Origin of the sequence: Pseudomonas moorei (assembly GCF_008801475.1) — a bacterium.
GTDB classification, from domain to species: Bacteria; Pseudomonadota; Gammaproteobacteria; order Pseudomonadales; family Pseudomonadaceae; genus Aquipseudomonas; species Aquipseudomonas moorei.
Genome location: NZ_VZPP01000022.1, coordinates 1 through 57671, shown reverse-complemented (window position 1 = coordinate 57671; position 57671 = coordinate 1). Strand labels below are relative to the sequence as shown.

At 56.1% G+C, this 57671-nt stretch carries 47 protein-coding genes and 4 pseudogenes (1 of these 51 running past the window's edge); 31 read left to right on the top strand and 20 right to left on the bottom strand.

The features are described from left to right. Both F7R06_RS28815 and F7R06_RS28810 read left to right on the top strand, forming a co-directional pair. Positions 1–622 carry the 3' portion of a type I secretion system permease/ATPase gene (locus F7R06_RS28815; RefSeq protein WP_090324395.1) on the top strand. 1538 nt of this gene lie to the left of the window's left edge, so 622 of the gene's 2160 nt are visible here — the last part of the coding sequence; the start codon falls outside the window, past its left edge; its stop codon occupies positions 620–622. A gap of 9 nt (positions 623–631) precedes the next feature. Then, the gene (locus tag F7R06_RS28810; RefSeq protein WP_090324396.1) at positions 632–2011 is read left to right on the top strand and encodes an HlyD family type I secretion periplasmic adaptor subunit; all 1380 of its coding nucleotides are present in this window, start codon (positions 632–634) and stop codon (positions 2009–2011) included. A 51-nt stretch (positions 2012–2062) separates the two neighbouring features. Here F7R06_RS28810 and F7R06_RS28805 read toward each other — a convergent pair whose 3' ends face one another. Together F7R06_RS28805 and F7R06_RS28800 are read right to left on the bottom strand one after the other, a co-directional pair. Further along, positions 2063–2656 carry a tRNA-uridine aminocarboxypropyltransferase gene (locus F7R06_RS28805; RefSeq protein ID WP_090324398.1) on the bottom strand — a complete coding sequence of 198 codons (594 nt, stop codon included), beginning with the start codon at positions 2654–2656 and terminating at the stop codon, positions 2063–2065. 12 nt (positions 2657–2668) lie between these two features. Continuing rightward, complete coding sequence (locus tag F7R06_RS28800; RefSeq protein ID WP_090324399.1) at positions 2669–3565, bottom strand: LysR family transcriptional regulator; 897 nt, start codon at positions 3563–3565, stop codon at positions 2669–2671. 370 nt (positions 3566–3935) lie between these two features. Here F7R06_RS28800 and speB point away from each other — a divergent pair, with 370 nt between their 5' ends. The 6 genes from speB (at position 3936) to F7R06_RS28770 (ending at position 9589) form a co-directional block, all read left to right on the top strand. Beyond that, positions 3936–4886 (top strand): agmatinase, encoded by a 951-nt coding sequence (speB, locus tag F7R06_RS28795; RefSeq protein ID WP_090324401.1) that lies wholly within the window; start codon positions 3936–3938, stop codon positions 4884–4886. A gap of 9 nt (positions 4887–4895) precedes the next feature. After that, complete coding sequence (locus F7R06_RS28790; RefSeq protein WP_090324403.1) at positions 4896–5318, top strand: YybH family protein; 423 nt, start codon at positions 4896–4898, stop codon at positions 5316–5318. A gap of 55 nt (positions 5319–5373) precedes the next feature. Then, positions 5374–6885 (top strand): purine-cytosine permease family protein, encoded by a 1512-nt coding sequence (locus F7R06_RS28785; RefSeq protein ID WP_090324404.1) that lies wholly within the window; start codon positions 5374–5376, stop codon positions 6883–6885. 192 nt (positions 6886–7077) lie between these two features. Further along, complete coding sequence (locus F7R06_RS28780) at positions 7078–8457, top strand: sodium:solute symporter family protein (protein WP_090324406.1); 1380 nt, start codon at positions 7078–7080, stop codon at positions 8455–8457. Between the two features lie 85 nt (positions 8458–8542). Further along, a complete protein-coding gene (locus F7R06_RS28775; RefSeq protein WP_090324408.1) occupies positions 8543–9268 on the top strand; it encodes an MBL fold metallo-hydrolase in 726 nt (241 codons plus the stop codon). Positions 9269–9337: 69 nt separating this feature from the next. Then, a complete protein-coding gene (locus F7R06_RS28770; protein WP_090324410.1) occupies positions 9338–9589 on the top strand; it encodes a phosphopantetheine-binding protein in 252 nt (83 codons plus the stop codon). Positions 9590–9731: 142 nt separating this feature from the next. Here the strand turns inward: F7R06_RS28770 and F7R06_RS31275 are convergent, their stop codons facing one another. Beyond that, positions 9732–9860 carry a PA1414 family protein gene (locus tag F7R06_RS31275; RefSeq protein ID WP_003184145.1) on the bottom strand — a complete coding sequence of 43 codons (129 nt, stop codon included), beginning with the start codon at positions 9858–9860 and terminating at the stop codon, positions 9732–9734. Between the two features lie 139 nt (positions 9861–9999). Beyond that, positions 10000–10893, bottom strand: a complete 894-nt coding sequence (gene ptrR, locus F7R06_RS28765; protein WP_090324411.1) for a putrescine utilization regulator PtrR — start codon at positions 10891–10893, stop codon at positions 10000–10002. Positions 10894–10996: 103 nt separating this feature from the next. Here ptrR and F7R06_RS28760 point away from each other — a divergent pair, with 103 nt between their 5' ends. Then, positions 10997–12178: an MFS transporter gene (locus F7R06_RS28760; protein WP_090324413.1), complete on the top strand. Its 1182-nt coding sequence runs from the start codon at positions 10997–10999 to the stop codon at positions 12176–12178. On the opposite strand, the gene F7R06_RS28755 is transcribed toward F7R06_RS28760, so the two are convergent. From F7R06_RS28755 to F7R06_RS28745, 3 genes are all read right to left on the bottom strand, one after another. Continuing rightward, positions 12123–13055: a DMT family transporter gene (locus F7R06_RS28755; RefSeq protein ID WP_090324414.1), complete on the bottom strand. Its 933-nt coding sequence runs from the start codon at positions 13053–13055 to the stop codon at positions 12123–12125. The genes F7R06_RS28760 and F7R06_RS28755 overlap by 56 nt on opposite strands. A gap of 177 nt (positions 13056–13232) precedes the next feature. After that, positions 13233–13649 (bottom strand): DUF2177 family protein, encoded by a 417-nt coding sequence (locus F7R06_RS28750; RefSeq protein WP_090324416.1) that lies wholly within the window; start codon positions 13647–13649, stop codon positions 13233–13235. Between the two features lie 62 nt (positions 13650–13711). Further along, a complete protein-coding gene (locus F7R06_RS28745) occupies positions 13712–14548 on the bottom strand; it encodes a CvfB family protein (protein WP_090324417.1) in 837 nt (278 codons plus the stop codon). Positions 14549–14898: 350 nt separating this feature from the next. Between F7R06_RS28745 and F7R06_RS28740 the strand changes: the two genes are divergently transcribed. The 3 genes from F7R06_RS28740 to F7R06_RS28730 all read left to right on the top strand — a co-directional run bounded on the left by F7R06_RS28740 (position 14899) and on the right by F7R06_RS28730 (position 16963). Continuing rightward, positions 14899–15087 (top strand): hypothetical protein, encoded by a 189-nt coding sequence (locus F7R06_RS28740; protein WP_017337097.1) that lies wholly within the window; start codon positions 14899–14901, stop codon positions 15085–15087. 206 nt (positions 15088–15293) lie between these two features. Continuing rightward, a complete protein-coding gene (locus tag F7R06_RS28735) occupies positions 15294–16016 on the top strand; it encodes a TorF family putative porin (protein WP_090324419.1) in 723 nt (240 codons plus the stop codon). A 77-nt stretch (positions 16017–16093) separates the two neighbouring features. Next, positions 16094–16963: a DUF6279 family lipoprotein gene (locus F7R06_RS28730; RefSeq protein ID WP_090324420.1), complete on the top strand. Its 870-nt coding sequence runs from the start codon at positions 16094–16096 to the stop codon at positions 16961–16963. 58 nt (positions 16964–17021) lie between these two features. On the opposite strand, the gene F7R06_RS28725 is transcribed toward F7R06_RS28730, so the two are convergent. Continuing rightward, positions 17022–17411 (bottom strand): transcriptional regulator, encoded by a 390-nt coding sequence (locus F7R06_RS28725; protein ID WP_090324422.1) that lies wholly within the window; start codon positions 17409–17411, stop codon positions 17022–17024. Between the two features lie 178 nt (positions 17412–17589). On the opposite strand from F7R06_RS28725, the gene F7R06_RS28720 reads away from it, so the two are divergent. Both F7R06_RS28720 and F7R06_RS28715 read left to right on the top strand, forming a co-directional pair. Next, entirely contained in the window at positions 17590–18324 is a 735-nt protein-coding gene (locus tag F7R06_RS28720; RefSeq protein WP_090324423.1) for a DUF899 domain-containing protein, read from the top strand. Between the two features lie 102 nt (positions 18325–18426). Further along, positions 18427–18702 (top strand): hypothetical protein, encoded by a 276-nt coding sequence (locus tag F7R06_RS28715; RefSeq protein WP_090324425.1) that lies wholly within the window; start codon positions 18427–18429, stop codon positions 18700–18702. 159 nt (positions 18703–18861) lie between these two features. On the opposite strand, the gene F7R06_RS28710 is transcribed toward F7R06_RS28715, so the two are convergent. After that, a complete protein-coding gene (locus tag F7R06_RS28710) occupies positions 18862–20202 on the bottom strand; it encodes a DEAD/DEAH box helicase (protein ID WP_090324426.1) in 1341 nt (446 codons plus the stop codon). A gap of 192 nt (positions 20203–20394) precedes the next feature. Here F7R06_RS28710 and F7R06_RS28705 point away from each other — a divergent pair. Continuing rightward, a pseudogene (locus tag F7R06_RS28705) lies at positions 20395–21156 on the top strand (mechanosensitive ion channel family protein); the annotation flags it as partial. Positions 21157–21790: 634 nt separating this feature from the next. Then, positions 21791–22003, top strand: a complete 213-nt coding sequence (locus F7R06_RS28700; RefSeq protein WP_020795174.1) for a DUF1059 domain-containing protein — start codon at positions 21791–21793, stop codon at positions 22001–22003. Between the two features lie 578 nt (positions 22004–22581). Here the strand turns inward: F7R06_RS28700 and F7R06_RS28690 are convergent. Beyond that, positions 22582–23052: a hypothetical protein gene (locus tag F7R06_RS28690; RefSeq protein ID WP_090324428.1), complete on the bottom strand. Its 471-nt coding sequence runs from the start codon at positions 23050–23052 to the stop codon at positions 22582–22584. Positions 23053–23619: 567 nt separating this feature from the next. On the opposite strand from F7R06_RS28690, the gene F7R06_RS28685 reads away from it, so the two are divergent. The 4 genes from F7R06_RS28685 to F7R06_RS30920 all read left to right on the top strand — a co-directional run bounded on the left by F7R06_RS28685 (position 23620) and on the right by F7R06_RS30920 (position 32594). Further along, positions 23620–25146, top strand: a complete 1527-nt coding sequence (locus tag F7R06_RS28685) for a hypothetical protein (RefSeq protein WP_139204811.1) — start codon at positions 23620–23622, stop codon at positions 25144–25146. After that, the gene (locus F7R06_RS28680) at positions 25143–26816 is read left to right on the top strand and encodes a patatin-like phospholipase family protein (protein ID WP_090324432.1); all 1674 of its coding nucleotides are present in this window, start codon (positions 25143–25145) and stop codon (positions 26814–26816) included. Before F7R06_RS28685 ends, F7R06_RS28680 begins: the two co-directional genes overlap by 4 nt. A 2-nt stretch (positions 26817–26818) precedes the next feature. After that, positions 26819–29503, top strand: a complete 2685-nt coding sequence (locus F7R06_RS28675) for a DUF2235 domain-containing protein (protein ID WP_159437818.1) — start codon at positions 26819–26821, stop codon at positions 29501–29503. A 295-nt stretch (positions 29504–29798) separates the two neighbouring features. Next, a complete protein-coding gene (locus F7R06_RS30920) occupies positions 29799–32594 on the top strand; it encodes a patatin-like phospholipase domain-containing protein (protein WP_090324435.1) in 2796 nt (931 codons plus the stop codon). Between the two features lie 1225 nt (positions 32595–33819). Here the strand turns inward: F7R06_RS30920 and F7R06_RS28660 are convergent. The 3 genes and pseudogenes from F7R06_RS28660 to F7R06_RS28650 all read right to left on the bottom strand — a co-directional run. Then, positions 33820–33987 (bottom strand): annotated as a pseudogene (locus tag F7R06_RS28660) (histidine ABC transporter permease); the annotation flags it as partial. Between the two features lie 85 nt (positions 33988–34072). Continuing rightward, positions 34073–34852 (bottom strand): ABC transporter substrate-binding protein, encoded by a 780-nt coding sequence (locus F7R06_RS28655; protein ID WP_425415228.1) that lies wholly within the window; start codon positions 34850–34852, stop codon positions 34073–34075. A 68-nt stretch (positions 34853–34920) separates the two neighbouring features. Continuing rightward, positions 34921–36090 (bottom strand): M20 aminoacylase family protein, encoded by a 1170-nt coding sequence (locus F7R06_RS28650; RefSeq protein ID WP_090324438.1) that lies wholly within the window; start codon positions 36088–36090, stop codon positions 34921–34923. Positions 36091–36222: 132 nt separating this feature from the next. Here F7R06_RS28650 and F7R06_RS28645 point away from each other — a divergent pair, with 132 nt between their 5' ends. Further along, positions 36223–37176, top strand: a complete 954-nt coding sequence (locus F7R06_RS28645; protein ID WP_090324440.1) for a LysR substrate-binding domain-containing protein — start codon at positions 36223–36225, stop codon at positions 37174–37176. 29 nt (positions 37177–37205) lie between these two features. Here the strand turns inward: F7R06_RS28645 and F7R06_RS28640 are convergent, their stop codons facing one another. Beyond that, positions 37206–37700 (bottom strand): hypothetical protein, encoded by a 495-nt coding sequence (locus tag F7R06_RS28640; protein WP_162493931.1) that lies wholly within the window; start codon positions 37698–37700, stop codon positions 37206–37208. A 182-nt stretch (positions 37701–37882) separates the two neighbouring features. Here F7R06_RS28640 and pdxR point away from each other — a divergent pair, with 182 nt between their 5' ends. The 5 genes from pdxR (at position 37883) to F7R06_RS28615 (ending at position 43933) form a co-directional block, all read left to right on the top strand. Then, the gene (gene pdxR, locus F7R06_RS28635; protein WP_090324443.1) at positions 37883–39388 is read left to right on the top strand and encodes a MocR-like pyridoxine biosynthesis transcription factor PdxR; all 1506 of its coding nucleotides are present in this window, start codon (positions 37883–37885) and stop codon (positions 39386–39388) included. Between the two features lie 112 nt (positions 39389–39500). After that, a complete protein-coding gene (locus F7R06_RS28630; protein WP_090324444.1) occupies positions 39501–40577 on the top strand; it encodes a sugar phosphate isomerase/epimerase family protein in 1077 nt (358 codons plus the stop codon). A 27-nt stretch (positions 40578–40604) separates the two neighbouring features. Next, on the top strand, positions 40605–41870 hold the full coding sequence (locus F7R06_RS28625) for an MFS transporter (RefSeq protein WP_090324446.1): 1266 nt from the start codon (positions 40605–40607) through the stop codon (positions 41868–41870). A gap of 362 nt (positions 41871–42232) precedes the next feature. After that, a complete protein-coding gene (locus tag F7R06_RS28620; protein WP_090324447.1) occupies positions 42233–43675 on the top strand; it encodes an RES family NAD+ phosphorylase in 1443 nt (480 codons plus the stop codon). A 90-nt stretch (positions 43676–43765) separates the two neighbouring features. Next, a complete protein-coding gene (locus tag F7R06_RS28615; protein WP_139204813.1) occupies positions 43766–43933 on the top strand; it encodes an aldehyde dehydrogenase family protein in 168 nt (55 codons plus the stop codon). Positions 43934–44029: 96 nt separating this feature from the next. Here the strand turns inward: F7R06_RS28615 and F7R06_RS28610 are convergent, their stop codons facing one another. The 4 genes and pseudogenes from F7R06_RS28610 to F7R06_RS28595 all read right to left on the bottom strand — a co-directional run bounded on the left by F7R06_RS28610 (position 44030) and on the right by F7R06_RS28595 (position 49200). Beyond that, complete coding sequence (locus F7R06_RS28610) at positions 44030–44698, bottom strand: NYN domain-containing protein (RefSeq protein WP_139204814.1); 669 nt, start codon at positions 44696–44698, stop codon at positions 44030–44032. Positions 44699–44751: 53 nt separating this feature from the next. Then, on the bottom strand, positions 44752–47028 hold the full coding sequence (gene iteS, locus F7R06_RS28605) for a S8 family anti-phage peptidase IteS (RefSeq protein ID WP_090324450.1): 2277 nt from the start codon (positions 47026–47028) through the stop codon (positions 44752–44754). Then, positions 46973–48271: an anti-phage ATPase IteA gene (gene iteA, locus F7R06_RS28600; protein WP_245706718.1), complete on the bottom strand. Its 1299-nt coding sequence runs from the start codon at positions 48269–48271 to the stop codon at positions 46973–46975. Before iteA ends, iteS begins: the two co-directional genes overlap by 56 nt. Positions 48272–48580: 309 nt before the next feature. Then, a pseudogene (locus F7R06_RS28595) lies at positions 48581–49200 on the bottom strand (tyrosine-type recombinase/integrase). Positions 49201–49451: 251 nt separating this feature from the next. On the opposite strand from F7R06_RS28595, the gene F7R06_RS28590 reads away from it, so the two are divergent. The 3 genes from F7R06_RS28590 to F7R06_RS28580 all read left to right on the top strand — a co-directional run bounded on the left by F7R06_RS28590 (position 49452) and on the right by F7R06_RS28580 (position 52925). Further along, positions 49452–49913, top strand: a complete 462-nt coding sequence (locus F7R06_RS28590) for a hypothetical protein (protein WP_139204815.1) — start codon at positions 49452–49454, stop codon at positions 49911–49913. Between the two features lie 318 nt (positions 49914–50231). Further along, on the top strand, positions 50232–50879 hold the full coding sequence (locus F7R06_RS28585; protein WP_090324452.1) for a hypothetical protein: 648 nt from the start codon (positions 50232–50234) through the stop codon (positions 50877–50879). Positions 50880–51806: 927 nt separating this feature from the next. Further along, positions 51807–52925 carry a hypothetical protein gene (locus tag F7R06_RS28580; RefSeq protein ID WP_139204816.1) on the top strand — a complete coding sequence of 373 codons (1119 nt, stop codon included), beginning with the start codon at positions 51807–51809 and terminating at the stop codon, positions 52923–52925. Between the two features lie 421 nt (positions 52926–53346). Here F7R06_RS28580 and F7R06_RS28575 read toward each other — a convergent pair whose 3' ends face one another. After that, positions 53347–54168, bottom strand: a complete 822-nt coding sequence (locus F7R06_RS28575; protein ID WP_090324455.1) for a MinD/ParA family protein — start codon at positions 54166–54168, stop codon at positions 53347–53349. 194 nt (positions 54169–54362) lie between these two features. Between F7R06_RS28575 and F7R06_RS28570 the strand changes: the two genes are divergently transcribed. Then, a complete protein-coding gene (locus F7R06_RS28570) occupies positions 54363–54572 on the top strand; it encodes a hypothetical protein (protein ID WP_090324456.1) in 210 nt (69 codons plus the stop codon). A 171-nt stretch (positions 54573–54743) separates the two neighbouring features. Here the strand turns inward: F7R06_RS28570 and F7R06_RS28565 are convergent, their stop codons facing one another. Further along, the gene (locus tag F7R06_RS28565) at positions 54744–56117 is read right to left on the bottom strand and encodes a transposase (protein ID WP_090327512.1); all 1374 of its coding nucleotides are present in this window, start codon (positions 56115–56117) and stop codon (positions 54744–54746) included. A 341-nt stretch (positions 56118–56458) separates the two neighbouring features. On the opposite strand from F7R06_RS28565, the pseudogene F7R06_RS28560 reads away from it, so the two are divergent. Then, positions 56459–57544: pseudogene (locus F7R06_RS28560) on the top strand (aldehyde dehydrogenase family protein); the annotation flags it as partial. Positions 57545–57671: the final 127 nt, after the last annotated feature.

The window sequence follows — 57671 nt, the reverse complement described above, 5'->3', positions numbered from 1 at the left end:
CGGCGTCATCGGCCGCAGCGGCTCGGGCAAAAGCACCCTGGCGCGACTGGTAATGGGTTTTTACGAACCGGAGGAAGGCCAACTGTTGCTCGATGGCCTGGACCTGCGACAACTGGACGTCGCCGACCTGCGCCACCAGATCGGTTATGTCGCCCACGACCTGCCGCTGTTGGCCGGCAGCCTGCGCGATAACCTGACCCAGGGCGCACGCTATATCAGCGATTCACGCATGCTTGAAGTGGCCGAACTCACCGGCGTTACCGAACTGGCCCGGCAACACCCGCAAGGCTTCGACCGCCCTGTCGGCGAGCGTGGGCAGTTACTTTCCGGCGGTCAGCGCCAGGCCGTGTTGCTGGCCCGGGCGTTGTTGCTCGACCCACCGATCCTGCTGCTCGACGAACCCACCAGCGCCATGGACAACAGCAGCGAAGACGCTCTGCGGCAAAAACTCCATGGCTGTGTCCAGGGCAAAACCGTGTTGCTGGTCACCCATCGCACTTCGATGCTCAGCCTGGTCGATCGACTGGTGGTGCTGGACAACGGGCGGATCGTCGCCGACGGGCCCAAAGAAGCGGTCATCGATGCACTGCGCAAGGGCCGCGTCGGCTCTGCGGCCGTCTAGGAGCGACTCATGGCCCGTTCATCATCCGACAAGTCGCCTGCCCATTCGAAGCAGCGGGGTTACTTCGGCAGTTTCGCCAAGAGCGCCGAAAGCGAATTCATGCCGGAAACCGCCGGCGCTTCATTGCAGGACTCGCCGCGCTGGTCGCGGATCACCGTGTGGCTGGCGGCCGCTTTGCTGCTCAGCGCATTGGTCTGGGCCAAATTCGCGGTGCTGCAGGAAGTCACCATGGGCGAAGGCAAGGCGATTCCATCGAGCAAGGTTCAGGTGATCCAGAACCTTGAAGGCGGCATCGTCACCGAAATTTTCGTGCGTGAAGGGCAAATGGTGAACAAGGGCGACACCTTGCTGCGCCTGGATGACACGCGTTATCTGTCGAACAAGGGCGAAAGCGAGGCTGATCGCTATGCACTGACCGCACAGGTCGAACGCCTGTCGGCGGAGGCTGAAGGCCGGCCGTTCAAGCTGTCGGACGAAGTGATCGCCAAGGCGCCGCAGGTGGCTGAAGACGAACGTTCGCTGTATGAACAACGGCAACGTCGACTGGCCAGCGAACAACGGACGCTGACGGAACAACTTCGGCAAAAAACCCAGGAACTGGCGGAATTCCGCTCGAAACAGGGACAGTACAGCTCAAGCCTGGCACTGCTGCAGCAAGAGATGAACATGTCCACGCCGCTGGTGGGCACCGGCGCGGTGTCACCGGTGGAGATCCTGCGCCTCAAACGCAGCGCGGTGGAGATTCGCGGCTCGCTGAACGCCACCACCCTGGCCATTCCCCGCGCCGAATCGGCGATCAACGAAATCAAGAGCAAGATTGACGAGTCCGAACAAACCTTCCGTTCGGAAGCCGCCAAGGAGCTGAATGAAAAACGTACCGACCTGTCGAAAATCACCGCATCGAGCATTGCCATCGACGACCGCGTGACCCGTACTACGGTGGTCTCGCCGGTTCACGGGATTATCAAAACGCTGAAGGTCAATACCATCGGCGGCGTGGTCCAGCCGGGCAACGACATAGTGGAAATCGTGCCTCTGGAAGACAACCTGCTGATCGAGGCCAAGGTCCGGCCCCAGGACGTGGCGTTCCTGCATCCGGGCCAGAAAGCCATGGTCAAGTTCAGCGCCTACGACTACACCATCTACGGCGGCCTGAGCGCGAAGCTGGAATTGATCAGCGCCGACACCATCACCGACGACAAGGGCAACAGCTTCTATCTGATTCAGGTGCGTACCGACAAAAACCACTTGGGCGGGGATGCCAAACCGCTGTTGATCATTCCGGGGATGGTGGCAACGGTGGATATCATCACCGGGGAGAAAAGTGTGCTGGATTACCTGCTCAAACCGGTGCTCAAAGCGCGGACCGAGGCGATGCGCGAAAGGTAGATTTGACTCATTCCCTGTGGCGAGGGGGCAAGCCCCCCTCGCCACAAATGATCATCCGCCGTGATTCTTCTGGTAAGTATCCTCCCCCATCGCCGCAATCTGCCCCTCGATCAACGCTTCGAACGGCCTGAGCAATTGCCCGAACGACGTCGGTGCCTCTAGGGTTTCCAGCGCCTGGACAATCGCCTCAATCGTCGACAACGCTCCAGGCACCGGGGCCTTGCGCAGCCGGTAGCGGGACACTCCCCCCTCGGCCAGGGTCACCCTCGGCAACGCCGCCAGCAGCGGGTTGAGGTGCAATAGCTTGCGTGCCTTGCGCCAGGTGCCATCCGGGACCACGAGCAGTATCGGTTCATCGGAGGCGGCACAGGCGCGCAACGGCAGTGCGTCTTCAGCAGGAAACAGCAACCGCGCCTGATACCCCGGTTGATTCAACAGCGCCGGCAGATCCTCGAAGACCTCACCGACGATCAGTTCGGCATTGCTCAAACCCAACGCGGCCAGGCGCGCGGTGTTCAGCGCATGGTTCACTTCACTCGGGTGCTGCAGCAACAACACACGGGTGCGGCTATCGAGACGAGGGATAAGCGGGCACAGGCAATGGCTTTGCGGACGCAGGCAGCGGGAACATTGAATTCTGGGCATCGCGACGGCTCCTTAAGCGGCCTGGTTGAGCTGCGCTTTGAGCAAATCGCGGAAGGTCTGGATCAGCGGCTCGCGGCTGCGTCCACGGCGCACGATCATCGAGAATGGCGCCTGATAACCGAAAGTCGCTGGCAGCAACACCCGCAAGTCGCCCTTGTCGGCCCAGGCCTGGGCGTAGTGCTCGGGCAAGTAACCGATGTAGGCGCCGGACAGCACCAGGATCAACTGCGCTTCCATACTCTCCACGGTGGCGGCGCTGTGCTTGAAGCCGTGCCGCGCCAGCTCGGCCTGGCTCCAGTAACCGCGACCGACCATGCGTTGTTGGGTGATGACCTGCTCGGGGATACGCCGCTCATTGAACAACGGGTGCCGGGTACTGCAATACAACCAGTGCTGTTCACGGTAAAGCGGCATGTACACCAGACCGCTCATGCGCGTGGAGAACGCACCGATGGCCAGGTCGAGACGGTTGTCCTGCACGCCGAGTTGCAGTTCGTAGGGGCTCATGACCGACAAATGCAGATGCACCGCCGGGTGTTCCTGGCTGTAGGCGCCAATGGCTTCGGCGAATGGCAGGGCCTTGTCGCTGACGGTGGAGTCGATCACCCCCAGGTTCAGCGTCCCGCGCAACTCGCCCTTGAGCGCGGCAGCATACTGTTCGAACCCTTCCAGCTCACCCAGTAATCGCAAGGTTTCCTGATGGAACAGCTCACCCTTGCTGGTGAGGCTGAAACCGCCACGGCCGCGATGGCACAGCACCAGTCCCAGCGCCGCTTCGAGCTGACTCATGTAGGTGCTGATGGCCGACGTCGAGAGATTGAGCTCTTGCTGGGCGTTGGCGAAGCCTTGATGACGCACTACGCTGACGAAAATGCGCAATAGTTTCAGGTCGGGTAAAGCGTTGGCCATGAAGGGCTCCATTTGCAAGGCAGTGCATGTTGCTTTTGTGGCGAGGGAGCTGGCTCCCGTTCGGTCGATCCGCGTCCGGGCGCAGCAGTCCTGAAATCTGACGGTGCAGTGCATCTGGCTCATGAGGGTGAATGTTTTGGGGCCGCTTCGCAGCCCAGCGGGAGCAAGCTCCCTCGCCACAGAATGCTGCGCACGGCATAAAGTCTATCTCGGCCTTTGCCGTTAGTTTAGAAAAATCTGAACTAAGTATTTGCCCGTAGCGATTCTTCCCCGCCACTACATTTCGCAGAATCAATTCCCAGCGGTGCCCGTGCCTACTGTGGGACGGTGTATCCGACATAAATAAAACAACGACGATGAGGCCCTACCCGTGGAAAAGATTCTTCACCAACCACTGGGCGGCAACGAAATGCCGCGCTTCGGCGGCATCGCCACCATGATGCGACTCCCCCATTTGGAAACTGCTGCCGGCCTGGATGCTGCCTTCGTTGGCGTCCCGCTGGACATCGGCACTTCGCTGCGCCCTGGTACCCGTTTCGGGCCTCGCGAAATTCGTGCCGAATCGGTCATGATTCGCCCGTACAACATGGCGACCGGCGCTGCACCGTTCGACTCACTGTCGGTGGCCGACATCGGCGACATCGCAATCAACACGTTCAACCTGCTGGATGCCGTACGGATCATCGAAGAGTCCTACGACAATATCCTCGAACACGGCGTAATCCCGCTGACCCTGGGCGGCGACCACACCATCACCCTGCCGATCCTGCGTGCCATCCACAAAAAGCACGGCAAGGTCGGCCTGGTGCACATCGACGCTCACGCCGATGTGAACGATCACATGTTCGGCGAGAAAATCGCCCACGGCACCACCTTCCGTCGCGCCGTTGAAGAGGGCCTTCTGGACCCGGATCGCGTTGTGCAAATCGGCCTGCGCGCCCAGGGCTACACCGCTGATGACTTCAACTGGAGCCGTAACCAGGGTTTCCGCGTGGTCCAGGCCGAAGAGTGCTGGCACAAATCCCTGGAACCGCTGATGGCCGAAGTTCGCGAAAAAGTCGGCAACGGTCCGGTTTACCTGAGCTTTGACATCGACGGCATCGACCCGGCCTGGGCGCCAGGTACCGGCACCCCGGAAATCGGCGGTCTGACCACCATTCAGGCAATCGAGATCGTTCGTGGCTGCCAAGGCCTCGACCTGGTCGGTTGCGATCTGGTAGAAGTCTCGCCCGCTTATGACACCACCGGCAACACCTCGCTGCTGGCCGCCAACCTGCTGTACGAAATGCTCTGCGTACTGCCAGGCGTGGTCCACCGCTAAGGATTGACCGTGAACCAACGTGATCAGGTTTTGAAAGCCGCCGCCGATCTGGTGTCGGCATTTGCCCGTAACGATCGCGAAGCCTACTTCGGCGCGTTCAGCGCCGATGCCAGCTTTGTCTTCTACACCCTCGAACAACCCCTGCTGTCGCGCGATGCCTATCAGGCATTGTGGGACAGCTGGCGTGCCGAGGTCGGCTTCGAGGTGATTTCGTGCACCTCGAGCAACGCCTTCGTCAGCCTGCAAGGTGACGTGGCGATTTTCATTCATGACGTAGCCACCGAACTGCGCATGCAAGGGGAACAGCACTTTAGCCAGGAGCGCGAGACGATTGTTTTCAAGAAACAAGCGTCTGGCCAAGAACAACAAGGCCAATGGCTAGCCTGTCACGAACATTTGTCCGCGATGCCGGAAGGGCTGCCAACCCCTTAGCCAATATGGGTGACACTCACACACGATGAGTGCGCCTTAATGATCGGAGCAGATCATGAATAAAAACAACAACGACCAAAGCCTTACACAAATTGAAACCTACGGGGTCGAACAGATCCCGGACAACGAACGCACCGCGGGCCCGACGGACTTGTTCCGGATGATCTTCGGTGGTTCCAACACCTTCGCCACTGCCGTACTCGGCAGTTTCCCGGTGCTGTTCGGCCTGTCTTTTCAGGCTGGGGTCTGGGCGATTATGCTGGGCGTGCTGCTGGGTTCGCTGATCCTTGCGCCAATGGGCCTGTTCGGCCCGATCAATGGCACCAACAACGCCGTGTCTTCCGGTGCGCACTTTGGCGTGCACGGGCGGATCGTTGGTTCGTTCCTGTCATTGCTGACCGCCATCGCCTTCTTCTCGCTCTCGGTGTGGAGTTCGGGTGATGCGCTGATCGGTGGCGCCAAGCGCCTGATCGGCCTGCCGGAAACCGACCTGACCCTCGGCCTTGCCTACGGTCTGTTCGCGGTTCTGGTGCTGACCGTTTGCATCTACGGTTTCCGCTTCCTGCTGTGGGTCAACAAGATCGCGGTGTGGAGCGCCAGCCTGCTGTTCCTGCTGGGCGTCTTCGCCTTCGCCGGTCCTTTCGATGTGAACTACGCCGGCACCGTCAACATGGGTCAGCCAGGTTTCTGGGCGGCTTTCATCGGTGCAGCACTGGTGGCCATGAGCAACCCGATTTCCTTCGGCGCGTTCCTCGGCGACTGGTCGCGCTACATCCCGCGTGAAACCTCCAAGCGCCGGATCATGGCGGCGGTGGTGATTTCGCAGATCGCGACCTTCATTCCGTTCCTGTTCGGCCTGGCCACCGCCACCATCGTAGCGATCAAGGCACCGGACTACATCGCGGCCAACAACTACGTCGGCGGTCTGCTGGCGGTCTCGCCGAGCTGGTTCTTCCTGCCGGTGTGCCTGATCGCGGTGATTGGCGGCATGTCCACCGGCACCACTTCGCTCTACGGCACCGGCCTGGACATGTCCAGCGTGTTCCCGCGAGTGCTGTCGCGGGTCAAGGCCACGCTGCTGATCGGTGTGATGTCGATTGCCTTCATCTTCATCGGGCGCTTTGCGGCGAACCTGGTGCAGAGCGTGTCGACCTTCGCCGTGCTGATCATCACCTGCACCACCCCATGGATGGTGATCATGATCATCGGCCTGCTGGTGCGTCGCGGCTTCTACTGCCCGGATGACCTGCAAGTGTTCACCCGCGGCGAGAAAGGTGGTCGTTATTGGTTCAGCCACGGCTGGAACTGGCGTGGTTTGGGTGCATGGATTCCAAGCGCGGCCGTTGGCCTGTGCTTTGTGAACCTGCCGGGGCAGTTTGTCGGTCCGCTGGGCAACCTGGCTGATGGTATCGACATCAGCTTGCCAGTCACCCTGGGCCTGGCCTCACTGGTGTACCTGGCATTGCTGAGCCTGTTCCCGGAATCGGCTGCGGTGTTCGGGCCGAATGATCCACGTAGCAAAAGAGCGGGCTCGCTCGCAAAACCGGCGATGCGACAAGTCGCCTGACTCAACGCATTACCTGTGGTCAACACATGACCTGTGGGAGCGTGGCTTGCCCGCGAAGAACGATGACACGGTCTGCCTGACAGACCGCGTCATCGTTCTTCGCGGGCAAGCCACGCCTCCCACAGGAACAGGTGGCTCCACAGGGATTGATTTCAGTTCCACCATAAAAAAGACAATCGGAGACACGCCATCATGGCATTGGATTTATTCGTCGTTCTCATCTACGCCGCCGCGATGCTGCTTCTCGGCTATTACGGCATGCGCAAGGCTAAGACCAACGAAGACTTTTTGGTCGCAGGTCGTAACCTCGGCCCGAGCCTGTACATGGGCACCATGGCCGCTACCGTTCTCGGCGGCGCCTCCACCGTGGGCACCGTGCGTCTGGGTTACGTACATGGCATTTCCGGCTTCTGGCTGTGCGCCGCACTGGGTTGCGGGATCGTCGCGCTGAACCTGTTCCTCGCCAAACCGCTGCTGAAACTGAAGATCTACACCGTTACCCAGGTGCTGGAGAAGCGCTACAACCCGATGGCCCGCTCCGCGAGCGCGGCGATCATGCTGGCGTACGCACTGATGATCGGCGTGACCTCGATCCTGGCCATCGGCACCGTATTGCAAGTGTTGTTCGGCCTGCCGTTCTGGGTGTCGGTACTGCTGGGCGGTGGCGTGGTGGTGATCTACTCGGCCATTGGCGGCATGTGGTCCCTGACCCTGACCGACATCGTCCAGTTCGTGATCAAGACCGTCGGCCTGATGTTCATCCTGTTGCCAATCTGCCTGTACCGCGTGGGCGGCTGGGATGAGTTGGTGTTGAAACTGCCGGCGGCAAGCTTCAGCTTCACCACCATCGGCTGGGACACCATCATCACCTACTTCATGATCTACTTCTTCGGCATCCTGATCGGTCAGGACATCTGGCAACGGGTGTTCACCGTCAAGACCGCGAAAGTCGCTCAGGTCGCAGGTACGGCTGCCGGCATCTACTGCATCATCTACGGTCTGGCCTGTGCCTTGATCGGTATGGCTGCACACGTACTGATCCCTGATCTGGACAACGTCAACAACGCCTTTGCCGCCATCGTCAAACTGTCCCTGCCGGACGGGATCCGTGGCCTGGTGATTGCTGCAGCGCTGGCTGCCATGATGTCCACCGCCAGCGCCGGCCTGCTCGCCGCTGCCACCACCCTGACCGAAGACCTGCTGCCGAAACTGCGCGGCGGTAAACAGTCGAGCCTGGGCATGAACCGTCTGGTGACCCTGCTGACCGGTGTGGTGGTATTGGGTATCGCCCTGGTCGTGAACGACGTGATCAGCGCCCTGACCCTGGCGTACAACCTGTTGGTAGGCGGCATGCTGATCCCGTTGATCGGTGCGATTTTCTGGAAACGCGCGACCACCGCCGGCGCCATCGCCAGCATGGGCCTGGGCTTCGCCACTGCCCTGCTGTTCATGGTCAAGGATGGTCTGGACGCCAACACCCCGATCTACTACAGCCTCGGCGTAGGCCTGGTGAGCTTCGTGATTGTCAGCCTGATGTCCCGTCGCCAAGTGACAGTGGCAAGCGCCGCCTAAGCTGAATATAACGACTTGATGCTTTCTTCGGCGGGTGTGGCGTCGGTTGCCACACCCGTTTTTTTTCGTCTGGAGAAAACCTTTGATGAAAATTGTTTCTCGCGATCAGTGGTTCGAAGTCAAACAGCTCAGTGACGGCATCCGCCTGATTCACGAGCCGTTCATCCGGCCCTTCTACCGTTGCAACCTCTGGCACATCCAGGGCCGGGACAAGGACCTGCTGCTGGACAGCGGCTCAGGGCTGGTCAGCTTGCGCGAGCAGTTGCCGTGGATCACCGAGCGGCCGTTGGTGGCAGTGGCCAGTCATTGCCATTTCGATCACATCGCCGGTCATCACGAATTCCCCGAACGCCTGGTGCATCCCGCCGAAGCGGACATCCTCGCCGCGCCGGACGGCGAAAACGACTTGAGCAGGGCTTTCGTCGGTGACGATATGTTCGAGGCGCATCCGGACTGCCCGCTTTGCTACGCCGAGTACAGCGTCAAGGCCGCACCGGCCACGGGTTTTGTCGAAGACGGAGATGTGCTGGATCTGGGCAATCGGGTATTGCAGGTCGTGCACACGCCAGGACACTCGCCGGGCGGCATCTGCCTGTACGAAGCGGCGACCGAGACCCTGTTCAGCGGCGACATCATCTACGACGGACCATTGATCGAAGATGCCTACCATTCCAACCTCGATGACTACGCGCGCAGCCTGCAACGCTTGCGCTGCCTGCCGATCCGCACGGTGCATGGCGGCCATTTCGGCAGTTTCTCCGGGGAGCATTTGCGCCACATGATTGACGAGTGGCAGCGCTGTCACGGCTGAAGCCTGCTGTACTCCTCTTCAGGACATTCAACGCAGGGACAACAACGATAACGCCCTCGAAGAACCATCATGAAAAAAGCTGCCGTTCGTGCCGCAGTGCATCACTTCATCAGCCGTCTGCTGGAGAGTCAGGATGACTTCGACGACAACGCCAGCCTGGCGCAGTTGGGATTGGATAAAACGGATATCGAAGAGTTGATCTTCCATCTGGAAGACGAGTTTGGCTTGACGGCGTTCACCGCCGAGGAGGACCGACTGCTCAAGACTGCCCGGACGGTGAAAGACTTGAGTCGGTTTTTGCTGGAGATTGGCAGACATTAACGATCATGATCGCCGTTTGCACCCATCCGTACGCGCCACTGCAGGAGCAAAGCTGCTCGCGAAAAACTTACAGGCGACGCGTAGTTTAAAACAACCAGCGTTATCGTTAACGTCCATCGCGAGCGGGTTCGCTCTTACAGGATTAGCGGCGACGCGGCTGGCGACGGCGTTGTTCGTCGTCCGTGCGAATTGGCACAGGTTGCAGAGGCGGTTCGATCAAACCGAGTGCGACACCCAGGTCATGCAGCCAGTTCTGAATTTTCTCTTTCATGATGCCCCCTTCAGGGTAGTGCCGAGCGGCCGGAATTCTGTAGCCCCTTCGCACTGATAATAGTCTCAAGTGCTGTGCAATGCTCAACCAAATTGGCAATGATCTGTTACTGAATCGATCACAATTGACCAATATCAACTTATGCCATCGCACGCGACTGAACTTGCGCCGACGGATACACCGCCTCTTGCTGTTCGATCCACGCATTCAGGTTGGCCCCGACCATGCCCTTGCGCCACATCAGCCAAGTGGTTGCCGTGGCAAACGGCTCGGCCAGCGGGTGTACCGCCACGCTTTCACGGCCCGGCAGGCTGGCGAGCATCGACTCCGACATCAGCGCCACCCCGGAACCGGCAATCACGCACGCCAGCATCCCCGGATAGGACTCGATCTCCATGGCCCGGCCCATCGCCGCGTGATCGTGGGAAAACCAGGCCTCAAGACGCATCCGGTAAGAGCAGCCCTGACGAAAGGTGAACACCGAACGCCCTTCCACATCTCGCGCACTGAGCACCGGTGGGTGGTCCGCCTCGCTGATCAGCACCAGTCGCTCCTCGCACAACAGCACACCGTCGAGCCCCGCCAGTTCCGGCGGACCGTCCACCAGCGCCGCATCGAGCCGACCGGTCAGCAAGCCTTCCAGCAATTCGCCGCTGGGCCCGGACTGCACCTGAAGGTTCACCGCCGGGTAGGTTCGGTGATAGCGCGCCAATAGCGCCGGAAGATGAATGGCGGCGGTGCTGTACATGGTGCCGAGCACGAAGTCGCCGGCCGGTTGCCCGCCCTGTACGGCAGCGTGAGCCTCATCATGCAAGGCAAACAACTTGGTGGTGTAGTCCAGCAGGACTTTTCCCGCAGGCGATAACTGCAAACGCTGACGCTCGCGCAGGAACAGTTCGACCCCCAGTTGCTCTTCCAGCTGTTTAAGCCGGGTCGACAGGTTGGACGGTACCCGGTGCAGGCGTTCGGCGGCACGAGTGATGGACTCTTCCTCCGCCACCGCCTGGAAAATCCGCAATTGACTGAATTCCACGCCATTCTCCAAACAAGAACAAGTTACTCACTATTATTCATTTTTAAAGAAAGTCAATCGATCCTAGCCTGACGGTCATTGATCCTCAGCTGGAACTCATGCCATGTCTCCCTTGATTCGCTTGCTTGCCTGTTTTGTCGCTCTAATGATGGCCATGGGCATTGGCCGTTTTGCCTTGACGCCGCAGCTGCCGCATTTACTCAGCGAAGGCCAGATCGACCTGACCGCCGCCGGACTGATTGCCGCCGCCAATTACCTGGGCTACTTCGTCGGCGCCGTGGACGCGATGTTGTCCCGTCGTCCCGATCAAGTCCGTCGTCGCCTGTTGGGCGGTTTGTGGCTCTGTGTGTTGCTGACCCTGGCGTCGTTCTGGGCCAACGGGTTCTGGTCGCATCTGTTGCTGCGTTTCGGCACCGGCGTGGCCAGTGCCTGGGTATTGGTGATGATTACCGCGCTGAGCCAGCCACTGGCGGCTGCCGCCGGGCGCCCGCGGCTCGGCGCCGTGGTATTTGCCGGACCGGGTCTGGGGATTTTCCTGACCGGGGTGCTGGCGCTGATCGCGAACCTCCTGGGCCAGACTTCCGCCACGTTGTGGCTGGTGTATGCCGCCGTTGCCCTGTTGATGTTGTTGGGGGTTTTGCGCTTCCTGCCGCAGCCGGGCGCAGCGGTGCCCGCCTCTGAAAGCGTTGTCAGCACGGGTAATCGAGGCATCGGTCGTTTAGGCGTGGTCTATGGACTGTACGGTCTGGGCTACATCATCCCGGCCACTTTCCTGTCGCAAATGGCCAGCGCGCAGTTCCACGGGCAGTGGCAGGCCGATCTGTTCTGGCCTTGCTTCGGCCTGGCAGCGGCGATTGGCGTGGTGTTGGTGAGTCTGCGCCGACAAGCGGCCAATACCACGCGTCACTGGCTGACCCTGACCTTATGGATGCAAGCCGCCGGGGTCTTCGCTTGCCTGCTGGGCAACGGTCCGGGACTCGCACTGGGGGTGATCTTGTGTGGCACCCCGTTCCTGGCCTGCATGCAGCTGGTGATGCAGCGTTCCCGGGAACTGGCGCCCCACGCCAGCCAACGCAATGCCGGGCTGCTGACCGCGTGCTTTGCCGCAGGCCAGCTCAGCGGGCCTTTACTGGCGGCATTGAGCAGCCATTTCAGCGGTGGTTTGCAACCTGCGCTGGTGATCGCCGGCAGTGGCTTGCTGCTGGCCGGCGGGTTGCTCCTGAGCCCGCTCAGTACTGGCCAAGCGCTTTGCGCAAACGGCGACGCACCCACTGCTCAGCGCTGACAAAGGTGATGCCCAGCAGCACCAGAACCGCGCCGATCACGAAGTTGAGGCTCAGTTGTTCGCCCAGCAACACCACACCGAACGTGACGCCGAACAACGGCGTCATGAACGAGAAGACTGCCAGGTTCGCCGCCAGATACCGGCGCAACAGCCAGAACCAGGTCAGATAGCTGAAGAACGACACCACCACGCCTTGAAACAGCACACTGGCCACCGCCACGGTGGTCAGGCTGACGTGGGTGATCTGGCCGCTGAGCAGCGCGATCAACAGCAGGCCGACAAAGCCGACGATCAACTGATAGAACAGGGTCAGGGTCACGGGCGCTTCCGACAGCCGCGAAGCACGCACCACCACCGTGGTGGCGCCCCAGGCGGCACCCGCCAATACACCCAGCGCATCACCCATCAGCATGCGGTGATCGAGGTTGGCCCAGGACACGCCACCGGCAAACGCTATGGCGATGCCGACGAAGGCGAGGAAGATCCCCAGCCATTGCACAGGTCTTAACCGCTCGCTCGGCAATAACCAATGCACACCCAGCGCGGTAAAAATCGGCGCGGTATAGAGGAACACCGACATATGGGCCGCCGTGGTCAGTTGCAGGCCTTCGGAAATGAAGAAAAACTCCAGGCCAAACAGTGCGCCGGCCAACACGCCGCCGCGCCAGGTAGTGCCGACTTGATCCCAACCGCCCTTCCAGCAGATCAACAACCCAACGAGCAACGCGGACATGCCCGAACGCCCCGCTGCCTGCATGACTGGCGCGATGTCAGGTGCCGCCCACTTGATCATCACCTGCTGAACGCCCCAGATCAGGCACAAGCCCAGCATCACTTGCAGGGCAAATCCATCGGCGCTACGCCGAGTGACGCTCACAGCAAGACCTCGAAAACGACATAGAACATGGCAGTGACTCGACAGTAAAAGCAAAGCCCCGACCCGCTTGCTGAACAAGCGGTGTCGGGGCGAAAAATTATGCTGTCGATTATTAACCAGATGGCCAGAAATTGCCGCCTGACAGAGACCTTGAAATTGCCCTTTGCGTCATCGCGCCTACACCGGTCTGTCGCGAATGGACCCGGATAGTCTGTTCGCCACCAGGAAACCGGTGCCGCAGGCGATACAGGTCGCCGCCGCGCCCCACGCCATGTCCATCAATGCCAACCGCGCCGACCACCCTTGCAGGGTCGCCCAGTTAGACAAGTCATAGGTGCCGTAGGCCACCGCGCCCAACAATGCCCCCAGACGCGCGGCGTGTGGCCAGCTCCGCGCCGGCATCACCACAAACACCACACAACCGGCGACATAAAGCAGATAAAACAGCGCTGCCGGGGCCCACAGTGGTTGTTCGAGCATTAACGAACCGAGCAGCTCCCGGTAAGTCGAGGCCATGAGGACGCCGAGCCAGAGGCCATCGAGTACGAGAAACGCCGCCAGGGTGGCGACATAGGCTATGAGTGTTTTTTTCATCATCCTGCCCTTACAGGAGCCGCCGCCGGTTCGGGCCGCTCCTGTATGGGGCTGGCAAGCGCTTAGCTTAGTTCAATGCGATCGGCGTGAATGACAATCTGGCCATTCTTGTACAAGGCACCAATGGCTTTCTTGAAGTTGCCTTTGCTGACACCGAACATGCTGCTGATCAGCGTTGGATCGCTCTTGTCGCTGACCGCCAGGGTGCCATTGTTCTCGCGCAACTTGGCGAGGATCTTCGAGTTCAGACTGGTGGCCGCTTCCTGGCCGACCGGTTGCAGGCTCAGGCTGATCTTGCCGTCGGCGCGGACTTCCTTGATAAAGCCCTTCTCCTCTTTACCGGCGCGCATGAACTTGAAGATTTCGTTCTTGTGGATCAGGCCCCAGTGCTTGTTGTTGATGATCGCCTTGAACCCCATGTCGGTGGCTTCGGCAACCAGCAAGTCCACTTCCTGGCCTGCGGTGTAGTTGGCCGGCGTTTTGTCCAGGTAACGGTCCAGACGCGCGGTCGCGGTGATGCGGCGGGTGTGCTTGTCGAGGTAGACATGCACCACGACGTATTCGCCCGCGGTCATCTGCCGCTTCTCTTCGGAATACGGCAGCAACAGATCCTTCGGCAGTCCCCAATCCAGGAACACGCCAATACTATTGACTTCAACAACTTTCAAACTTGCAAATTCACCGACCTGAACTTTCGGCTTTTCTGTAGTTGCGATGAGTTTGTCATCGCTGTCCAGATAAACAAAAACATTGAGCCAGTCTTCATCTTCGCTGGGAATATCTTTTGGAATATAACGATTAGGCAGAAGGATTTCGCCATCCGCACCACCGTCCAGATATAAACCGAAGTTAGTGTGTTTAACCACTTGCAAACTGTTGTAACGCCCGACTAAAGCCATGTTCAATACCCTCATTGCGTGGGCGCATTCTACCCGGTTTTCCCAGGCGCGTTCGGTGCCCGGCCCGATGGTGCAGGAAAATCTCGCTCAAAGCCTTAAAAACCATGGGTTCTGGCGGGTGGCGTGGCCGCTCGTCAGTCCATACCCGGGATTCGAGCGTCAGTCACTCACCGGCGCAACACCCATTTTTTCGCCCTTGTCTTTAGTTAAAACAGTAGCTTAGGGGATTAATCAAGATAATAACTTGCGCTTGACCTCGCTCTTGCCCGCGGTCCTTCAAGGGATATTTACCAAGCAATTAGCCGGCATTTCCTGTACGATGCCTGGCCAAGTTAATTTTCTACAGGTTAATGGCCGCCATGCGCGTAAAAGCATCCAACAGCAAAGCAAAGCCAGCTCCAGCCGTCGAAACCAGCGAATCAATCAACAATCAGATTGCTGCGTTCCTCAAGTCCGGTGGTGAAATCCAGCAAATTGCCAAAGGCGTCAGCGGCCAGACGTTCGGCCCGTCCAAGCAGATCACCTTGGGCAAAAAGTAAAACCCTCTGCGTCACCTGGTCCACAAGCGCTTTGAGCTTCGAAGCGCTTGGACTGGAACCCTGAAACACCCTCCTTGCCTACCACTCATCTCGTATAAATCGACGAACGGCCATCGACGCCAATCATTCGCCGGTATCCTTGCACGCGTCTGGATCAAGCGTTTCAGCAGGCCATCAGCCTGCGCTCGCTGCTCATGGAGTGACGCATGCTCAAAACCTCCCGTCCTTTGTTACTGCTCGGCAGCCTCCTGGTCTGCTCGCTGGCACACGCGCAAATCTTTCAGCGCGAGCTGGGTGATTTCGACCTCAAGCTGGGCACCAACCCGACTCGCAGCATGGCTCAGGGTCTGGTGAAACCATCGGCCGTCGGCTCGTTCCACGGCGGCCTGGACCTGACTCACGACAGCGGCTTCTATGTGGGGCAGTGGTCGCCAAGCATGGGAATAAGCCCCGGGAAACATCTCGAAGTCGATTCCTACGCAGGGTTTAAACACCCCTTTGACCAAACCCTCGGCTATGAAGTAGGCGTCATTCATTACCGCTACCCCGAAGTGGACACCCTCGACAGCCACGAACTGTTCGGTGGCCTGACCCTGCTAGGCAGCCGTTTCGGTGCTGCGTTCAGCAACGACCCGGATAAACAGAACGGCACCCTGTTCGCCGACTTGGGCGGCAATCAACCCTTCGGCATCGGGGTCAGCCTCAAATACACCACCCATCAGTTGAATACTCCGGTCGCGGTGGACGGTGGCTATGTGGGCAGTTTCACCGATTGGTCGCTGAAACTGTCCCGTCCGTTCATGGGCATCGACCTTGATCTGATCTATAGCGACTCCAGCCTCAGCGGCAGCAATTGCTCAGCCTACTCCGGGCACAACAGCCAGTGCGACGGACTGGTCACGCTTAAGGCAGAGCGCAGCTTCTATTGATCGGCTGAACTGCCGGGCTCAACCTGCGTTCACATGAGTATCAGCCCGGTAAGCCGGGTTTTCGCAAGGAAGGGTCCATGTCGCGCTGGTTAATACGCATCGCCGTTGTGCTGACCGTCACCCTCGCGCTTGGCGGGTGCAGTCGCATGGGCCTTGCTTACCGAAATCTCGACATCATCATTCCATGGTCGCTCAGCGACTATCTGGACATGAACATCGAGCAAAAAAGCTGGCTCAACGAACGCCTCAGGGAACACCTCAGTTGGCATTGCTCCACGCAGATACCCGGTTACCTCGATTGGCTGGATCGCTTGCAGGCAATGGTCGAAACCAATCAAGTCACGGATGCGGCGCTGCAGGCCCGCACGGAGGAGGCCAAACAGGCAATCGCCAAGACCGCACGGGAGATCACCCCCTCGGCCATCGAGTTGCTGCAAGGCCTGAATGACAAACAGGTCGCGGAAATGAACGAGGCTTTCGCCAAGGACCTGCGTAAACACCAGGAGCAATATTTGAAACCGTCCCTCGATCAGCAGATCAAGGAGCGCGGCGAGCGCATGGAAAAACGCTTGCGAGACTGGCTTGGCCCCCTTAATCCATCCCAGCAACAGCGCGTCGTTGCCTGGTCCACCAGCCTGGGCGACCAGAACACGCAATGGATCGCCAACCGTGCCCATTGGCAGAAACAGTTCAGTGAGGCCGTGGCGCAACGTCAGAGCCCACAATTCCCACAACAAATCGAGACGCTTCTGGTCAATCGCGAGAGTTTGTGGACACCGCAATACCGCCAGGCCTTCGCCAACACCGAAGCCCAGGCGCGTTCGCTATTTGTGGATTTGATGGCAGAGAGCACGCCGGAACAACGTCAACGCTTGCTGAAGAAAATGGAGGGCGTGCGCAAGGATTTCAGCGATTTGAAATGCCTGAAGGCAGTAAAACAGGGATAACAGCGGTAAATGAATCGCAGCCTCGGGCAACGCCTGCAAAAGGCTGCGATCGTGGGTTTCAGGCAATCTGCGCCTTTGCCGCCACTGCATCAAACGTCTCGACAGCCAGCGCATCTTCCTGTTCATCCAGTACCTGACGTGGATGGTCATTGCCCGGAATGCTGCTGTCGATCAGGCTCAACAGGCTTGAGCCACGGGGCGTCAAAATGTAATTGGAACCGCTGCCGCCCTGCTCCTCGGGCCGAGGCTCAATGTAGCCACGCTCCAGCAACAACTTTTCGTACTCGCCAGCCACCGCTTTCAGGTGATCCAGGTTTTCAGTCTGCTCGCCTTCCGCTGCCTTCTGCGCCGCGTACTGCTCGGCATAGGGTCGCGGGGTGAAACTGCTCGCACCGTTTTGCACCTCGTGCAGCAAACGCTCAATCAAATCCCAGTTATAAGTCGTCATCCTGATTCAACCTCCGGTGCCCGTGAGTGAGAGGGCCTTCATAGGTTGTGACCGGCCTGAACGGCAGCCGTTCAGCCGGGGTTTCGAACAGCACCGACCGGCGGTATGTCGAATTGGGCAGGGATCAAGCGACTAAGCTGTGTCAGTCAACTCCAAGCATCGCGCAGGAGAAAAACCCATGAACATTCAGAATCATCCCGTCGTGTCCCGGGAAGAATGGCTGGTCGCCCGCAAACAACATTTGGCCCACGAAAAAGCCTTCACCAGGGAGCGGGACAAACTCAGCGCCGAACGCCGCGCCCTGCCTTGGGTGAAAGTCGACAAGGACTATCGCTTCCAGGGACCAGGCGGCGAATTGAAACTGGCTGATTTGTTCGGCGGGCGCAGTCAGCTGGTCATTTACCACTTCATGTTCGCCGAAGGCTGGGACGAAGGTTGCCCCGGTTGTTCGTTTCTCTCCGATCACATCGACGGCGCCAACCAGCACCTGGCCCACCACGACATCGCGCTGGTGGCGGTCTCCCATGCGCCCTTCGCCGAGTTCCAGGCATTCAAGCGCCGCATGGGCTGGAAATTCGACTGGGTATCCTCGGCCGGCAGCGATTTTAATTATGACTTTGGCGTCAGTGCCCGAGCCGAAGAGGTCGCCGCCGGAACGGCTACGTACAACTACGAGAAAACCGACGGTTCCGAGGAAGAACTCCCCGGACTCAGTGTTTTTTATCGCAATGAGGCCGGAGAAATTTTCCACACCTATTCCACCTACGCCCGAGGCCTGGACATGCTGGTCGGCGCCTACAACTACCTCGATCTGACGCCCAAGGGCAGGAATGAAGAGGAAATCATGGAATGGGTGCGGCATCACGACCGGTACGCGGAAGGGGCGAAGTCGAGCTGCTGCCACGCAGACTAACCTCCAGCGACAGAGCCGTGGCCATCGCCTGTCACTGAACTTTTGCCATGGGGCAGCGCTCAACCGGGTAACCCGCCTTAACCGGAACCGAGGCCTGCCACCATGAAAACACTGCTTAAGCTCACCCTCGCCGGCGCTTTGACCTGTGCCCTGCCCGCCTGGGCCTGCACGCCCGAAGAGGCCACCGCCAAACGCGAACAACTGGCACAGGAAGTGGCGAGGCTCACGGAGCAGAACCCGACCAAGGCCAAGGAGATCAATGCCGAGTTGCAGAAGATGGACCTTGGGACTGCGTCCAAGGATTTGCCGGACAAGTGCCAGTTGATCGACCAGCGCTTGAAGGAACTGGGATCGGCGGAGAAAAAGACCGAGGGTTGAAACGGCAGGCGGCTTGCTGGCGATCTCCCCCCGACATAACGGGTCCGGGGGGCGACTTCGCCGGCAAGCCAGTGACCAAAGGTCCGTATAGAAGCAACTATTGGCAGGCATAAAAAAACCGGACCTGAGTCCGGTTTTTTATGGGATCGCTACGGCGCTTTATTCAGCAGCCGGCGCTTCCGGCTTGCGACGCTTGAGCGGGGCCATGCCATCTTTGCTGACCAGGGAATCGCTCTTCGGCCGGTTGGCGCTCTTGCGCTTGGTCGGGGTCTTGGCGGCGACTTTTTTCTTGTTGCCCTTGGCGTCAGTCTTTTTCTTTTTCACGCCAACTGCTTTGCCCGAGGCCTTGACCTTTTTCGGTCCGCCGTAGGTGCCTTTGACTTCCTTGATGGTGCGACGCTCGAAGCTCTGCTTGAGGTAGCGCTCGATGCTCGACATCAGGTTCCAGTCGCCGTGGCAGATCAGCGAGATGGCCAGGCCATCGTTGCCGGCGCGACCGGTGCGACCGATGCGGTGCACGTACTCATCGCCGCTGCGTGGCATGTCGAAGTTGATCACCAGGTCCAGGCCGTCCACGTCCAGGCCGCGAGCGGCAACGTCGGTCGCCACGAGGATTTTCACCCCGCCCTGCTTCAGGCGGTCGATCGCCAGTTTGCGATCCTTCTGGTCTTTCTCGCCGTGCAACACGAACGCCTTGTACTCCTGAGCCACCAGGCGACCGTAGATGCGGTCGGCCATGGCCCGGGTGTTGGTGAACACGATGGCCTTCTGGTAGGTCTCGTTGGCCAGCAGCCAATTGACGATCTGTTCTTTGTGCTGGTTGTGGTCGGCAGTGATGATTTGCTGACGAGTGGTCTCGTTCAGCTGGCTGACCGCATTGAGCTGCAAGTGCTCAGGGTTGTTCAGCACCTTGGCGACCATCTCGCGCAGGCCCGAACCACCGGTAGTGGCCGAGAACAGCATGGTCTGTTGACGGTTGGTGCACTCGTCCACCAGGCGCTGAACGTCGTCGGCAAAGCCCATGTCGAGCATGCGGTCGGCTTCGTCGAGCACCAGCACTTCGACTTCTTTCAGGTCGAGGTTCCCGGCGTTCAGTTGCTCGATCATCCGGCCCGGCGTACCGATCAGGATGTCCGGCACCTTGCGCAGCATGGCGGCCTGGACCTTGAAGTCCTCACCGCCGGTGATCAGGCCGGACTTGATGAAGGTGAACTGCGAGAAGCGTTCGACTTCTTTCAAGGTCTGCTGAGCCAGCTCGCGGGTCGGCAGCAGGATCAGGGTCTTGATGCTGACGCGGATCTTGGCCGGACCGATCAGGCGGTTGAGGATCGGCAAGACGAATGCAGCGGTCTTGCCGCTACCGGTTTGCGCTGTCACCCGCAGGTCACGCCCCTGGAGCGCCAGCGGAATGGCCGCTGCTTGCACAGGCGTTGGCTCGACAAATTTCAGCTCGGCCACGGCTTTGAGCAGGCGTTCGTGCAGGGCGAATTGGGAAAACACGGGTGCTACCTCGAAGATATGCAAAAAAACAGCTGCATAGGGTACCGGTTTCGAGCGCTCAGGCCGAGTTTCTTTATGCAAACGACAGCAAACAGTGGCTTTTTTGTTGCCTGATTTGTCCCCGAGCGTAATACAAAGCGTCTTAAATGCTTTAATCGCCCCGTCGCGTCCTACAGAAGAATCGTTTCACCCATGGATATCAAACAGCTCTGGCTCAACGCCCAAGACCTTTGGGGCACTCTCGATCAGCATCCGCTCCTGCATTCCAGTCTGGCGCTGGCAGTGCTGTTGGTGATCGCCCTGATACTCGGACGAGTGGCACGCTATCTGATACTGCATGCCAGCCGCATGCTCGGTCGCCAGCCGGCCTTGCACTGGATCAACGACTTTCGCCACAACAAAGTGTTTCAACGCCTGGCGCAAATCACCCCGTCGCTGGTGATCCAGTTCGGCCTGCACCTGGTGCCGGATCTGAGCAAAACGGCGATGGTTTTCCTCGGCAACGTCGCACTGGCCTTCACCATCCTGTTCCTGCTGCTGGCCATCGCAGCGTTGCTCAATGCCCTGCTGGACATCTACGCCCGCACCGAGCACGCCCGCACCCGCTCGATCAAAGGTTATGTGCAACTGACGAAAATGGTCTTGTACGTGTTTGGCGCGATCATCATCGTCGCCACGCTGATCGATCGTTCGCCGCTGTTGCTGCTGTCAGGTCTGGGTGCAATGTCGGCGGTGATCCTGTTGGTCTACAAGGACACCCTGCTGTCATTCGTCGCCAGCGTGCAGCTGACCAGCAACGACATGCTGCGTGTCGGCGACTGGATCGAGATGCCGCAGGTCGGCGCCGATGGCGATGTGGTGGACATCACGCTGCATACGGTCAAGGTGCAGAGATTTGATAAAACCATCGTGTCGATCCCGACCTGGCGCCTGATGTCCGAGTCGTTCAAGAACCACTGGTTAGAACCCCACAATTCATACTAACGGCCACATGCTCCTTATAAAACCTGCCCACACGACGAGTATATATACTCGATACCATCATACTATCTGCCGCTTGCTACGCTTGCCCTCCACTCGCTCCCAACCCCAAACTCGGAAGCGGGCAGGCTAATTTAGTCCCGCTAATTTAGAGCCACTTGTAGATTTCCGCTGGGCTGACGGCAGCTTTTGGCCGATTCTGTTGAAAAAGTCGGTCCTTCCAGACTGCCCACATACTGACCGCTGAAGATGTGTTATTTGCGCGCCGCTACGCTAAATCTGAGCCCGGAATCCTCTGCTCAATGTAAAGATTTCAATCTCAAGCGCGTACTTTTCTACCGTGGAAATCTGGGCCGACTTTTTCAACAGAATCGGCCGCTTGCTGCCCTTGGCGACAGTCAGGAAACGGCCCAACAGTGATCTGTTCCCTGTTTTCCGGGCGACCTTTCTCCATGCCTGGCACAACTACCCTGACATCGGGTGGGCCTATACTTTTAGCATCGACGCACTCGATGTGACATGCAATCGTGTTTGATTATTGAGGTGACGCTTCGAGCGATCGTTCACGCAGGCCACCGCCTGCCTTCATCGTAGGGAGGAAAATATCATGGCGCGTAAATACATCGACTGCCGCGAGTTTCCGAGCGATTCCCAATGCTCAGTCGCACTGTCCGCAGACTCTGAAAGCGAACTGCTCGAGGCCGCCGCACAGCATGCCGTCAGTGTTCACAAGCACACCGACTCACCGGAACTGCGTGCTCAACTGAAAACGATGTTTCACGATGGCACCCCGCCTGTTGAAGCACCGCGCCCCGCTTAATATTCAGGGGCATCCGGGATGGAATTGTCATCCATAAGCACCTGCGGGGCCCATTTTCAATGAGCTCCGCAGGCCTAACGGCCACTTCAGCCCCGCGTCCAAATGTTCGCCACCCGCAGGTATGGGTCGACTGCAGCCCTTCGCAGCAGGCAGCAATCGGCCGATTCTGTTGAAAAAGTCGGCCCTGGTTTAGACGTCAGAAAAGTACGCGCCTGAGATTGAAATCCATACTGTAGACAGAGGTTTTCGGGCTCAGATTTTACGGAGTAGCGTGCAAAAAAGGCGTTTTCACCGACCAATATTCGGGCAGTTTAAGAAAACCGACATTTTCAACAGAATCGGCCAGAACCTGACGTTCATATTTCAGAAATCACACCCATCCTATTGATTTGGCCCATAGGCACATGAAGACCATATGACCAACATAGTGATTTCTTGCGACGTTACTTGAAACACTCCAGATCAACTGGACAAAAGTGTACCTGCCCCCTCCAATGTGGTCCGCCCGTTCAACGCCTTTGCTTAAACCGGTAAAGAGGGTATTTCGCAAGATGCGTATTACACCTTGGAATGGCGCTTTACCCTTTTGCCGACAAGGCAAGTGATTGCAAGCTTCCACTTAAATAGCGACTTACGATTAACTCCGCAACCAGCAGTACAACGAAGAAAGCAAATAATGCATAAGTTATGGAACGAGGCGACTTGGCCCAGTGCGCCTCCCATCCGTACGATGCAAACCCAAGCAAGCCTTCGAGACGGCGTAGGTATTGAGCCATGATGTTCACGTGTAAATATGTTAAGGCTGAGAGGCTCGCTGAAAAGAAAAGCAAGGCCGGCGGAAGGAAAGCGGCTGCCACTAGAAAGTCAACGGTCAAGCTGGTGGAGCCTACGGCACTCTTTGGGGCATGAGTAAGTATCCAGGCGTAAATGGCCACTCCACCAAACAGGGAAAACTTGATGAGCGTTTCTATCCGCTGCAACAACACACCTATCTCGGACTTTAGCTGTTTGAATTCCTCGATATGAAAGGCGGGAGGTTCTTGGGCCATAATAATTGCTTCCTTCAAAAAACGTGATCATCTGGAGCGTCCCCCACTGTAGGGTCGCACCGGTGCTGAGGGGTGTGCCGACCATGTTTGCCAGCCTGGCAGAAGGTATGCAGCGCGCCCCCCTATGGGGGCGATGATAGCGAGGCTCCGCCGCAACCTTCCCGTCACTATCCAATCGTGAAGTGAGCTGGGTATAGTTGAGCGGCACCGATGTGTCAAAGCAAAGTACTGCGCCACTTCCGCGGTTTGGAGCGTGCGACTTTTTCAACAGTATCGACCTACCACTGCCTATAGTTACAGCCAGGCAACAGTCACCAAACCAAACCTTATTTAGGTAATAGCCAAGCGGTTTATTGAATGGTGGCAACATTACTTGCATATCCCGGTTGATCTGCTTCGCTAATGATTGATCCAAATCAAAGTCTGTTGAGTTCACCGCGTAGATTTACTGCATTGGTGAACAGGACAGGAAGTCCTTCGTATCACGTAAGCCCCCGAGTAACCGGGCCACTAGTCCGAATACAGAAAAATGCCCTGTGCGATTCATACATGGGCAGGGATACCCGTATGCGCCGGATACACCTGTTTTGGCTTTCCTGCGCGGTGATTATTTGCACCGTGCCAGCACTTTCAGGCTGCTCTAATTGGCCTTCGCATGACTTGTTCACCGGTCGACAGACGCACGTCAGAACTGTTCCACCAACATGTTTAAACCTTATATCGATATCGACACCTCCAGTTCAGGGTCGCGACCTTGATGTTTTGAAGGCTGCGTTCAAACGCGTTCGCACCGGCACGCCGATGCTTCCCACCAAGCCACAGTTGCTTGTGGAAATGGCAACGAATGACAAAGTCGGTGCGCCGATTTTGCATGTCCAAGTGGAGCAACTGGTGAAACACGATACGCCCGGGGTGGACGCACCCGCGGCAAATAAGCTGCTGCAGAAGGCGAAGGTGGGTGTGGCGGCGAAAGAGAATAAAAAGGAGACTGCGCCGGATAGCGCGTCCATCAAGGCCGAAACCGTCGCGCAGGAGTTAGCCAAACGTATTCCGTGGCTCATCAATGGGTCACAAGATTATGTCGTTCTGCAAAGCAATAAGCCAGGCGCGGAGCAAGCCGCAACAGCCGGACTTGCCGTGATCAAACTAATGATCGACAAGAAAGCTACGTTGCTGGCAGCCAACACCGGTGAGCGCATCACCACTTTTGGCCCAGACGATCTAGCAACAATACAGCCTTCGATGCAGCAGTTTGCCAGCTTTGAACCGTTTCGCTTGGTCACGTTACTGACGGCCAGGCAGATCATGAATGAGTTGAAGGGCTCGCAGTTAGAAGAGACGCCCAAACTGATCGCACTAGTGGCGACCTTCAATGCGTCGGTTTTTCTTTCGGCCTATTTCGACGAATACCTTGGCGCCGGGCAGTTCGTGCAAGTCAGCGTCAACCAGAAGTCACTGGAGGATGACGTGATCCAACAGTTCGAGAGCAAGCTGAAGACACCCCTGCCTGACGAAGCAAAAAAGCAGCTTCGTCTGGCAGTGGGCAACGTCTGCAAGAATGCACCTGACCATTGTACGGCCCTGCCGAAACTCGGCAGCGGAGGCTTCACCACACTGTTCGGGCAAAGCCTGCAGTTCGGTGGCATTTCTGTCGCATTCGACAGCGCCTCGAAAACTGCACCCTGGAGGCCTTCGATCAGCGCGCCATCGGTTGGCGTGCTCGGGCCACAACTGATGCAGGTGCTGGTTGAGGCGATGTTCGATGCTAATGGACAGCATCCGCCTGGACTGAAGACTTCGACGGCCTGCGCCCAAAAGCTGTTCCAAGTCGATGATGCCGACGAACCTCAATGCGTTGAAGCGAGCCAGGCTGACGCGGGGTGGGAGAGGGTCAACCGGCTCGGTAACGCGACGCAAGCGCTGGTCACTACTGGTGTGGGCACGTTGATACGTGGCGGCAACATTGCAGCACTAAACAATGAGGCGGTCGCCAACACGGTCGAAACCTTTGCCGGTGTCACGATGCGCAAGGCCGTTCAACAGGTGATGTGGGCCTGCAACGCGCCAACCACCGTGAGCGTGGACGAGCCATGAAGCGTACCAACTCGCGGGCGGCATGCCTTGGGCTGGCACTCATGTCCATGGTGCTGACGAACTGTACCACTCATTCCTTGCCTATCCATGGGCCCAGTTCCTACCTAGCAAAAGGTGAGCGACCCGCTAACGCACCTCCAGGACCGTTGGTGGGATTGGCTCTTTCCGGTGGCGGTAATCGCTCGGCATTGTTCGCCTCCTACGTGATCGAACTGCTTGGTGTACTGCCTGTTTCCCCAGAGACGGGTACTCAGCCAGTCAGTTTCCTCTCCACACTGGGTTTCATCTCGAGTGTTTCGGGCGGCAGTTTTGCCGCTGCGTACTTCGGAATGCGAAACCCCTCTGCCTCACCCTCGGATTTTAACGCGATGCTCTCCCCGCAAGGTATTCCAAAAGCCTATGCGTCGTTTTTCTCCGACTATCACGTGATGATGAACCACGACTGGTTCCATGCCGCGCTGGTTCGATCCTACCTCTCGACTCTGGGCTCATGGCGTTCGCAATGGCTGGTGAATGGACTCGACGAAGCGTTTCTGGACAAAGCTACTTTCGGCCAACTGGACAAACGCCAATCGCTGGGACGCAGCCCTTATCTGATTTTCAACACGACGCACTACGACACGGGCCGTCGTTTTGTGATGACTACCATTGCGCAGCCTTACTTCTGTATCAATGTAGAGGCGCTACTCACCAATGTGCTGTCGTCGAGCTTGCCGGTAGCAAAGCAGATCGGTGTTCAGAAGGCGCAAAGCAACGACTGCGATATGACCGACCCGTTGACCCCGGAGGGTTTCGACCGGATCGATAATAAAAATTCGTTCCAGATAGCTTCGGCGGACATACCGATATCGTATGCGGTTGTGATGTCTGCAGCATTTCCTGTGGTCGTCGGGCCGGTTGCCTATCAAGTCGAGGGGCAAGAAAGGCTATTCCACGTTATCGATGGCGGGATCACTGATAACAGCGGGGTCGAGTCGCTTGCGCAGCTGTTCCTGAACAAGCTCAAACAGCACGAGGATCAGCACGCACTGATCGTCGAACTCGATGCTGGCATGCCCTTCAATAACGAAGGCACAGCGATCAAGGACGCCAGCACACCGCTGTCGACCCTCGTCGGTGACCCGTCGCGCCTGTCCGACATTCAAGAGCAACGTGCGACTTTGTACCGGCGTGACCTCTGGCACCTCGCCAACGAGTTGGCGAGGTGCCAGACCAGCAGCGACAACGCGGACATGACCGACTGCCCTAACCCCGGCGGCGAAATACCCTCGGCGAGCCTGCTGGTGTCACGCCTGAAAATTCTCCCGCTGCGTCATTACGATCTAGGCGTCGACTCGCTGCGGGTCGATGTCGATCACGATCCTGTTGCGCATGACATCCCTTGCCACAGAGAGTGGAATACGCCTGAAACAGTGAAGTCCGCGGTGCGTAACCTGCGCACTGACTTTTACCTCAAGGAAAGTTGCGACGTCCCGTTAGCGCGCATTGCCGCCTGTTGGGCGGTAAAGCAGAACGCGCCAAAGATTCAAGCGTGGTTTGCTCGGCGCAGCGGCAAGAGCGCACCTGAGCTTGATGGTTTCAATGGCCGAGTCGATCAGTTGTGCCCGGAGCTGAAAGGCAAATGGACGCAGTTCAATAAGACCCCAACACTGAACTCATCATGGGAATGATCATGACCAAGCAGATCCTGTTGTTTTCAGATGGCACCGGCAACAGTTCGGCGAAAGCGCAGAAAACCAACGTCTGGCGACTGTTTCAGGCCGTTGACCTGACCCTCCCCGACCAAATTGCCTTCTACGACGACGGCGTGGGATCGTCGTCGAACAAATACCTCGCGATTCTCGGCGGCGTGTTTGGCTGGGGTCTGAAGCGTAACGTGATCGACATCTACAAGTTCGTTTGTCGTAACTACAAGAACGGCGATCAGATTAGTGGTTTCGGGTTCAGTCGGGGGGCATTCACTATTCGTGTGCTCGTTGGGTTGATGACCCATGAAGGGTTGCTCAAGCCCATGTCCGAAGAGGAACTGGATCGTTATGCGCGAGCGGCGTATCGCTCCTATCGGTCAACCCGGTTTATTAAGTCGCATAACCCCGTCGTGCATTGGCTGCGCGTAGCACGCGACCAATACCTGCACCTTTACGATCGCCTGCGTGGCTTCCCGACCTACACAAAAACAAAAAACCTCAAACCCTCTCTCCATTTCCTGGGGCTATGGGACACCGTGGGTGCGTACCAAATACCCTTGGATACGTTAAAGCAGGCCATCAACCTGGCGATCTGGCCGATGTTATTTGTCGATTTAACTCTGGGTGTAAACGTCAAGCGTGCTTGCCATGCGCTCTCCCTCGACGATGAACGACGCACCTTTCACCCGGTGCTTTGGGACGAGGAAGGCGAGGCCGAATTGATTGTAAAGGGCGAGGTTGCGCCTGGACGTCTGACCCAGGTCTGGTTTGCCGGCGTGCATTCAAATGTGGGCGGAGGCTATCCAGAGGACCAACTTTCGTATGTACCGCTGCACTGGATCATGAGCGAAGCAGCCGCGTCCGGCATCCGATTGTTGCCTGGAGCTGCGAGCGAGGTCGCCGCAGAGAAATCACCTTTTGCGCGGATTTACGATTCACGGTCAGGCTTCGCTGCATTTTATCGCTATGAGCCGCGCCAGATTCGCCCCCTCCATTACCCGAGCGGAGTACCTATCGAGCCGATCATCGACAGTAGCGTCTTGTTGCGTATGGCCCGCGGCACTGATCACTATGCGTCGATAACCTTGCCCAGTCGCTTCAGAGTGCTTGGGCCGCTCGGAACGGTCACACCGATGATCTCTTTTCCGCCGACAGCCAGACCTGCCCTCTCTCCGGTATCCCTCCTGGCCCCACCTGCGCAGCTCGCAAACTTCACTCCCGTGCGGGTGGTGATACCCGATCCCATTGCACTGCAAGTGGTCGGCGATACGATCTGGTGGCGACGGCTGCTGTACGTGGTGCAAGTCGTGTTCGCCGTGTTGCTGGCGTCGCTCCCTGTCCTTCCAGATACGTCTGACAGCGGGCAAACATCAAGCGCTGCGTTGCAAATCAGCCACGATGCGGTTCGCTTTGCCATTAACGCAATCAAGGGACTTTTGCCGTCAATCAGTACCCGCTGGACCGACGCCTTTGGCGCTCACCCTGATCTCTTTGTGCTATTGGTCGCGGGTTTGCTGAGCGCATTTTATCTCGGCGTGAGGCTGAAAACCCGCATCGCAGACCGGGTACGATTGGCTTGGCACGCCAACTTTCGCGCCCGCCATCTTGTGTGGTGTGTGCAATCCGCCCGAGGGGGTCGCAACACAACATGCCTGGCGCTAGTGATCGCCTTTGGGCTGTTTCTGATTTCACTGGTGATACAAGGCACGGTTCCGACTACTAAGGAACTGGGTGGTGCCTCGCTTGCCCTTTGGTTGCTGCTGGCTTGGCGCGAGTATCGACTGCGGATCCTGGAAAAATTCCAGCAAGCGCCAGAGCACTCGATGCCGACCACCTTCGCCCTCGACCTCGCGCACCGGCTGCGCTCAAATCCCTCACTGGTCAATGGCTACAACTACACCGTGAAGTATGTGCTGCCAACATTCGCTATCGCGCTGTTCCTTTTTCTGGCGGTCATGGTGATAAACAGAGCCGTATTCGACGCCTCCCTTGCCGCTGGCAAAATTTGTATATCTCCCGAACCAAACGCTCCAACGAACTTCAAGACCAACGAAATCTGCTGGCCTTCGGGTATTCAACTGGTGAAGGGTGCCACGTATGAGATCACCCTGACCACAGACGGTAACTGGTTTGATTTAGCAGAGCGTGGAGACGTTGGCGGCTTTGCGACCGACACATCCGCCCACCTCTTCGCCATGCTGCTGCGCCGCTACTGGTTCGAACCCTGGTTCAAGCCAGTGGCCCGTATCGGCGTAACCGGGGACGATGAGTATGTGCTGGATCCGGTCAACCCGTTCACCGCGCATCATTACAAAAACGAACATTGCGAGCCCAGGTCACGTTTTCTGCCGCTCAGCGGCAAAGAGGCTACGGCCCGCATGAATGCGGACCGGACACCCGCGGACCGCAAAACACTCGCTGCGAAAATAACAGCGCAAACATCAGGTGAGCTATTTATCTACGTGAATGACGCGATACTCGCGCCCCCCTTCAACACGAAGCTGTTTTATTCGAACAACTATGGTGACGCGGTCGTGACGGTTGAACGGTTGTACCCTGATGGAATATTGCCGAGTGCAAAAAACATGGTGATGGCGACTTCAGAAAAAGATGAAGCTCCCCGACTTTGTAAGCCTGCAAACAACCCGCAGATTGACGACCCTAAGTGATAAACCAATAACAGCTTGTGGACTTGGTTATCCCTGAGCTTGTATCCAATTTAATCCAAAAGCTCAATCTCAACCTGCCTCAGGAGTACTGTCGCCGACACTAACGAATAACTTAAATCAGCTGCGCTCTCCAGCTCGATGGTCGGGACACCAGTTCTACGATAATTGCATCATCGCCGGAGCTGCAATCGGGCCTCTGATTTTAACTAGCAAAGGGATTAGTTTCGTAGGAAAGGTATCGGTGCAGGTACCAAGCGCGTAACTATTTTTAGGTTCTCTAGCGGACGAACAAACTATGGATAACGATAGTGTTTATGATGTTCAGAGTGGGCAGGCGCAAGCTGATGCATTAGCGGATAAACAGTATCAAGTTGAGCGAGATCGAATCCGCCATCGCAGGCAACAATTAAAAGTCGACCTGGAAAAAGACCCTGGCGATCCGCCGAGCATGATTTGGGGGCTTGCCTTGTCTGGCGGTGGCATTCGCAGCGCTACCTTTGGTCTAGGCGTTCTGCAGGCTATGGCCAGAGCAAAGGCTCCGAAGGCCCGTGCAATAGATTCGGGTGATGGCACCTGCAAGTACCTGCTTCCACATATTGACTACTTATCGACGGTCAGCGGAGGCGGATACATCGGTGCCTTCTATTGCAGCCTGTTCCAAGGAGGGAGGTTGCGTCCGTATCTAGGTCTCTCAGGTCAGGCTAACGATCCTACGGTTGTTCAGGCTGCTGTAAATGCATTCGACGTCTTGCGGTTCGAGCCGCCGGGAAGAATCCATAGCAGTGTGCATTACGATATTAGCGGTAACCTGCATGTAGGCGATGCCCCAACGGCCTGGTTACGCGAGAATGGCCGCTATCTAACGCCTTCGGGATCGGGTGACCTGTTTTATGGCATCGCATTGGCAGTACGCAACTGGCTGTCGGTTCACTTCGTTATTGGTATGCCAATTCTGTTCGTACTGGCCGCAATGAATGTTTTACTGATGTACATTAAATACTATATGCCCCAAACCTTTTTGGGTGAGCAATTACCCGAATTAGTGATGTCGCTTTGGCTACTGCCTGTATCGATACTCTTGTTTAGGGTGCTACCCCTAGGGCTTGCCTTCTGGTTGTTCTACTCGACGAAGAGTGTGGAAACGGACTCGTCCAGAATTATAAATTGGGCTTACGCCATTTGCTTGTCAGTGGTGATTTCTTTAAGTTTAGTTGTATCGTATTTTTACGGTTACTTGCCCCACAACCTTCTGTCGACCTTCGTCCTGGCAATACCCGTAATGATAATGGCCATGCTGTACGGCATATGGATATCTAAACTACCTGCAGTTGAGCGGAGGACCGTGCGCGATTTTAGGGTCAATGTCACTAGACGTCTGGCCAAGTCAATTAACTTTATGCTAGGTGTAGTCTTTCTGGTATCTGCATTTGAGTTATCGCATGCCCTTTACCAGTGGGCGTCCACTTCACCCTGGCTATCACTGACCCCTGCAGCCGTATTGGCTGGCATTGTCTGGCTTACTCGAGCGGTCGCCCGATTGTTCGATGAACGCTCGAAAAAAACGTCGTTGTTGAACCTTCCATTGCCCTATCTGGCAATGCCTCTAGGTATAGCGATGCTCAGCTTAACCCTCTTGTCTTGGGGCACTCTGCTGCACTGGATGCTCGCGGTAGAGTGCTGTTGGATATGCTCATTTGCTAATCTATGGGATGCTTGGATTTTGCTTGGTGTTGTGGCACCACTTGTCGTCATCACTGGTATTTTCATAGGTTTCCTCAATCTTTCTTCCTTACAGGCTTTATATTCAGCACGCCTCACTCGCGCGTACCTGGGAGCCTCCAATGGTTTCCGTTTCAAGTGGTCTGATGACAGGAAAACGCGCGAAGAAAAACTAAGCGTGAGCGAAGCCTTACCGGGAGATGACTTGTCGCTGGAGGACTATTACTGCTGTAACTCTTTGGCACCGCTGCACTTGATCAATGTCACAGTGAATCTTACCTCCGACATGACTGGGCAACTGGTCCAACGTGACCGTAAAGGGCTGCCGTTGTGTATTGCCCCCGGTTCCTACTGTCATGGCAAGTCGGATACGTTCTCGTACAGTTTCATCATGGATGGAGTTCCACGTACTCGTGTTAAGAAAACCGGGAATTTCAGTGAAGTTGATCAACCCTTGACGCTTGGCCACTGGATCGCAACATCTGGAGCTGCATTCTCCACCGGTCTAGGGCGGACAACATCGCTAGGCGCATCCTTGGTATGTGGCCTTGCGAACGTCAGGCTTGGAACCTGGTGGCCAGCCAATTTCGAGGAAGATGACAAACCTGAAAGTCAAAAAAATACCCGAAGGGACCCTTGGCTTGCTAGGTACTTACCTACCCCGTATTACCTGCTGAAAGAATTTACTGCGCAATTTCATGGTCTTCGCAGTGAATATCAGTATCTATCTGACGGAGGGCACTTTGAGAACACGGGTGTTTACGAATTACTACGCCCTGGGAGACGCTTGGAGCTGATAGTGCTCTGTGATTGTGGGGCTGATCCTGAGTATCGCTTTGAAGACATGGCCAACCTTATCAGGCTTGCTCGACTAGATCTCAAGCTGGAAATTGAAGCAGACACTGGCTATTTACAAGACAATCGGTTCCGCTCGTTACAACGCGTTATCGGCGTTTATGAGGACTTTCTTACTGGTACTGCAATAAAAAATGATAAAAATAGCTCCAAAATGGCAGACGACCAGTGCAGCTTGCTTTTCAATGTATTCGATCGAGATTCCGATCCACGGCGGCTGGTCTGCCTATTATTGGTTATCAAGCCAAATATAATCACCCGATTGAGTGATGATGTTCAGTTTTATTCGGTCACTCACCCTTCGTTTCCGAATGAACCAACAATTGACCAATTCTTTAATGAATCACAGTTTGAAAGCTATCGACAATTGGGGCTGAATATTGGGCAACTTCTCTTCGGCTCGGAAGGTCCGAAAAATAGTGGGCCGGGTGGTAAAAAACAAAAAACTTATGAAGCGACTCTTTGGGCCTATCTTAATAAACGGTTAAAAAAAATTAGAAAAGGCGCCAAGCATTAGTCCAGTTATACATGCGATTGCCAGTTAGGGATGAGATTGCCCATATTTCGTAGTTATCCTCTGACCGGTCGCTTTTGGCCGACTACCGCCCGACGCGAAGGACTGCTATGGGTCGATTCTGTTGAAAACGTCGGCCCAGATTTCCACGGTAGAAAAGTACGCGCTTGAGATTGAAATCTTTACATTGAGCAGAGGATTCCGGGCTCAGATTTAGCGTAGCGGCGCGCAAATAACACATCTTCAGCGGTCAGTATGTGGGCAGTCTGGAAGGACCGACTTTTTCCACAGAATCGGTCGCTAGTAGCCCTTCGCGACAGTCACGAATCGGCCGATTCTGTTGAAAACGTCGGCCCTGGTTTAGACGTCAGAAAAGTACGCGCCTGAGATTGAAATCCATACTGTGGATAGAGGTTTTCGGGCTCGGATTTTACGGAGCAGCGTGCAAAAAAGGCGTTTTCACCGACCAGTATTCGGGCAGTTTAAGAAAACCGACTTTTTCAACAGAATCGGTCGCAATCAGCCAGTCAAAGGTGGCCGCTACCGACCCCAGTGCGGTCTTGTCACTGAATCTCGTTGCAGCTGCCGAAGGATGCTTCCGCAGACCCTCGGTGTCGGTACCGGGCAAAGGCAATCCAAACTACTAGAAGTCCGGGGAGAAGGTTTAGGCATAAGCGAAGCTCAGACCTTATGACTGTCGCAATAGCGCAAGACATAGGTGAATGGCACCTGGATTTCTATCGCCGCCACGAGCCACTTTGGGTCGATGGCTGTCGGCCGCGGCTGACCCTTTGTCCTGCTTCATTCTCGTGCTAGGATTCGGCTCAAGAATAGCCCCCACGCCTCGGGAGGGACCTGTCCCTCACTGCGCACCAGGGGGTTAGTTTTTTATATCCGATCCCCAGCAAGACACTTCCCCCCACGTCTGCTACCACAATCCCCCTCCCTTAGTCCGTTTTGGCCATGTTGCCATCGTGAGCTCTCCTGTGGTTGACGCGCTCGGCTTGAGCGCCGTTCCCAACCTGGGAGGCGACACCGAGGGAACGTCCCACGCAGGTAACTATCGGCCAGAAGCGGTCGGTCGATTGCTCTTTCGCAGATTAAAGGGCACCTACTTGAGACTCCCGGCCAGGAACTGCTGCAACCGCTCGCTTTGAGGCTGTTCCAGCAGCGTGCCTGGCGCTCCCGACTCCTCCACCCGCCCCTGATGCAGAAACATGACGTGGTTCACAGTCGTATATGCCGTGGCCAGCGTGCGCAACAAACAATTGGACGATAACTTGGAACTGGCGCCCATCAGCCCGGCCAGGACGGCGATCAGCAATGAACAAAGTGCCAGTTTGATGGTAGCCAGGGTGCCCAGCAGAATCTGCGGGCCAAAACCTTCCAGAAACATCTCACTCTCCTTTTTCTTGTTAGGGCGAGGTGATGGGGGTAATGGAGCGCTCGAACGAGCGCCCTTTCAAGGTAACAACGACGCGTTACCTGGCGCCGTAGACGTCAAAATCGAAGTACTTGTCGTTGATCCGCGCGTAAGTACCGTTGGCGAGAATAGTTGCCAGGGCTTTGTTCAAGTCTTCACGCAACTCGACATCAGCCTTGCGCAGACCGAGGCCATCACCGACGCCGAAGAAGCCTGGGTCATCCAGCGTGGCACCGGCAAATTCATAGTCCTTGCCCGCCGCTGTTTTCAAGAAGCCGTAACTGGCTTGAATGGCACCCTGCAACGAGGCATCAAGTCGCCCCACTACCAAGTCGGCGTAAACCTGATCCTGATTTTGATAAGAAAGAACGTCCACGCCTTTGGAACCCCAAACTGCTTTGGCATAGGACTCCTGGGTCGAGCCCTGCTCCACACCAATGCGCTTGCCCTTGAGCGATTCGACGGTTGGCTGTAATCCCGATCCACGTTTGGCCACCAATCGAGCCGGGGCATTGGACACCTTGTCGGTAAACGCAATCTGCTCCAGACGTTTGGGTGTGATGGTCATCGACGACGCCACCGCATCGAACTTGCGCGCCAGCAGTGCCGGGATCATCCCGTCCCAACTGCTTTCCACCCAGACGCATCGGGCTTTCAGTTCGGCGCACAGAGCCTCGGCGATATCGACCCCGAAGCCGGTCAGCGTGCCATCCTTGTTCTTGTATTCCAGCGGTGGATACGTCGGGTCCACCCCAAGCTTCAACACTTTGCCAGACCAGTCGGCCGCATCCGCCAGGCTCGAGGCCGTCAGGAACACCAGGGAAACGGCTGCAATCATCTTGTTCATTTTTATTCCTCTTCAGGCCGCAGATTCTTTACAGGTACAACGGGTGGAAATGCGCCGTCTCAACACAGAAAACGTTCGACCAACTTGACCCAATAGCTCGCGCCCACCGGCAGGCAGCCGTCATTGAAGTCGTAGCCGGGGTTGTGTAGCAGGCACCCGCCTTCTCCCTCGCCATTGCCGATCACCAGATAGCTACCCGGGCATTTTTCCAGGACAAAAGCAAAGTCCTCGCTGGCCGTGAACGGACGCAAGTCATCGATCAGGTGTTCCTCTCCCAGCCAGTCACGGGCAACTTCATGGGCAAATGCTGTTTGTTCGGGATCATTGATCAACACCGGATGGCAATGCTGGTAATCGATGTGGACCCGGGCGCCAAAACTCTCGGCCTGGCCCTTGACCAATTCAGTGATTCTGACCTCCAGCAAGTGGCGAATCTCGGGGGTCAGGGCGCGTACGCTCAAGCTTAGGTCGGCGCTGGACGGGATGACATTCGAGGCACTCCCTGCATGCAGGGAGCCCACCGTGATAATCGCCATCTCCTGCGGGTTGACGTTGCGCGAGACGATGCTTTGCAGGGCCATCACGATCGAGGCACCGATCACCACCGGGTCGACGGCTTTGTGCGGCACTGCACCATGGCCACCATTGCCGATGATTTTGATGTTCACCGTGTCGGCAGACGCCATGAACGGTCCGCTGTAAAAACCCAAATGCCCTACGGGATAACCCGGCACGTTATGCATGGCAAAGATCGCGTCACACGGAAACCGTTCGAGCAGCCCGTCCTCCAGCATTTTCCTGGCACCGCCCAACCCCTCTTCCGCCGGTTGGAACATCAGGTGCACGGTGCCATTGAACGCCCGTGTCCGGGCCAGGTACTGACCGGCTGCCAGCAGGACTGCTGTATGACCGTCGTGACCGCAGGCATGCATGACACCGTCGATCCTGCTGGCATAAGGCAATCCGGAGGCTTCCTGTATCGGCAACGCATCCATGTCAGCGCGCAAGCCGATCGACCGACCCTCACCATTTTTCAGGGTGGCAACGACCCCGGTCTTACCGACCCCAGTACTGACCTCAAAGCCCCACTGAGTCAGACACGCTGCAACCAGCTCGCTGGTGGCGAATTCTTCAAAACCCAGTTCGGGGTGCGCGTGAATGCTGTGACGTATCGCGATCATTTCATCTTGCATCGCGGCAATACCAGGCAGGATCGAGCCGGTATTCATGGGTGTTCTCCTTCAACAGGGGCTGTGCAGCAGCGAAAGCGCTGTTGAAGTCGATCTTAGGGAACGGACGCTGGGCTAGGGAGGCGCAGTTTGGTTATGATGACAACCATTAGTTGTCAAAGTGGTTAGCAGATGAAATTGCATCAATTACAGGCGCTGATTGCCAGCGCCGAAACCGGCAGTATTCGCGCGGCCGCGCGTTCGCTGGAGATTTCCCAGGCCGCTGTGACCAAAGCACTGCGCGAGTTGGAAACCAGCCAGCAGCTACCGCTGTTTACCCGAACTGCCAGCGGTCTGAACTTCACCGAATACGGCAAAGTGCTGTTGACTCACGCCCGGCTGGTGATCAAGCAACTGGAGCATGCACAGACCGAACTTGATCACATGCGTGGCAAGGCTCAAGGCCGGCTCTGCGTCGGGATCACCCCATGGGTCGCCCTGACCTTCCTGCCCGAAGTCGTGCTGGCTTTTCGCGAACGCATGCCACAAATCAAGCTGGAACTGTTCGAAAGCCTGATGGCCGTTGCCCAGCCGCTGCTGCGCGACGGCAGCATGGACTTCGCGATTGGCCAACTCCACCCCACACAATCGACCCAGGAATTCGCCTGCGAAACCTTGCTCGACTACCAGACCTCGGTGCTGGTCCGCGAGGGTCACGCCCGACGACATGCGCGATCGATCCACGAGTTACTGGAAGAAAACTGGACCCTGAACTACGCGCCAGACGGGCACGATGGGCTGATGCAGGAACTGTTCTGGAAACACGGCGCGCAGATTGATGAGAATCGAATCGTGCGTGCTCATTCCCTGGCCATTTTGCAGATGATGGTCGAGCAGGCCGACATGTGTACCTGGGGGCCGTCCATCGTGAGCACAGCTCCGCCATTTCTGGGGCGAGTGGTATCCCTGGGGCTGACCGAGCAGTTCGAGCCCCGACAGCTGAGCATCGTGACGCGCCGTAATGGCGCGCTGAGCAATCCAGCGGTCTGCTTCACCGAATGCCTATTGCAGGTCATTCGGCGCCATGCGCGCTCGGCCAAAAAAGAAGACCGCGCGCTGTTTGAAACCTTGCGATTGAGGCTGTGAGGTGACCCTACGGATTGATGTCTGATACCTCAGGAAGTCTTAGGGAAATCTGACCATAGGTGCCAACGCCAAGCGTTCACTCCTGTCTGATTTCTGCACGTGGCGACAGGCGGCTCTCGGCCGATTCTGTTGAAAAAGTCGGTCCTTACAGACTGCCCACGTACTGACTGCTGAAAACGCCTTTTTTGCGCGAAGCTACGCGAAATCTGAGCCCGGAATCCTCTGCTCAAAGTAAAGATTTCAATCTCAAGCGCGTACTTTTCTGTTGTGGAAACCTTCGCCGACTTTTTCAACAGAATCGGCCAAAAGCAGTCATCGGCATGAAGGCAAAAGTGGCTGCCAAAAAACCGAAGCCTGTTTAAGTCTTCGGTTTTCCATTGGTTAATGCGTTGCAATCGCCGCGTCATGCTCCAGTTTTTGGTTTTCTCTTGAGCTTCTGAGCTCAACTGCGGCGGTTGAATGTTGATGTCCACTTTTCCCAGGGTATCGGTAAACGGGATTGGCCCCTCATAGTCGATGGACACCGCCTCACCGGTATCGCGGCCAATGTCGAATGTCTCTGTAGCGCTGTAGCGCTGTAGCGAAACGGTATTGCTCCGGACATCAACGCCTGACAGATGACTTATCGGGTATCGCTCGATACCCTTCCGTCTCCGTAACCTGACAGTCTCCTGGTCAATTCCCATCTCTCCCACACGAGCATGTCATGAAATCCCCTGCAGGTTTGCTGCTGTCGGCTATCGAGCTGGACCGTGCCAGTGCCATTCCCCTATACCGCCAACTGTATCTGCAGATTCGCAAACAGATACTCAACGGCCGAATCCAGGGGGGCGTGCGTCTGCCGTCGACCCGGACCTTGAGCAACGAGTTGGGGTTGTCGCGGATCACCATTCTCAATGCGTTCGATCAGCTGATTGCCGAAGGTTTCCTGGCCTCGCGCACGGGCGCCGGTACGTATGTCGGCACGGAGTGGGAAAGCCGGGGTAGCGAGGACGAGCAACCGCGCCAGCCACCGCGCCTGTCCGACCTGAGCCAGTCGATGCTGTCGCTGCGCAGCGATCATTTTCGCGGGGTGTCCTATGCCGACTGGGCCCCCTCGACCCCGACGTCCTTTCTGCCCAGCCACAGCACCTATGACGCCTTCCCGCAGGCGATCTGGCGGCGCCTGATGAACCGTTACCTGCTCAAACCCACCAAGGCCATTTTGGGTTATGGCGAGTTGCAGGGCTTGCAGGCGTTTCGTACCGCGATTGCCGAGTACGTCTTCGATGCACGTGGCATCGACTGCGATGCAGGGCAAGTGGTGATCGTTTCCGGCGCGCAGCAAGCGTTCAATCTGCTGGGCATGCTGCTGCTCAATCCGCAGGACAGTGTCTGGATGGAGGACCCGGGGCACATCGCCGCGCGCATTGCGTTGCAGGCTCAGGGGGCGCAGGTGGTTGCGTTGCGTATCGATGATCAGGGGATCGATGTCCAGCAAGGCCTGGCCGAGTGCCCGGATGCCCGCCTGGTGTTTTGCACGCCTTCGCGCCAGCATCCGTTGGGCGTCACGCTGAGTTATGCGCGGCGCCAGGCACTCGTCGACTGGGCTGCACAGCATCAGAGCTGGATCATCGAGGACGATTGCGACAGTGAGTTTCGCTACAGTGGCCGCCTCCTCCCGGCGCTGTATGCCATGGATCAGATGGCCCGGGTGATCTACGTCGGAACGTTCAGCAAAGTGCTCTTTCCGTCGCTGAGACTCGGTTACGTGATTCTGCCCCAGGCCTTGGTCGAACCCTTCTGCACCCTGCGCGCGGTCATGGATCGTAGCCCGCCCACACTACTTCAGGCGACAACCGCGGACTTCATGGGCGAAGGCCACTTCCTGGGGCACATCCGTCGCATGCGTGCACTGTACAAGGCGCGTCAGCAGGCATTGATCGAACAGCTTGAAAAGCAGATTGGCGGCTTCTTCAGGATCACTCCGGCGGATGCCGGCATGCACCTGATCGCCTGGCTGCCCCCCGAACTCAGTGACACTGACATCGCCCGGCAACTGGCCCGACACAACATCCACACCTACGCCTTGAGCGACTACCGCATCAAGCATGCCCTACCGCCGGCCTTGTTGATAGGCTTTGCCGGTACGCCTGAAAATCTGGCCCGGGAGCGGGTCGAGGCATTGGCCTTGGCCTTGCGCGCACTGGGTTATCTGCCATCGCCTTCTTGATGCGAGGCAAGTGGTCTTATCAATTAACTGATAATGGATCTATCGAGAGTTCCTGACTGGCGCGATAAAGGCTGCGCCGGTAGACCCGGTGTCTGAACCAGGAACGACTCTAATGAACAATAAGATCCAGGAACGATTCAACTTCTTGCTGAGCCATAAGGTGGTCGAACACGGGGCTGCTCCCGTGCTGACGGAGGCACTGGCCCGGCGGTTGCTTGAGCGTCTCGGGCAATTGCGCCTGTTTGCCCACGCCTACCCGCTACTGACCAACCTCACCCACGGTCGTGTCACCCCGGCCGACCTGCTGGACTTCGCCTATCGCCACGAACTGCAAGGCCTGAGCCTGCACTTGCTCGACGGCGAAGAAAACAGCCTCAGCCAGATGTCATCCGCGCAGCTCCAGGCGTTTGCCGCCAAGGCCAAAGCGCTGGGGCTGGATGTGCACCTGGAAATCAGCAGCACGCTGAAAAAGGATGTCGATCAGGTGATCGCCATCGCCCTCGCCCTGGGCGTGCGCAACATCCGTGTTTACTCCCGTTACGAGGGCACACTGTCGCGGGTCATGGACGTGATCGAGACCGACCTGCATTACCTTGCGCAACAGGCCGACGCACACGATCTGAATTTCGATTTCGAGCAGCATGAGGAACTCAAGAGCGGGGAAATTGCGCAACTGCTCAACCGCCTCAACCACCCTCGCCTGCATGCCCTGTTCGACTTCGGCAACATGATCAACGCCTGCGAACAGCCCCTGCAGGCCCTGCGCAACCTGGCACCGCACATCCGCCAGACTCACCTCAAGGGCGTGCGCATCGTCCCAGAACTCAACGGCTTCGGCCATTACGGCGTATTGCAGGGCAGCGACGAAGACGACCTTCCCAGCGCCCGCATGCTGTTCGAGCTGTTGATGCTGGGCGAGGAAACCCCGCAGGTGATCGCGTTCATACTCGAGCAGGAAAACCACTACGTGGCCCCGGCCTTCCGCCAGAGCCTTGAGGCGGCTGACCCCTTCATTGCTTACCGGAAGATGAGCGACACGCCGCTTCCGAACGGCTACTCACTTGAACAAATGCTCGCCGATGAACACCGCTGGGCGAACAACCAGGTCGCCTATGTCCGCAGCCTGCTGGCCGAGTTTCGCACCCTGGCCGAACTGACCCTGGCCAACCCTTCCAACGCCCGATCCTGACGACCCGATTACGCCCGGAGAACAATAATGACAATTCAAAACAAGGCCAAATGGCTCAGATTCCTGATCCTCATCCTCGGAGGCGGCACCATCTACAAGCTGGCGAACCTGAAGGACGCCTTCTATGTCCCCATGCAGGAATTCATGGGCTTGAGCCACACAGAAATCGGCATGCTGCTGAGCGCCAACGCGATCATCGCGACCGCACTGTTTGTGCTTGGCGGCCTGCTCGCCGATCGCTACGACACACGCAAACTGATCCCCCTCGGCCTGATCGGAACCGGTGGCCTGGGGTTGTACCTGGCGACCTTCCCGCCCTTTAGCAGTTTGCTGATCGTGTTCAGTCTGTTGGCCGTCTGTTCCGACTGCCTGTTCTGGCCATCGCTGCTCAAAGCCATCCGCAACCTGGGTGACGATCAAGAGCAAGGCCGGCTGTTCGGTCTGCTCGAAGGCGGTCGTGGTGTGGTGGATACACTGGTGGCCTTTTCCGCCCTGGGCGTGTTCGTTGCCATGGGTTCGGGCGAAACCGGCCTGAAGTCGGCGATCCTGTTGTACTCGGTCATCGACATTCTGGCCGGCACCCTGACCTGGTTCCTGCTCAAGGGCGGCAACACACAGTCGGTGGCCAAACCGAAGAACGGTCTGGCGAACCTGATGGAAGCGATCAAGGTGCCGGGTATCTGGCTGGTCAGCCTCAACGTGTTCATGGTCTACATCGTCTACTGCGGCCTGACCTATTTCATTCCCTACCTCAAGGAAATGTACGGGCTGCCCGTGGCATTGGTGGGCGCCTACGGCATCATCAACCAGTACTTCCTGAAGATCCTCGGCGGGCCTGCCGGCGGTTTCATTGCCGACAAGCAGTTCAAGAGCACCAGCCGCTACCTGAAGTGGGCATTCCTGGCGCTGTTGCCGATGATGGGCGTGATCATGCTGATACCGAAAAGCCCGGGCTTCATCTACGCGGGCATGGCCGCCACCCTGTCCTTCGCCCTGATCGTGTTCTCCATGCGCGGCGTGTTCTGGGCCCCCATGGGTGAAGTCGGCATTCCCCAGCACATCACCGGCTCGGCCTTCGGCATCGGTTGCCTGGTCGGCTATGCACCCGGCATGTTTGCCTACGTCATCTATGGCGCGATCCTCGACCACTTCCCCGGTGAACAGGGTTACAACTATGTCTTCACCTTGATGAGCCTACTGGCCATTGCGGGCTTCATGGTGTCCAGCCTGCTCTATCAAGCGGTGCGCAAAAAATCCATGGCCACGGGCGGGATGAGCGCGGCTCAAGCCTGATCATTGCCATGGACTCCAGGAGGAGGAATCGTCTAACACGCCGATCCCTCCCGCTGACCACAACGCCGGAATGAGCCGGCGCTGACTTGCGCACAATCCGGATAACGCGTTACCACGGCGGAACGCTTTTTCATCTTATGGGGCGACGGTCGGCGCTCTTGATCGGTAGCTTGAGACCGTAGCCCTTCGCAACAGGCAGTAATCGGCCAAAAGCAGACGGTGCTCTGCCTTTACCTTCTGGCGTCAACTGTAGGCATAACCACATGCGCCTCTCGCCCTATCGTGACGACTCCAAAGGGCACACGATATGGTAGATGTAGGCCATGGCCGAGAGGCGATTCGGCGAAACCGGAAGGGCAATAATGGAACGGCAAGACGACGAACTGCAGATCTGTCATCAATGTGTGGGTGAGCAATTTCTTTCCCACGAGATAAAGACTACTGGCAAAGCTGCCAAATGCAGCTACTGCGAATCCGAAAACTTTTGCTGGACCATCGAGGCTCTTGCAGATCGCATCGAGCAAGCGTTCGCGGAGCACTTCACTCGCACATCTCCTGATCCAGATGATTGGGAACAGATTCTGTTAGGAGATCGTGAATCAAATTACACATGGGAACGACATGGGGAACCTGTCCTTTGGGTTATCGGCAATACAGCTGATATACCGGATCAGGCAGGGGAGGACGTGCTGGATATGCTCAGCGATCGGCACGACGACTTTGAGATGAATACCATGGGAGAAGAAACGGAATTTTCTCCCAGCTCTTACTACGAGCTGAAGGATCTGAATGCCGACGTCTGGCAACAAGAATGGTGGAACTTTGAAAGGACGTTGCGAACCGAAGCCCGATACTTCGGGCGAGCTGCTACAGCTCATCTTGCAGCGGTTTTCGGGGGAATAGATCGGCTCTCTACCTCGGACTGCAAATCACTAGTAGTGAATGCAGGGCCCGGCACATCGATCGAGGTGCTATTCAGAGCTAGGGTTTTCCAAGCGGACAAGCCCCTGCAAGAAGCGCTTTGCCGACCAGATCAACACCTTGGTTCACCTCCTGCGCGGATGGCGTCAGCAGGTCGAATGAATGCTCGTGGCATATCGGTATTCTATGGAGCTACTGCCAAAGGCGTTGCGCTCGCAGAGGTCAGGCCCCCAGTCGGTAGCTACGTCGCGGTAGCCAGCTTCAAGGTCATCCGACCTCTCCGCCTTTTGAATCTATCTGCCCTTGAAAAGACCCATGATGAAGGCAGCCTCTTCGATCCAGCATTACTCCGACGGCTTGAGCGAGTAGCCTTCTTACGCACTCTTGGAAGGAAAATGACCCGCCCAGTGATGCCCGATGATCAGGAGTTTGACTATTTAGCTACCCAGGCAGTAGCTGATTTTTTGGCAACTGAAAATGATCCTCTCCTGGACGGCATCATCTTCGAGTCAACGCAGTCAGATGAAGGAGCAAACATCGTACTGTTCCATAGCGCATCTCGTGTGGCGCTCATGGACCTACCTGAAGGGACAGATATTAGGGCCAGTACGGTCAGCCATGACGAAGATGGGGCCTACCCAGACTATTGGGTCAGGGAAGAGGTGCCTCCGGAGAAAGAGGAAGAACCCCCTCCCGAGCTAGGTATTTGGCCTTTTATTGCCATGCTTGCAGATGCCCGAGTAGATCACGACAGACGACAGGAGTCGCTTGATATCCGGCCAGACTCAGTTGAAGTACATCACATCAAAAAAGTGAAGGTTGAGAGTGACTCTTACACTGTAGAGCGTCACCGTTACCAAATGGGAAAAAACGCGCGCTTTTAGAGAACACGCGCTGATTGAGCGCCCACTCGGGAAGCAATGGGTCAAGGTTGTGTGAAAACCCCGACCAGAAGTTGAAGTAAGCGCGTCTGCGTGGAACCTGAAATTGATTGCCAAGTTATAGGGAACAACGAAGGGCTGATCTCAACTCCTGAAGGGCCTTTTGGTGGCGTGAATGAGAGCGGACTTGATCGTGAAGGCAGCCGTCACGGCATCGTCGATTACCTCGAAATGAAGTACATGGCGATTGGTGGCATCTAAACCAAGTACCATCGGGAAACTCGGGACCCGCTCGCGGGCCCTGAGCTTTTAGAGCGCTGTCATCGGGTATTTCAGACAGTGCTTGCCAGGGGAAAGTCAGACTGCATTCCTGCTGCCAGCAAGGAAGGTGATGTGCTCATATGAAGGCTCTAGCGAGCGGTATACGCCGTGCTCTTCAGCGTATTGGCGAAGGTGCCGATTGCACCCGATATCCCAACTTGCGACTTCAATGTTCCATCCCATTTTGACAGCTCTCTGCAGCGCCGCGATAAAACCTTTCCCATCCAGATGACCATTGCCATCGCCTGTTAGCAGCAGGATCGTTCCAGGCTTTTCAGCGTCGATTATCCGTTGAAGCATGGAAAATTGGATGGCTTGATCCACAGCGACCTCGCCGCCTCCAATCGCACCTCGCTCCTGGGTTTCAACCTCTGCCCCCAGTTGCTCAAAGTATTTCCACAGCAAATCATTGTTCGGCGGAAGCGATCCCCCGACGAATGCGAAATCCATAGGGCGTCCGGCAACAACGGTCATCAACAAGTTTCTGAAATGAACCCTGAATTCACGTTCATGCCCAGGCTCTCGGACACCACAATAGTTGCGGCCTACGAGCCAGATATTTGAATTATCCCAAAAGACGTTTAGTGACATTTTGCGATCCTTGCTGCTGGTGATTGATGATTCAATACGCGGAGCGTGTCTGCGGCATTCCATTCCAGATGCCACAAAAGCAAAAAAACTGGCGCAATCCATCTCAGGGGGCATGACATACCCTCTGAGAGTCACGACTTAAATCAGGATTCGGATTTCACGCGCGTTCAGACTCGGATAGGCGTGCGTACCGGAAGCGCCGCATGAACCCAGTTGACCTGCGCCAAAGCCCTAAGTCCGTCGTTTCTTACGTCAGGATTACCATCCAGAGCCCGGAGCGTGACAATGATGGTCACTGGCAAGGCGTGGGTTAGCGCGGGCTCAAAGGCTCGAAGCATCGCCGTAGCTTGAAGTCCCCATGTTGCAACAGCAGTCCCTTGAGGGAAGCTCTTGCGATGAACCTTCACCGGTGACCACTTGCTACCGTGCTCGATCTGAGCAGTCTCGTATCCACTCTGTCCTTCCTCTCCATCCATAGGGACTTTGCCTGTGATGTTATTGCCGTCGATCTCACCAAAACTGAGCTCCACGTTGGCACGGACGTATTCACTGCCGGCGCCAGGATCAACGGGCGGCGCATATGCAGCGGTGATGATGATCTCACCCCGAAACTTGCCGTTATGAATCAGGGCATTTGGAATTGGGTATGGTGTCTTCCGCCAACGCATGCCGGGCACCAGATCGGCCTGGAACACCATTGTGAAGCTGTCGTCACTGTCGTACAGGCATTTCAGGATTTCTTCAGGCCTGCCCGCTCCATGGTATCGGCGCTCGAACGCTGCATAATCCGGCGAAGACAGTTGCGCAGAGTGGATCATCAACGCCTTAACGAGCGAAGGTGTTGGAGTCAGTGATCCATGCCCGGTAATCGCTAGCCACGCATTCGCGGCCATGCCAGAAGCAATTGGCGCCGCGAAGCTGGTTCCGAAGTTGTAGTTCAGCTTGTTATCAGGTGTGAGCACTTTAAGGCTACTCGGCCCTACAGCCCATGGGGCATGCACACCGCCTCCTACATGGGTGATATCAGGCTTAGGCGTGAATACTGGACCAGGCCCGCAGCGGGAGTATGGCGTGGGATGTCCGGCTACCGAAAGCGCTCCTGCGGCATCGACGTGACCAACCGATCCTACAGTTAGCGCTCTGACAGACTCACCCGGACATGAAACGCGGTCGGCAAGCTGAGCGGGATTTGGCCAGGTTCGACGTGGTTGATCGAGGTAGTTCCCGGCAGCCACGACGAAGAGGACCCCATACTTGTCACTGAGGTCATCCAGCGCCATCGACATCTCGCTGAAGGATTGATCATCACATCCAGCACCACCCAGGGAAAGGTTCCACACTTTGATGTCTGGTCGGCGCTGAACAGCCTCCCTCAGCCTCAGCTCCAAATCCCCGAAGGACGATCCACCAACCTCCAGCGCACAGACGTCATGCACATAAGCCTGTGTGGGAGGAATCCACGAGTGTCCATCATTGAAGTGCGCTGCACCGACGACGAGAGAGGCGACGGCTGTACCGTGCTCGAAGTTCGTATCCGGTGGTAGAACGTAGGTGTCCCGGCTTTTAACCCAATCGGCTATCGCCAAGGCGTCTCTGCTAACACCTGTATCGAAGACCGCCACTGTCGGGTGCACGGTGCTGGCAGGCGTGGAGGCACTGCCTGAGGCGACAGTTGCCGGCACGCTGATGGAGTTTCGGCTAAAGAAGGTAGGCTCAGCGTAAATCTGGCGCGCACCTGGATAGTCCAACAAGCTATCGAGGGCTGCTCCATCAAGTCGGTCGATGCGTCGTATGGCAATGAGAGGCAGGCCACGACCGATAGGAATCTCGGAATATTCGATACGTAGCGACTTCAAAAGCCGAAGAATTGCTTCTTGGTTGACGCTGTTGATGTCTGAGCGCTGGTACTGGAAGAGTCTAAGCAGACCGCTGCCTTTTTCCACCAACTCATCGGGTCCACCGGGGTTACGACGAGCACGGCCCCATGGTTCGATTGTTTCGATGGCACTGAGGTTCGCGGTGATTACCTTCGTCTTACGCTGCAAGATTGCAGTGTTGAGCGCCGAAATCGCTCCACCATCTGCCGACACCAGCATTTCATCAATCCTGGCGTGACCTGCAGGCTGCAGCCCAGTCTCCTCGGCGAGCTCTACAGGCCTGTGGGACTTGGCGATACCTTTTTCTCTCAGCCGAAATATGAAAGTCGACAGCTGCGAGGGGTATCGAGCCCGCTCGTTGGAAAGGGCTGAAGAAGCTTGCAGCAATTTTTCCGACAGGACGAGTCTGTAATCGCTATCCACTGGCACGATCAGTTTTTTGCCCCCACCCGGATTTCGCTCTACCGAAGTGAGGTCCCTTGGTGAAAAAGGGACGTGGATAAAGGGATTGTCAATCCGGGGATTGGGTCGATCCTGAGCCGATTCTGAGCCTTTCTTGGGCGCCATGGTCGTTGTCTTCCTTGATAACTTTGCTTATCTGCCTTATCGATAGGCCATAAAGCTTCGCGAGGGTCCTGATTGAAAAGTATTTAGGGGACCACTCTCTCAGCCAATAAACTTCCGCCTCGACGGTTGATAGCAGTATGCCACCGGCCATCGCCAAATTTAACCCCAGCCTGCGTAACAGCTCCGACTCATTTATCTGGCTGCTGCCAGCAAAAACTGCTGCCCGCTTGGCATCGAGACAGACCTGTTCAATGTTCGCGCCAGTGATGCCTTCCGAGACGTTTGATAAACGTTCGAGATCGATTCCATCTAGCATGTATGGCAGCAAGAACTGAGCCCACAGTTGCTTGCGCAATGCTGCATCCGGAACGGGCATTGGTATACGAAAACCGAATCGCCTCCACACCGCCGGATCAAGCAGGCGGTCATGATTCGTGGCAGCAATGACAACTGTGTTTTCGGTTAACGCATCAATGTTCTGCAACAGCGCGATCACAACTCGCTGGAGCTCCCCGACATCTCGCTCATTGCCCCTCGCGCTCGCCAAAGCGTCGAACTCGTCCAGAAGGAGCACACACGGGCGTTGCTGGGCGAATTCGAAGACTCGTCTGAGGTTTCTGCTGGTCTGGCCCAAGAGGCTGCTCACAAGAGTGTCGCAACGCACAGTGAGTAGAGGCAGCTTCAACCTAGCCGCAACATGGCGCGCCAGTTTCGTTTTCCCCGTTCCAGGCAGTCCGTACACCAGCAGACGGCTGGGCATCGCTGCATTGACACGTTCTAGCTCGTCATAACGCTGGATATTGGCAATAAACTCACCGACCCGAACGGCAATGGCACTGGGCAGCAGTAGGGGCGCGTCATCCTCCACCGGATGACTCACGTCCACCGTGTGCAGATGGCTCTCACCATCGACAGGCAAGTTGCCAAAGCTAATGCCGTTCGACGCATCTTGCGCATTTGCCAATGCAACAGGCGCTCGCGCAAGACGCTCACGAATCATCCGGGCTTGCTTGCCGTCTCCCGCGCCTTCCAGTTTGTCGGCAAGCAATCCGGCATAGTTTGAAGCCATGCTGGCATTGGCTTTAAGAGCGCCATCCAAGATTTTCAGTATTTCCGAAAGATGTTCCAAGAGCGCGACCAATCCACATATTCGTTTCAGATTTCGATCATAGTGTAACGCATACTGCAATATGCGTTTCAGATTTTGAGAATTTTGAAACACAAGGCTAGCAGCAAAAATCACTATTGTCCCAAAGCTGCAGGATCGAGCAGGTCTAGGGCAACGAGGTCAAGCTTGAGCGGGAATGATCACAAGGCCATGCGCGATTGGAAATGAAAAAGGGAAACCGTAAGCCCCATGGAGCCATGAGGATGACATCGCTTCGAACGGTGTGATGTACTCGCTTCGGATTTCAAGGGATCGGTAGCAGGGAAGGCTAGCGTTTGATACACAACGCTTTCAATAAAAGCTGTCGGCGCCCGTGCCGCTTCGCATCAACGTCCCCTTTGGGTCGGATAGCGACGGTCTGGCGTAGACCGTCGCAGTGGATGGTCAAACTTCTGTCTGCTCTGCCATTTCCAGGGCATCATCGACCTCGATGCCCAAGTACCTGACGGTGCTTTCAAGCTTCGTATGACCAAGCAGGAGTTGGACGGCTCTCAGATTCTTCGCCTGCGATAGATCAACGATGCCTTGGTTCGCCGTAGCGTGTGAGTACCGTACATGGTTGGGTCAAGACCAATGACGGTCTCCCACGCTTTGACTATTCGAGCGTACTGTCTGGTGGAGAGATGATCTGAGTCGTGCAAACGGCTCGGGAACAAGAAGTCCTCGCTGTGGAGGTGCGCTTGATGCATCCAAGCCTCCAGCACCGTTCGAGTTTGCTCAGTGATTTCAAATTGCACTGGGTGATGGGTTTTCTGCTGCATCACGATGGCTCGTGACGACACATGCTCTCCATGGGCGATGTCTCGGACTCGCAGCTTGGTTAAGTCACAGGCACGCAGTTTACTGTCGATAGCCAAGTTGAAGAGCGCCAGATCTCGTGTCTTCTCAGCAAGCTGAAGTCTTACGCGGATAGCCCAGATATCTCTCACTCGGAGCGGCGCCTTTTGCCCGACGAGCTTTCCCTTGTTCCAAGGCTGATGGCGATGTTTAGCATTAGAGTTCATGGCTTGTCCTCCAGGTTGAGGGAGGACAAGGGTGGTTCAGTCACGGTGCGTCGTAGTTGCTATTCGACCCAAAGCTGCCTGTCAGTATCGATAAAAAATTGGCCGATTGCTGCCTATAGTGAGGCCCGCTGGCCAAGCCACCTTGAAATAATCCATTAATGAACGCCCACCTAAGCTGCTTGCTCGACAGCTTCTTAAGCTGAACTAAAATAATCACAACTGATGAAAATGAAAATTACCCGGTAATTTTTATGGCCGATTTAGAGAATAGCCTACAATTACTATGTTCCGAGCGTGTGCAGAGATGCCAAGTTGAGATGAGGGCCCATCAATACTGGCTTGACATTTTGACACCGGTTAGATGGCTGATGGTGGGTGGCAGCACACTACTCTCTGCTTTGGCAGGGGCAACGGTTCTCAGCAAGCCAGAGCTATTTGGTGCTCATTGGGATGTGGTAGGTGGTGTCCTTGCCCTTGTTTCTTCCGCGCTTATGGGGCTGCATTCAGTTTTCAAATGCGATGCTCATCAAAGTGAGTGCCATAGATTAATACAGGGTTTTACGAGCTTGGAATTGGCCTATCAAGCTGCGTCTAAAAAGTCCGGCTCGGAATTAAATTCAACATTCAAGAAGCTGGAGGAAAAGTTTCAAGGCTTAATTGAGAAATCAAATGTTTCACCTCCTGGCTGGTGCCGGAAAAAGGCAGAACGTTGACTTGGAAATACGAACATCGTACGAACAAACAACGCATGCTTTAGTCACGCGCAACCGGGCCACATTTTTACTTGGTGACTGGTTTTGGTCGATGGCTGTCGGTTGCGAGGGGTAGCTACCGACCCGTAGAGGTCGCTCACGGCTGAAGGCTATCGGCCAAAAGGAGTCGCTCGGAAGTCTCTCGAAAACCCGGGGGCGCCTCAGTACGTTATTTGTTGCTAAGCTGATAAGTAGCATTCAGGCTTATTATAGTATTTGGTAACCAGTGGTAAGTAATTTCGAACTATGATTTACGTTTTAAAAATGCAGGAGATTAGAATGACTGAGCTCTTCACAAAAGCACCAGAAATACTTTCAACAATTGCTGGGTACTCCGCAATCTTTGCAGCACTAGTTGCTCTTTGGAGCGCTGCAAATGTCGAGCGTTTAAAGTCAAAGTTTGAAATCCAACGCCACGAACTAAACAGTCAGCTACAAAAAAGCCTAGAGGATATCAAGCTTGAGGGCGATAGGGACAGAAAAGCTTACGAGTTACATGTAAAAAAAGAATATGAGCTATACGAAGGTTTATATCCAGAGTTGATTGACGCGTATTACGCATTTATTTCTACAAAAAAAATAGATGAAGAGTCTGATATTTTAGAGGAGCTATCCCCTAGCGGAGATGAGCGAACAAAAAAAGAAATTGAAGATCTGCGCCACGGAAATCTTTCAGAGGCCCTAGAACGCTTGTATTTTATTGATCCGATAATTAAGAAAAAGCCTTTCATCAATCACGAGGTGTTTTCGGAAATAGAGAAATTTTGGGAGATGGGGATGGATACTTATTTGGTGAGAAACTACCCAGCACTTTATAGCCCACCCTTCAGTGTCGATAGGAAGGAGCACTCAGAAGAAGAGCTCAAAGCCCAGCTAGATATTATCTGTAAACTAATTAAGCAACGTCTTCGAGTCATAGATGCTTGATCAAAAATTTATCAAAATTCGAATAGACTTGTTTTCGAATCTTTTAGCTATAAGCCAAAATGGATGCATGCGTAGGGTGTGTGCATTCATACGGGCGAAATCAGAACCGTGCTGACTGTCAGCTTTTGGCCGATAGTTACCCGTCGCGGAGAGCAGCTGACGACCCGAAGAGGCCGGTCAGTTATGGGTCGATAGAGTCAGTCACGATGGACGGCTACACGAGCACCACCACCAGCATCGCACCCATAGCGGCCCCTAGACGTTTGCTTAAAGACTGGTGCATTTCCTCAGCGGCGCCTGACCATGGCGGCTATAGTCCAGTGTGTTGGGTAGCTGAATGCTGTCAGGTGTGAGATGAAAAATTTGGTTCATCTTGGTATTTGTTCATCACCCCAATGCCGATTCTTAAGGCTGAGTAAAAAGTAAAGTTTTATACAGATTAGGACGTAAATATTTCTGTTAAATTACGATGGTAGAGGGATTTATGGGGCTTAGAAGCTGGGTAAATCTTCAAGGAAAAACTACGTCGCGTGTCTCCCTCCCGATGGGGTCAGAGGGTAGAACGACAGACTCTGGTTCGCCGCAAGAAATCGGTTTAATTAACAGTCAGCAGTCTGTTTTGACTTTTGCTGGGGCTCCTGCAGCAATATCTCTAATGTGGAAAGTACTTTGCCAAGTTTGGCCCGCACTTGCTAGTGAGCAGTGGGTTGTGCTTGTGTTGTCGTTAGCTGCCGGAGTACTTATCTATTCTGCAAGCGCGCCAGGCTCAGGTACGCGAGGAAGCATAATTCGCGGATTTATATTCTCAATAATAAACTCGTTTTCTATTGCGGCAGCCGCTTTAGGGATAACGACAATTACCGCATGATTGGCGGAGTGACAAGCGAGATGCCTAACATTTTCCAGATGTGGAGAAGACGGGTGGCTATGAGCAAAGCAGTTGCCAAATTGTCACCCCAAGCCGCCACCATACGTAATGACATTCTCGTACCAATTGGGCTCGCCAAATCAGCCTTTGAGCAAACAAACAACAAACGAAACCTTGCAGGAGATGTATTTCTTGGCCATATAGAACTTTTGGATAGCCCAGAGGTAAATGCTTGGGCTTCACCGCCGACATTCCGGGCTCACAACGTTTTTATTTGTTCTGGATTAGTGATAGCTGCGTTCGACGCTGCCTGCGTTATTTTCAATTCTCGTGAAAGTTTCAAAGAGTTTGGAGGGAGCGATCGTCAATCAACCGATGCGCTTGCCGAAGCATTACGACGCTTAAGGGGCGAAGTGTTGCCTCCTCTAGGTGCTTTGGAGTCGGATACATTCCTGAAATCCCTCTGGAGCCAGCTTCCGACTTGCCAGAAGCGCGCCGGCGGCGCATTGCTGATGTTCGAGGAAACTCTAAGGTACTTTACGCAGCATGAACTTGCGCACGCAGCTTTGGGACATTGTTTATTTGTAAGCAAGCACTTAGGTTTAACAAAACTCCTAGAAGTATCACGCCCAAATGAGGCATTACAAGGAGACTCTGAGAATATTATTCAGCTTCTTGAATATGAAGCCGATATTACTGCTGCTACCTCTTCACTTCAGAGGGCAGTGTTCGGTCAGCATTCTATAGTGGGGCAGCATCCTTATCTGGTTAAATCGATCGTACTCGGAATTCATGTAGGTCTATGGCTGATATCTAGGCGCGAAAAATTCGATGATGCCATTCACGTACCTCAAGCAAGCCATCCTAACATCGGATTTCGACACGCGGTGGCGTCCCAAGTGTTAAATAACTTCTGCAACTATGAATTCGCAAAGGATGCCTATCAGCTGGCACGTGAAGACTTGATAAACATTTCTCGAATAGAAAATAACCTGTTTGGAATTCTGTCACTTGCTAATCATGAAGTTTTAAAACAACGCCAAATGATTTTTGCTAACGAGTCCATTCGAATTAATCAACAAGCACTTGCGAAGCTTGGTAGATATCGGTTTATTGTGCCATTTTATGACTTCTCATATGACGGCCTTGATTATTCAAAGTATGTGCGCGAAAAGTGAAGCTCCGCGCTCTCAACTAGCAAGTGCAATTATTGATGTGAGATGGTTCCATATTTACACAATACAACCTGAGTGCCTGATGAGCGCGACACCAGCGTCCGCTAATGGCCGAATTCTGCCGCTGCTGACCGGCAGCTATGGGTCGAAACAGCCTTTTTGAATAACATAATTCAGCTGTTTGTCACTCCGACTCCTAGCACCCCATACTTGAAAATGGGCTTAATGCCCAGCATTTACTGGGTCTCCCTCTGGCGCTCGCTGCAAACGGTGCCTTACAGAGCCAAGCAGAAAATAGCGAATCCCCGAAAAAGTCCCCATCCCTTTGCGGCGTAATCGGGCGCAGTTGTTCACCTGACGGTCTGGCAAAACACACGTTTTTTTATGCTTATGCAAACGGAAGCACGCGGCCAGAAGTTAGATGTCACCGCCTCGAATTATGGACGAGTCGATCAACGAAGAACTCTATATGCCCTCTGGGAGACGCCGGCAACGGCCAAGCGTCGACCTTTAAAGCGATTTCCTGAAATGCTAGGGCACACTTGGAGCGCGGAAAGTGTTCGTAGACTGCTCGCTGCTTCTGTACTGCCCTACGCGCACAATCATCGTACGGAATCGCTCCGACATACTGTAGCTTTACGCTGAGGAAGCGATCGGTGATTTTGCCCAATTTAGCGAACAGCGCGCGACCTTCCTTTGGGCTCTGCTCCATATTGACCAGCACCCGGAAACGGTCCATTCCGTAATCACGATTAAGCAGTTTGATCAGTGCGTAGGCATCAGTGATGGAGGTCGGTTCGTCGCACACCACCAGCAAGACTTCGTGGGCCGCCCGGACGAGACTGATCACCGAGGAGCCGATGCCCGCTGCTGTGTCGATCACCAGCACATCGAGGCTGTCACCTATTTCACTGAAGGCATGGATCAGGCCTGCGTGCTGAGCCGGAGACAAATGCATCATGCTCTGGATACCTGAAGCCGCGGGGACGATTCGTATCCCGCCCGGACCGCGTAAAAGTACATCGGAAAGCTCACAGCGACCTTCGAATAAATCGACAAGCGTGTACTGCTGCGAAAGTCCCAACAGGACATCGATATTCGCCAAGCCAAGATCGCCATCAAGCAATACGACTCGCCTTCCAAGTTTCGCCAGCGCCAATGAAAGATTCACAGCCACAGTCGTCTTGCCGACGCCACCCTTTCCGCCGGTCACGGCGATAACTTGCACAGAACGCGCACTATCCATCTTATTGATTCCCTTCTATGCGCAACGCGTGCGTGTAGTCGCAAACTATCCCTAAAGCGCAATGGTAGCTGAAAAGTCCAGACACATAGCCCTACCTGTATTACAGGATCTCCTGAAACGTTGTAACCACTACATTGCAATCACGCGAACCGGAGCGGCCGCTGCTACGCTCACCTCTCCACGGAGGATTCGCGATGCCAAATTCAGACCTGCTCCCTTCCCTACTTTCCAAACTCAACGAAAACCAGCTCGCCCTCGAGGCTGCCATCATGGAGCTCACGCTTTGGGTTGAACAGCGCGGCGCTGCCGATGTGGCCGACAATGTGCGCGGCGCCCTGGTCGCAATCGATCGCAATGAGGAATTCATCAAGATGACGCTTGCGGTGATGATGACTCCGGAGTGACTGCAATCGGCCGATTCTGTTGAAAAAGTCGGATTTTCAGCTCGCCTGAACTCAGGCACGACCACCACCGGAGAACCTACTCACTACATTGAGTGGTTTCTCGGCCCTTCGTTGAGCTTTGCAGCTCGGTTATTGGGTTAGTTTGAGGTTTTTTGCTTCGTGCAGGCGCACCTATCCCGTAGAAGGTGGCCCTTGAGATGCAAGTTTGGCCAGACGTCGCAAGTTCTGCACCGCGGCCGCCAGCGTGAACTCATCGGTCGCGCCACTCATGCCACGTAGTCGCAAGCGATCCAGTTTCAGGATGCGCTTGAGGTGGGCAAACAACATTTCGACCTTCTTACGTTCGTGGCGAGAGCGCACGTACGCAGGTGTCGTTGCGATTCGCCGAGCCACATCGCGCGCGGCTTCATGGACGCTGCGGGCGATCTTGCGGAACGCAGTGTTCGGGCAGCACTTGGCTTTCATCGGACAGGCAACGCAGTCGGTCTGCCTGGATCGGAAGATAATGGTGTTGGCTTTGGTGACGTGCGAACGCTCATTCTTGAAGGCTCGCCATTCGCTACGTAATGCATTGCCAGCCCGGCAGCAGTATTCCTCAGCCTCTTCATTCCAGTGGAAATCGTTTCTCGAAAAACTGTCGTTCTTGCGTTCGGTTTTGTCCCACACCGGCACATGTGGCTCGATGTCCTTTTCCTCCAACATCCAGGCCAGCATCGGCGCGGTACCGTAAGCGGTGTCGCCAATGAGGCGTTCCGGCTTGATGTCGAACTGCGCTTTGACCCGATCGATCATCGTCTTGGTGCTCTCGACTTCTGCGGTTCGATGAGCCGGCGTGGGTTCCACATCCATGATCACGCCGTGCTCGGTATCGATCAGATAATTCGTGGAGTAAGCGTAGAACGCTGGGCCACCTGGAGCTGCGGTCCAGCGGGCTTGAGGATCAGTCAGCGATAGGCGCTTCGGTAGCGTTTCGGCCAGAGCCTCTTCATCGAGGGCTTCAAGGTACTCGCGCACAGCGCGGGTGCTCAGGGCTGGATCGCTCCAATTGACCTGTTCATCACCCGGTACACCGCGCTGCCGACTCGCATCCGCTTTGATGATGCTGGCGTCCACGGCAAAGCCTTCGCCCTTGACCAGGCCGGCGTCCATGCAACGACGCAGCACTTCATTGAACAGCCAGCGAAACAGATCGCTGTCCCGAAAACGGCCGTGTCTATTTTTGGAAAAGGTCGAGTGATTGGGGACTTCATCTTCAAGACTTAACCGGCAGAACCAGCGATACGCCAGGTTCAAATGGGCCTCTTCGCACAGCCGCCGCTCGGAGCGAATACCGTAGCAATAGCCCACGATCAGCATGCGGATCATCAACTCTGGGTCAATCGAAGGACGCCCAATTGGGCTGTAAAAATCGGCGAGGTAATGGCGCAAGTCGCTCAGATCGAGACACCGATCAATGCTGCGCAGAAGGTGATTGGCGGGGATGTGATCTTCAAGGTTGAACGAGTAAAACAGTCGCTCCTGCCCACTCGATAACTGTCCCATCATACTGCGTGCTTCCCTGCTGGCCGATGCGCGAATTTTGCCGCAGGCCAGACGGGGGAGCCACTTTTTCAACAGAATCGGCCAAAAGCAGTCATTCACGAGTGAGCTTGAATTATTCGCCCCACAGTTATCCAGGTCTTGGCGCTGATCTAGTTCTATCTGCATCTTTCGTGACTGCCTCTTTCTGAGACAGTTGTACGGGTTCGATACAGGTCCAATATGTCCGTAATTGCCTGTGTTGCCTGCCGATAAACGCTGCGCCCAGTGCCTACCGCACTTTCCTGTGGCTGGCACACCCGTTGCTCCAGGGTCACGAACAAGACCCACACAACGAGGCCTCCCCCATGGACCATCCAACGCTGCATCACAAAACCGTCGAATTCCTTGCCAGGCAACCACGCATGTTGATCGGCGCCGAATGGACGTTCGCTTCCAGTGGCGCGACCATGCCCTTGCGTAACCCGGCTACTGCCAACCTGTTGTTGGAAGTGCCATCCGCTGACCATGTCGATGTGGACCTCGCCGTACAAGCCGCGCGCCGTGCCTTCGACGACTCCGCCTGGAGTCGCATGCGTCCGCGCGAGCGGCAAAACCTGCTGTGGCGCCTGGCCGAACTCATCGAGCGCGATGCCCAGGTAATCGCCGAGCTCGAATGCCTGAACAATGGCAAGAGCGCGCAGATGGCACGGCTGGTGGACGTTCAAATGTCCATCGACTTCCTGCGTTACATGGCTGGCTGGGCGACCAAGATATCAGGCAGCACTGTGGATCCATCTCTGCCACTGATGCCGGATTCTGACTTGCACGCCTTCATCCGTCGTGAGGCGGTAGGTGTGGTCGGTGCGATCGTTGCCTGGAATTTTCCCTTCATGCTGGCGTGCTGGAAACTTGGCCCGGCCCTGGCTACCGGTTGCAGCCTGGTACTGAAACCGGCCGACGAGACGCCGGTCAGTGCGCTCAAGCTGGCCGAACTGGTGCTAGAGGCCGGTTATCCCGCCGGTGTGTTCAACGTGGTCACGGGGACCGGGCTCAGTGCTGGCGTTGCCCTTACCCGTCATCCCGGTGTGGACAAGCTCACATTTACCGGCTCCACCGAAGTGGGCAAGCAGATCGGCAAGACGGCCATGGACAACATGACCCGCGTCACTCTGGAACTGGGCGGCAAGTCCCCCACCATCGTCCTGGCCGATGCCAACCTGCAGCAGGCCGCCGCAGGCGCCGCCAATGCCATCTTCTTCAATCAAGGCCAAGTATGCTGCGCAGGGTCACGGCTATATGTACAGCGCAAGCACTTCGACCGGGTAGTGGGTGACATCGTCGACGTCGCCAATGGCATGAAGCTCGGCAACGGCCTCGATCCCAGCGTGGACATGGGACCGCTCATTTCCGCCAAACAGCAAGACCGGGTGCACCACTACATCGAGACGGGCTGTTGCCGCTGACCGAAAACTGACCCAGTAAAGGCTGTTCTGCCGACTGAAAACTGACCCAGGTGTTCAATTGCTTCTGCTCACTTTTCGAGCAGGAGAACACAGGGTGATCAGCATGGAAATGTTG

Bases quoted from the DNA above. Each gene is read 5' to 3' on its own strand.
- F7R06_RS28585 (WP_090324452.1), top strand. From the start codon at position 50,232: ATGACTGAGCTCTTCACAAAAGCACCAGAAATACTTTCAACAATTGCT.
- iteS (WP_090324450.1), bottom strand. From the start codon at position 47,028: ATGGCGCCCAAGAAAGGCTCAGAATCGGCTCAGGATCGACCCAATCCC.
- F7R06_RS28590 (WP_139204815.1), top strand. From the start codon at position 49,452: ATGGCCGATTTAGAGAATAGCCTACAATTACTATGTTCCGAGCGTGTG.
- F7R06_RS28730 (WP_090324420.1), top strand. From the start codon at position 16,094: ATGTCGCGCTGGTTAATACGCATCGCCGTTGTGCTGACCGTCACCCTC.
- F7R06_RS28735 (WP_090324419.1), top strand. From the start codon at position 15,294: ATGCTCAAAACCTCCCGTCCTTTGTTACTGCTCGGCAGCCTCCTGGTC.
- F7R06_RS28690 (WP_090324428.1), bottom strand. From the start codon at position 23,052: ATGGCCCAAGAACCTCCCGCCTTTCATATCGAGGAATTCAAACAGCTA.
- F7R06_RS31275 (WP_003184145.1), bottom strand. From the start codon at position 9,860: ATGAAAGAGAAAATTCAGAACTGGCTGCATGACCTGGGTGTCGCACTC.
- F7R06_RS28720 (WP_090324423.1), top strand. From the start codon at position 17,590: ATGAACATTCAGAATCATCCCGTCGTGTCCCGGGAAGAATGGCTGGTC.
- F7R06_RS28805 (WP_090324398.1), bottom strand. From the start codon at position 2,656: ATGCCCAGAATTCAATGTTCCCGCTGCCTGCGTCCGCAAAGCCATTGC.
- F7R06_RS28675 (WP_159437818.1), top strand. From the start codon at position 26,819: ATGACCAAGCAGATCCTGTTGTTTTCAGATGGCACCGGCAACAGTTCG.
- F7R06_RS28745 (WP_090324417.1), bottom strand. From the start codon at position 14,548: ATGGCTTTAGTCGGGCGTTACAACAGTTTGCAAGTGGTTAAACACACT.
- F7R06_RS28580 (WP_139204816.1), top strand. From the start codon at position 51,807: ATGAGCAAAGCAGTTGCCAAATTGTCACCCCAAGCCGCCACCATACGT.
- F7R06_RS28625 (WP_090324446.1), top strand. From the start codon at position 40,605: ATGACAATTCAAAACAAGGCCAAATGGCTCAGATTCCTGATCCTCATC.
- F7R06_RS30920 (WP_090324435.1), top strand. From the start codon at position 29,799: ATGGATAACGATAGTGTTTATGATGTTCAGAGTGGGCAGGCGCAAGCT.
- F7R06_RS28575 (WP_090324455.1), bottom strand. From the start codon at position 54,168: ATGGATAGTGCGCGTTCTGTGCAAGTTATCGCCGTGACCGGCGGAAAG.
- F7R06_RS28650 (WP_090324438.1), bottom strand. From the start codon at position 36,090: ATGAATACCGGCTCGATCCTGCCTGGTATTGCCGCGATGCAAGATGAA.
- F7R06_RS28810 (WP_090324396.1), top strand. From the start codon at position 632: ATGGCCCGTTCATCATCCGACAAGTCGCCTGCCCATTCGAAGCAGCGG.
- F7R06_RS28785 (WP_090324404.1), top strand. From the start codon at position 5,374: ATGAATAAAAACAACAACGACCAAAGCCTTACACAAATTGAAACCTAC.
- F7R06_RS28770 (WP_090324410.1), top strand. From the start codon at position 9,338: ATGAAAAAAGCTGCCGTTCGTGCCGCAGTGCATCACTTCATCAGCCGT.
- F7R06_RS28565 (WP_090327512.1), bottom strand. From the start codon at position 56,117: ATGATGGGACAGTTATCGAGTGGGCAGGAGCGACTGTTTTACTCGTTC.
- F7R06_RS28700 (WP_020795174.1), top strand. From the start codon at position 21,791: ATGGCGCGTAAATACATCGACTGCCGCGAGTTTCCGAGCGATTCCCAA.
- F7R06_RS28645 (WP_090324440.1), top strand. From the start codon at position 36,223: ATGAAATTGCATCAATTACAGGCGCTGATTGCCAGCGCCGAAACCGGC.
- F7R06_RS28715 (WP_090324425.1), top strand. From the start codon at position 18,427: ATGAAAACACTGCTTAAGCTCACCCTCGCCGGCGCTTTGACCTGTGCC.
- F7R06_RS28630 (WP_090324444.1), top strand. From the start codon at position 39,501: ATGAACAATAAGATCCAGGAACGATTCAACTTCTTGCTGAGCCATAAG.
- F7R06_RS28685 (WP_139204811.1), top strand. From the start codon at position 23,620: ATGCGCCGGATACACCTGTTTTGGCTTTCCTGCGCGGTGATTATTTGC.
- F7R06_RS28800 (WP_090324399.1), bottom strand. From the start codon at position 3,565: ATGGCCAACGCTTTACCCGACCTGAAACTATTGCGCATTTTCGTCAGC.
- pdxR (WP_090324443.1), top strand. From the start codon at position 37,883: ATGAAATCCCCTGCAGGTTTGCTGCTGTCGGCTATCGAGCTGGACCGT.
- F7R06_RS28620 (WP_090324447.1), top strand. From the start codon at position 42,233: ATGGAACGGCAAGACGACGAACTGCAGATCTGTCATCAATGTGTGGGT.
- F7R06_RS28680 (WP_090324432.1), top strand. From the start codon at position 25,143: ATGAAGCGTACCAACTCGCGGGCGGCATGCCTTGGGCTGGCACTCATG.
- F7R06_RS28780 (WP_090324406.1), top strand. From the start codon at position 7,078: ATGGCATTGGATTTATTCGTCGTTCTCATCTACGCCGCCGCGATGCTG.
- F7R06_RS28610 (WP_139204814.1), bottom strand. From the start codon at position 44,698: ATGCCCCCTGAGATGGATTGCGCCAGTTTTTTTGCTTTTGTGGCATCT.
- F7R06_RS28725 (WP_090324422.1), bottom strand. From the start codon at position 17,411: ATGACGACTTATAACTGGGATTTGATTGAGCGTTTGCTGCACGAGGTG.
- F7R06_RS28760 (WP_090324413.1), top strand. From the start codon at position 10,997: ATGTCTCCCTTGATTCGCTTGCTTGCCTGTTTTGTCGCTCTAATGATG.
- F7R06_RS28570 (WP_090324456.1), top strand. From the start codon at position 54,363: ATGCCAAATTCAGACCTGCTCCCTTCCCTACTTTCCAAACTCAACGAA.
- F7R06_RS28655 (WP_425415228.1), bottom strand. From the start codon at position 34,852: ATGATTGCAGCCGTTTCCCTGGTGTTCCTGACGGCCTCGAGCCTGGCG.
- F7R06_RS28775 (WP_090324408.1), top strand. From the start codon at position 8,543: ATGAAAATTGTTTCTCGCGATCAGTGGTTCGAAGTCAAACAGCTCAGT.
- F7R06_RS28740 (WP_017337097.1), top strand. From the start codon at position 14,899: ATGGCCGCCATGCGCGTAAAAGCATCCAACAGCAAAGCAAAGCCAGCT.
- F7R06_RS28750 (WP_090324416.1), bottom strand. From the start codon at position 13,649: ATGAAAAAAACACTCATAGCCTATGTCGCCACCCTGGCGGCGTTTCTC.